This is a genomic window from Muriventricola aceti (assembly GCF_025567565.1).
In the GTDB taxonomy this organism is placed as follows: Bacteria; Bacillota; Clostridia; order Oscillospirales; family Oscillospiraceae; genus Lawsonibacter; species Lawsonibacter aceti.
Genome location: NZ_JAOQKF010000013.1, coordinates 20302 through 75905, shown reverse-complemented (window position 1 = coordinate 75905; position 55604 = coordinate 20302). Strand labels below are relative to the sequence as shown.

General features: G+C 53.1%; 61 protein-coding genes and 1 riboswitch (1 of these 62 running past the window's edge). Of the genes, 11 read left to right on the top strand and 50 right to left on the bottom strand.

Annotated features, from left to right (window positions below; translation table 11 throughout):
* A protein-coding gene (locus OCV64_RS13600; protein WP_262670329.1) for a DMT family transporter crosses the window boundary here: on the top strand, positions 1–20 show its 3' end. Its footprint begins 928 nt before the window's first position; only the last 20 of its 948 coding nucleotides appear in the window; the start codon falls outside the window, past its left edge; the stop codon is at positions 18–20.
* A gap of 40 nt (positions 21–60) precedes the next feature.
* On the opposite strand, the gene OCV64_RS13595 is transcribed toward OCV64_RS13600, so the two are convergent.
* From OCV64_RS13595 to OCV64_RS13535, 13 genes are all read right to left on the bottom strand, one after another.
* Entirely contained in the window at positions 61–423 is a 363-nt protein-coding gene (locus OCV64_RS13595) for an SdpI family protein (protein ID WP_262670328.1), read from the bottom strand.
* A gap of 3 nt (positions 424–426) precedes the next feature.
* On the bottom strand, positions 427–1419 hold the full coding sequence (locus OCV64_RS13590; RefSeq protein ID WP_186852573.1) for a tyrosine recombinase XerC: 993 nt from the start codon (positions 1417–1419) through the stop codon (positions 427–429).
* A 436-nt stretch (positions 1420–1855) separates the two neighbouring features.
* Positions 1856–2290: a type II 3-dehydroquinate dehydratase gene (gene aroQ, locus OCV64_RS13585; protein WP_262670327.1), complete on the bottom strand. Its 435-nt coding sequence runs from the start codon at positions 2288–2290 to the stop codon at positions 1856–1858.
* Positions 2287–3525, bottom strand: coding sequence for a shikimate kinase (locus tag OCV64_RS13580; RefSeq protein ID WP_262670326.1), 1239 nt, complete (start codon positions 3523–3525; stop codon positions 2287–2289). The genes aroQ and OCV64_RS13580 overlap by 4 nt, the downstream gene beginning before the upstream one ends.
* Complete coding sequence (gene pheA, locus OCV64_RS13575) at positions 3525–4676, bottom strand: prephenate dehydratase (RefSeq protein ID WP_262670325.1); 1152 nt, start codon at positions 4674–4676, stop codon at positions 3525–3527. The genes OCV64_RS13580 and pheA overlap by 1 nt, the downstream gene beginning before the upstream one ends.
* 26 nt (positions 4677–4702) lie before the next feature.
* Positions 4703–5797, bottom strand: a complete 1095-nt coding sequence (gene aroC / locus OCV64_RS13570; protein WP_240287688.1) for a chorismate synthase — start codon at positions 5795–5797, stop codon at positions 4703–4705.
* Positions 5778–7022, bottom strand: coding sequence for a 3-phosphoshikimate 1-carboxyvinyltransferase (aroA, locus tag OCV64_RS13565; protein WP_147571772.1), 1245 nt, complete (start codon positions 7020–7022; stop codon positions 5778–5780). The genes aroC and aroA overlap by 20 nt, the downstream gene beginning before the upstream one ends.
* A gap of 4 nt (positions 7023–7026) precedes the next feature.
* Entirely contained in the window at positions 7027–8103 is a 1077-nt protein-coding gene (aroB, locus tag OCV64_RS13560) for a 3-dehydroquinate synthase (RefSeq protein WP_262670324.1), read from the bottom strand.
* Positions 8104–8105: 2 nt separating this feature from the next.
* On the bottom strand, positions 8106–9119 hold the full coding sequence (aroF, locus tag OCV64_RS13555) for a 3-deoxy-7-phosphoheptulonate synthase (RefSeq protein WP_262670323.1): 1014 nt from the start codon (positions 9117–9119) through the stop codon (positions 8106–8108).
* Positions 9120–9578: 459 nt separating this feature from the next.
* The gene (gene abc-f / locus OCV64_RS13550) at positions 9579–11072 is read right to left on the bottom strand and encodes a ribosomal protection-like ABC-F family protein (protein ID WP_262670322.1); all 1494 of its coding nucleotides are present in this window, start codon (positions 11070–11072) and stop codon (positions 9579–9581) included.
* Positions 11073–11999: 927 nt separating this feature from the next.
* The gene (locus tag OCV64_RS13545) at positions 12000–12275 is read right to left on the bottom strand and encodes an HPr family phosphocarrier protein (RefSeq protein WP_186852567.1); all 276 of its coding nucleotides are present in this window, start codon (positions 12273–12275) and stop codon (positions 12000–12002) included.
* A gap of 14 nt (positions 12276–12289) precedes the next feature.
* Positions 12290–14002 carry a phosphoenolpyruvate--protein phosphotransferase gene (ptsP, locus tag OCV64_RS13540; RefSeq protein ID WP_262670321.1) on the bottom strand — a complete coding sequence of 571 codons (1713 nt, stop codon included), beginning with the start codon at positions 14000–14002 and terminating at the stop codon, positions 12290–12292.
* 32 nt (positions 14003–14034) lie between these two features.
* A complete protein-coding gene (locus OCV64_RS13535; RefSeq protein ID WP_262670320.1) occupies positions 14035–14916 on the bottom strand; it encodes an aldose 1-epimerase family protein in 882 nt (293 codons plus the stop codon).
* An 85-nt stretch (positions 14917–15001) separates the two neighbouring features.
* Here OCV64_RS13535 and OCV64_RS13530 point away from each other — a divergent pair, with 85 nt between their 5' ends.
* Positions 15002–15715: a GntR family transcriptional regulator gene (locus OCV64_RS13530; RefSeq protein ID WP_186852564.1), complete on the top strand. Its 714-nt coding sequence runs from the start codon at positions 15002–15004 to the stop codon at positions 15713–15715.
* A gap of 48 nt (positions 15716–15763) precedes the next feature.
* Here OCV64_RS13530 and OCV64_RS13525 read toward each other — a convergent pair whose 3' ends face one another.
* The 7 genes from OCV64_RS13525 to OCV64_RS13495 are packed head-to-tail and all read right to left on the bottom strand — an operon-like array spanning position 15764 to position 20591.
* On the bottom strand, positions 15764–16150 hold the full coding sequence (locus OCV64_RS13525; RefSeq protein ID WP_262670319.1) for a transcriptional regulator GutM: 387 nt from the start codon (positions 16148–16150) through the stop codon (positions 15764–15766).
* Positions 16151–16166: 16 nt separating this feature from the next.
* Positions 16167–16529, bottom strand: a complete 363-nt coding sequence (locus OCV64_RS13520; RefSeq protein WP_186852562.1) for a PTS glucitol/sorbitol transporter subunit IIA — start codon at positions 16527–16529, stop codon at positions 16167–16169.
* A gap of 16 nt (positions 16530–16545) precedes the next feature.
* The gene (locus tag OCV64_RS13515) at positions 16546–17082 is read right to left on the bottom strand and encodes a PTS glucitol/sorbitol transporter subunit IIB (RefSeq protein WP_186852561.1); all 537 of its coding nucleotides are present in this window, start codon (positions 17080–17082) and stop codon (positions 16546–16548) included.
* Between the two features lie 5 nt (positions 17083–17087).
* Entirely contained in the window at positions 17088–17456 is a 369-nt protein-coding gene (locus tag OCV64_RS13510) for a PTS sorbitol transporter (RefSeq protein WP_262670318.1), read from the bottom strand.
* 37 nt (positions 17457–17493) lie between these two features.
* Positions 17494–18081: a PTS glucitol/sorbitol transporter subunit IIC gene (gene srlA / locus OCV64_RS13505; protein ID WP_186852559.1), complete on the bottom strand. Its 588-nt coding sequence runs from the start codon at positions 18079–18081 to the stop codon at positions 17494–17496.
* 35 nt (positions 18082–18116) lie between these two features.
* Positions 18117–19814, bottom strand: coding sequence for an iron-containing alcohol dehydrogenase (locus tag OCV64_RS13500; protein WP_262670317.1), 1698 nt, complete (start codon positions 19812–19814; stop codon positions 18117–18119).
* 39 nt (positions 19815–19853) lie between these two features.
* A complete protein-coding gene (locus OCV64_RS13495) occupies positions 19854–20591 on the bottom strand; it encodes a glucosamine-6-phosphate deaminase (RefSeq protein ID WP_186852557.1) in 738 nt (245 codons plus the stop codon).
* A gap of 387 nt (positions 20592–20978) precedes the next feature.
* On the opposite strand from OCV64_RS13495, the gene OCV64_RS13490 reads away from it, so the two are divergent.
* Positions 20979–21635 (top strand): HAD family hydrolase, encoded by a 657-nt coding sequence (locus tag OCV64_RS13490; protein WP_186852556.1) that lies wholly within the window; start codon positions 20979–20981, stop codon positions 21633–21635.
* A gap of 403 nt (positions 21636–22038) precedes the next feature.
* Here the strand turns inward: OCV64_RS13490 and xerD are convergent, their stop codons facing one another.
* The 9 genes from xerD to OCV64_RS13445 form a co-directional block, all read right to left on the bottom strand.
* Complete coding sequence (gene xerD / locus OCV64_RS13485; protein WP_147571768.1) at positions 22039–22920, bottom strand: site-specific tyrosine recombinase XerD; 882 nt, start codon at positions 22918–22920, stop codon at positions 22039–22041.
* 25 nt (positions 22921–22945) lie between these two features.
* The gene (locus OCV64_RS13480) at positions 22946–23566 is read right to left on the bottom strand and encodes a stage II sporulation protein M (RefSeq protein ID WP_262670316.1); all 621 of its coding nucleotides are present in this window, start codon (positions 23564–23566) and stop codon (positions 22946–22948) included.
* Positions 23567–23846: 280 nt separating this feature from the next.
* Positions 23847–25271 carry a thioether cross-link-forming SCIFF peptide maturase gene (gene scfB / locus OCV64_RS13475; RefSeq protein WP_262670315.1) on the bottom strand — a complete coding sequence of 475 codons (1425 nt, stop codon included), beginning with the start codon at positions 25269–25271 and terminating at the stop codon, positions 23847–23849.
* A gap of 103 nt (positions 25272–25374) precedes the next feature.
* Positions 25375–25515, bottom strand: a complete 141-nt coding sequence (scfA, locus tag OCV64_RS13470; RefSeq protein ID WP_087393998.1) for a six-cysteine ranthipeptide SCIFF — start codon at positions 25513–25515, stop codon at positions 25375–25377.
* 149 nt (positions 25516–25664) lie between these two features.
* Positions 25665–26087 (bottom strand): TIGR04086 family membrane protein, encoded by a 423-nt coding sequence (locus OCV64_RS13465; RefSeq protein WP_262670314.1) that lies wholly within the window; start codon positions 26085–26087, stop codon positions 25665–25667.
* Positions 26088–26167: 80 nt separating this feature from the next.
* Entirely contained in the window at positions 26168–26443 is a 276-nt protein-coding gene (gene yajC, locus OCV64_RS13460) for a preprotein translocase subunit YajC (protein WP_147571764.1), read from the bottom strand.
* Positions 26444–26549: 106 nt separating this feature from the next.
* On the bottom strand, positions 26550–27695 hold the full coding sequence (gene tgt / locus OCV64_RS13455; RefSeq protein ID WP_147571763.1) for a tRNA guanosine(34) transglycosylase Tgt: 1146 nt from the start codon (positions 27693–27695) through the stop codon (positions 26550–26552).
* Between the two features lie 272 nt (positions 27696–27967).
* Positions 27968–28990, bottom strand: a complete 1023-nt coding sequence (gene queA, locus OCV64_RS13450; RefSeq protein ID WP_262670313.1) for a tRNA preQ1(34) S-adenosylmethionine ribosyltransferase-isomerase QueA — start codon at positions 28988–28990, stop codon at positions 27968–27970.
* A 24-nt stretch (positions 28991–29014) separates the two neighbouring features.
* Positions 29015–30826, bottom strand: a complete 1812-nt coding sequence (locus tag OCV64_RS13445) for a SpoIID/LytB domain-containing protein (protein WP_262670312.1) — start codon at positions 30824–30826, stop codon at positions 29015–29017.
* Positions 30827–30892: 66 nt separating this feature from the next.
* A riboswitch (Lysine riboswitch) is annotated at positions 30893–31072 on the top strand.
* A gap of 164 nt (positions 31073–31236) precedes the next feature.
* Here OCV64_RS13445 and asd point away from each other — a divergent pair.
* Genes asd through dapB form a run of 3 tightly spaced genes read left to right on the top strand, consistent with a single transcriptional unit; the run spans position 31237 to position 34038 of the window.
* Positions 31237–32325 carry an aspartate-semialdehyde dehydrogenase gene (asd, locus tag OCV64_RS13440; protein ID WP_147571760.1) on the top strand — a complete coding sequence of 363 codons (1089 nt, stop codon included), beginning with the start codon at positions 31237–31239 and terminating at the stop codon, positions 32323–32325.
* Between the two features lie 53 nt (positions 32326–32378).
* Complete coding sequence (gene dapA / locus OCV64_RS13435; RefSeq protein WP_147571759.1) at positions 32379–33269, top strand: 4-hydroxy-tetrahydrodipicolinate synthase; 891 nt, start codon at positions 32379–32381, stop codon at positions 33267–33269.
* A gap of 13 nt (positions 33270–33282) precedes the next feature.
* A complete protein-coding gene (gene dapB / locus OCV64_RS13430; RefSeq protein ID WP_147571758.1) occupies positions 33283–34038 on the top strand; it encodes a 4-hydroxy-tetrahydrodipicolinate reductase in 756 nt (251 codons plus the stop codon).
* A gap of 100 nt (positions 34039–34138) precedes the next feature.
* Here dapB and OCV64_RS13425 read toward each other — a convergent pair whose 3' ends face one another.
* The 8 genes from OCV64_RS13425 to ruvC all read right to left on the bottom strand — a co-directional run bounded on the left by OCV64_RS13425 (position 34139) and on the right by ruvC (position 39734).
* Positions 34139–34420, bottom strand: a complete 282-nt coding sequence (locus OCV64_RS13425) for a zinc-ribbon domain containing protein (RefSeq protein ID WP_147571757.1) — start codon at positions 34418–34420, stop codon at positions 34139–34141.
* A 93-nt stretch (positions 34421–34513) separates the two neighbouring features.
* Positions 34514–35098: a sigma-70 family RNA polymerase sigma factor gene (locus OCV64_RS13420; protein ID WP_262670311.1), complete on the bottom strand. Its 585-nt coding sequence runs from the start codon at positions 35096–35098 to the stop codon at positions 34514–34516.
* Positions 35099–35207: 109 nt separating this feature from the next.
* The gene (glmM, locus tag OCV64_RS13415) at positions 35208–36566 is read right to left on the bottom strand and encodes a phosphoglucosamine mutase (RefSeq protein WP_147571756.1); all 1359 of its coding nucleotides are present in this window, start codon (positions 36564–36566) and stop codon (positions 35208–35210) included.
* A gap of 34 nt (positions 36567–36600) precedes the next feature.
* Positions 36601–37674 (bottom strand): Holliday junction branch migration DNA helicase RuvB, encoded by a 1074-nt coding sequence (ruvB, locus tag OCV64_RS13410; protein WP_240287698.1) that lies wholly within the window; start codon positions 37672–37674, stop codon positions 36601–36603.
* A gap of 21 nt (positions 37675–37695) precedes the next feature.
* A complete protein-coding gene (locus OCV64_RS13405; protein WP_186852549.1) occupies positions 37696–38028 on the bottom strand; it encodes a DUF6054 family protein in 333 nt (110 codons plus the stop codon).
* A 106-nt stretch (positions 38029–38134) separates the two neighbouring features.
* Positions 38135–38743 carry a Holliday junction branch migration protein RuvA gene (gene ruvA / locus OCV64_RS13400; protein WP_240287700.1) on the bottom strand — a complete coding sequence of 203 codons (609 nt, stop codon included), beginning with the start codon at positions 38741–38743 and terminating at the stop codon, positions 38135–38137.
* Positions 38744–38776: 33 nt separating this feature from the next.
* Positions 38777–39208 (bottom strand): hypothetical protein, encoded by a 432-nt coding sequence (locus OCV64_RS13395; RefSeq protein WP_147571752.1) that lies wholly within the window; start codon positions 39206–39208, stop codon positions 38777–38779.
* Positions 39209–39212: 4 nt separating this feature from the next.
* Positions 39213–39734, bottom strand: a complete 522-nt coding sequence (gene ruvC, locus OCV64_RS13390; protein ID WP_147572012.1) for a crossover junction endodeoxyribonuclease RuvC — start codon at positions 39732–39734, stop codon at positions 39213–39215.
* A gap of 199 nt (positions 39735–39933) precedes the next feature.
* Between ruvC and OCV64_RS13385 the strand changes: the two genes are divergently transcribed.
* Genes OCV64_RS13385 through OCV64_RS13375 form a run of 3 tightly spaced genes read left to right on the top strand, consistent with a single transcriptional unit; the run spans position 39934 to position 42575 of the window.
* A complete protein-coding gene (locus tag OCV64_RS13385) occupies positions 39934–40437 on the top strand; it encodes an RNA polymerase sigma factor (RefSeq protein WP_262670310.1) in 504 nt (167 codons plus the stop codon).
* Complete coding sequence (locus OCV64_RS13380) at positions 40430–41971, top strand: hypothetical protein (protein WP_262670309.1); 1542 nt, start codon at positions 40430–40432, stop codon at positions 41969–41971. The genes OCV64_RS13385 and OCV64_RS13380 overlap by 8 nt, the downstream gene beginning before the upstream one ends.
* Positions 41972–42029: 58 nt before the next feature.
* Positions 42030–42575 (top strand): nitroreductase family protein, encoded by a 546-nt coding sequence (locus OCV64_RS13375; RefSeq protein ID WP_262670308.1) that lies wholly within the window; start codon positions 42030–42032, stop codon positions 42573–42575.
* Between the two features lie 49 nt (positions 42576–42624).
* On the opposite strand, the gene OCV64_RS13370 is transcribed toward OCV64_RS13375, so the two are convergent.
* The 13 genes from OCV64_RS13370 to OCV64_RS13310 all read right to left on the bottom strand — a co-directional run bounded on the left by OCV64_RS13370 (position 42625) and on the right by OCV64_RS13310 (position 54181).
* On the bottom strand, positions 42625–43341 hold the full coding sequence (locus tag OCV64_RS13370) for a Bax inhibitor-1/YccA family protein (protein ID WP_147571746.1): 717 nt from the start codon (positions 43339–43341) through the stop codon (positions 42625–42627).
* Positions 43342–43355: 14 nt separating this feature from the next.
* On the bottom strand, positions 43356–43682 hold the full coding sequence (hisE, locus tag OCV64_RS13365; RefSeq protein ID WP_262670307.1) for a phosphoribosyl-ATP diphosphatase: 327 nt from the start codon (positions 43680–43682) through the stop codon (positions 43356–43358).
* Between the two features lie 61 nt (positions 43683–43743).
* Positions 43744–44064, bottom strand: coding sequence for a phosphoribosyl-AMP cyclohydrolase (hisI, locus tag OCV64_RS13360; protein WP_147571744.1), 321 nt, complete (start codon positions 44062–44064; stop codon positions 43744–43746).
* A 5-nt stretch (positions 44065–44069) separates the two neighbouring features.
* The gene (gene hisF / locus OCV64_RS13355; RefSeq protein WP_262670306.1) at positions 44070–44825 is read right to left on the bottom strand and encodes an imidazole glycerol phosphate synthase subunit HisF; all 756 of its coding nucleotides are present in this window, start codon (positions 44823–44825) and stop codon (positions 44070–44072) included.
* Positions 44819–45319 carry a P-loop NTPase family protein gene (locus OCV64_RS13350; protein WP_262670305.1) on the bottom strand — a complete coding sequence of 167 codons (501 nt, stop codon included), beginning with the start codon at positions 45317–45319 and terminating at the stop codon, positions 44819–44821. The genes hisF and OCV64_RS13350 overlap by 7 nt, the downstream gene beginning before the upstream one ends.
* Positions 45316–46035, bottom strand: a complete 720-nt coding sequence (gene hisA / locus OCV64_RS13345; RefSeq protein ID WP_262670304.1) for a 1-(5-phosphoribosyl)-5-[(5-phosphoribosylamino)methylideneamino]imidazole-4-carboxamide isomerase — start codon at positions 46033–46035, stop codon at positions 45316–45318. Before hisA ends, OCV64_RS13350 begins: the two co-directional genes overlap by 4 nt.
* Before the next feature lie 64 nt (positions 46036–46099).
* A complete protein-coding gene (locus OCV64_RS13340) occupies positions 46100–48010 on the bottom strand; it encodes an LTA synthase family protein (RefSeq protein WP_240287707.1) in 1911 nt (636 codons plus the stop codon).
* A 234-nt stretch (positions 48011–48244) separates the two neighbouring features.
* The gene (hisH, locus tag OCV64_RS13335; RefSeq protein ID WP_147571739.1) at positions 48245–48853 is read right to left on the bottom strand and encodes an imidazole glycerol phosphate synthase subunit HisH; all 609 of its coding nucleotides are present in this window, start codon (positions 48851–48853) and stop codon (positions 48245–48247) included.
* Positions 48854–48872: 19 nt separating this feature from the next.
* On the bottom strand, positions 48873–49448 hold the full coding sequence (hisB, locus tag OCV64_RS13330) for an imidazoleglycerol-phosphate dehydratase HisB (protein ID WP_240287711.1): 576 nt from the start codon (positions 49446–49448) through the stop codon (positions 48873–48875).
* 112 nt (positions 49449–49560) lie between these two features.
* Positions 49561–50862 carry a histidinol dehydrogenase gene (gene hisD, locus OCV64_RS13325; protein ID WP_262670303.1) on the bottom strand — a complete coding sequence of 434 codons (1302 nt, stop codon included), beginning with the start codon at positions 50860–50862 and terminating at the stop codon, positions 49561–49563.
* Positions 50859–51500 (bottom strand): ATP phosphoribosyltransferase, encoded by a 642-nt coding sequence (hisG, locus tag OCV64_RS13320; protein WP_147571736.1) that lies wholly within the window; start codon positions 51498–51500, stop codon positions 50859–50861. Before hisG ends, hisD begins: the two co-directional genes overlap by 4 nt.
* Positions 51497–52666, bottom strand: coding sequence for an ATP phosphoribosyltransferase regulatory subunit (gene hisZ / locus OCV64_RS13315; RefSeq protein ID WP_147571735.1), 1170 nt, complete (start codon positions 52664–52666; stop codon positions 51497–51499). Before hisZ ends, hisG begins: the two co-directional genes overlap by 4 nt.
* A 132-nt stretch (positions 52667–52798) precedes the next feature.
* Complete coding sequence (locus OCV64_RS13310; RefSeq protein ID WP_262670302.1) at positions 52799–54181, bottom strand: sodium-dependent transporter; 1383 nt, start codon at positions 54179–54181, stop codon at positions 52799–52801.
* A gap of 203 nt (positions 54182–54384) precedes the next feature.
* On the opposite strand from OCV64_RS13310, the gene OCV64_RS13305 reads away from it, so the two are divergent.
* Positions 54385–54996: a TetR/AcrR family transcriptional regulator gene (locus OCV64_RS13305; RefSeq protein ID WP_262670301.1), complete on the top strand. Its 612-nt coding sequence runs from the start codon at positions 54385–54387 to the stop codon at positions 54994–54996.
* Between the two features lie 130 nt (positions 54997–55126).
* A partial coding sequence (locus OCV64_RS13300; protein WP_262670300.1) for a hypothetical protein occupies positions 55127–55604 on the top strand: 478 nt, incomplete at its 3' end.

Below are 55604 nucleotides of genomic sequence, written 5' to 3'. Positions count from 1 at the left end.
GCCCGACTGTATCACATTAAATAATAAAAAGGCCTCCAAGAAAAAACTTGGAGGTCTTTTTTATATTAGTTTGTTTCCATGTTCATCAAATCCATTTTTTAACAGCAAATCTACTAGAAAGGCGGACAAACAAAAAAATACCATCTGACCGGCCAGAAGCCACAAAATAAAATTGAGATACTGGTCCCGAAAAAACCACATCATCAGAGCGGTCACCAACCCAAGTACGATGCCAAGACGAATCCAGAGCTTTGAGCAATGGCGATGTGCAAAGCTCCAAGTTTCTTCACTGCGTGTAGACAACGCTGTACGGTAGGCCAACCCCTTGCTGTCCATTTTGGGCGGGGATACTTTCCATATGATTCCCACACACAGAATAAGGATAGGGGGGAGCATGGTCAGAATAAAGCAGGCAGCGTACATGTATCAAACCTCTTTCTTTTGATTTTTCGTCTTTGTTCGAGATACTCGGCCAAGGGGATTGGCCCTGGCTGCGGTACGAAGATCATCACTATCTACATGGGTATAAATCTGGGTAGTATTGAGATTATCGTGCCCCAAAACTTCCTGGAGGGTACGTACATCTACACCGTTTTGAAGCATAAGGGTAGCCGCTGTATGGCGCAGTTTATGCGCTGAATACTGGCTACTGTCCAGCCCTGCAGCTAATAGATGCTTTTTGACCAGTTTATGGACTGCCGCTCTGGATATCCGACGCCTATTTTGCAACGTGACAAATAACGCCTTTTGATCGACTAACGTCAACATGCTTCGCTCAGTTATCCAATCCTGAAGCGCCTGTTGACAAGCTTCATTCAAATAGAGCATCCGCTCTTTATTTCCTTTTCCCAAAACACGCAGTTGATCGCCTCGAACATCTGTTACATTTAAGCCTACCAACTCAGAAATACGCAATCCACAGTTTAGGAACAAAGTAAGAATACAATAATCACGACTAGAGTTTTTTCCAGCCACTGAATCCAGAAGTTCTATGCTTTCATCAAGATTCAGATATCTTGGGAGTGATTTGCGTAGCCTAGGTGAGTCCAAATCTTGCACAGGATTTTCTCTTAACAGCTTGGCCTTATTAGTCAAGTATTTATAAAAGGAGCGGATTGTAGCGACTTTTCGAGCCCTTGACGTAGCTGTAAGTGAGCGATCTTGGGAGAGAAAACTCATAAAATCATAGACATCGCTTAATGTGATGCTGTGGACCAGAGATAGGTCGACATCATCAATCATGATACTGTCAAACGGAACATCCTTAGATATAAGATCTTTTTTCTGTTTAATATAGCGAAAGAAACTACGCAGATCCAGAAAATATTCATCTATTGTGCGACTGGAATGTCCTTGGATAGTTTCATGATAGACAAGAAAATCTCTGATTAGTGCGGGAGCTTCAGTTCGATAATCCATATTCCCCTCCTTTTAGGTCAACAAAATTTTTATTTTGTTGACCTCTTATCTTAAAAAAATAAAGGACCGAGGAGGTCAACAAAATAGACGGTCATTGTTGGACCAAGAGGCGACTGCTTAAGATGGTCCGAACCCTTATTCCTTCCCTTTTGGATAATCTAGCTTAAATATAATCACAAAAAAGGAAGAAAGTCAAGCATTATTTTTTGTTTTATTTATAAGTATTATACTTAGTATGTTAGCTGGATTTAGTCATTCGATGAATTGACCGTTAATGTGTATTTATTCCTTGAAGGATTTATAGAAAAATAATGATTGCTAAATAAGTAAACCAGGAGGGAACAGCATTTCAGATGTCCCCTCCTTTATCATACGTGTTTGTATTATTTAGACTGTTGCCGTGCTTTCCACTCTGTAAACTCTTGTTTCCAGGTTATCAGTGGCCGTATTTTTGGCAGAGATACTGGATGGCGCACCGGTAGCCCTCGAAGCCCAGTCCGATAAAGGACTCCTCGCAAGCCATGCCCGCATAGGAGATTTGCCGAAATGGTTCCCGGCTGTTCACATCGGAGAGATGGACCTCTACCGCCGGCAGCGCCACCGCCTTTAGGGCGTCCAAAATAGCTACGCTGGTATGGGTATAGGCGGCTGGGTTGATTACGATACCGTCCATTCTGCCATAGGCAGATTGAATTTTATCCACAATCGCTCCCTCATGATTGGATTGGAACAACTCCACAGATGCCCCACTCTCCTGGGCTGCCGCCTGGATAAATCGTTCCAAGGCGGAAAAACTCTGGTCGCCGTAAATGTTCGGCTCCCGGATACCTAACAGATTCAAGTTTGGACCATTGATTACAAGTAGATTCATAGCTCCAGCCTCCTGATGATCTCGTCCACTGTTTCCTCTACTGTACCTTGGTTGTCAACCGTAAGGTCAGCCAACTGACTATATAGAGGTGCGCGCTGCCGGTAGAGCTCCTCCAGAGAATGGAACTGGGATACCGGACGTCCATCCGTGGGGAGCAGTTCCAAGTCCCGGCGGAGATAAATAACTGTGGAATTTTGGCGGATAGGGTCCCAGTTCTCACGTTTGGTGACGATTCCGCCGCCGCAGGCAATGACTTTACCTGACTGCTTGGCCAGCTGACAGAGGGCCTGATGCTCCCTGCTTCGGAAGCTCTCCTCCCCTTCCCAGGAAAATATCTCCGGAATAGAACAACCACTGTTGGCAACGATATGCTGGTCAATATCTTCCAGGGGCCGCCCCAGACGGCGGGCCAGCACCTGCCCTATCGTAGTCTTTCCGCAGCCCGGCATCCCAATCAGAAGAAGATTGAGAGCCTGACGTTCAATACAGGCGGTGATTTCCACCACCCTGCTGTCCTGAATCGTTTGGCCTAAAAACCGCTCCGCTGCCGTTTTGGCCTGGGCTACCAGCATTCCTAAGCCATTGGCCCAGAGCATTCCTCGTCTAGCACCATCCAACAGGAACCGGGTCCGGCTTGGGTTGTAAATGAGGTCAAAGACCTGGCCGCAATGTGGAAATTGCGCCAAGTCCACAGGAGAAGCCCCTACATTGGGATACATCCCCACTGGCGTAGCGTTCACAATCAGTTCCGCATCCTGGTGCCGCTCCAGATTTTCGTAATTGTCCGGTCCTTTGCGGGATATCCCTACGGCCTGCCCAACGCCTAAATCCGAAAGGACCGCATGGACAGTGAGCGAGGCTCCTCCACTTCCAAGTATAAGCGCTTTTTTTCCTCTTATCTGGGCCCCGGCTGAACGAAGCAGATACAAGAAACCGTCATAATCGGTATTATCCCCATACAGGGTCCCATCAGGTCTCTTGATAATGGTATTGACACTGCCGATCCGCTGGGCCGCAGGGGAAAGCTGGTCACAGAATCTCATCGCTGTTTTTTTGTAGGGAATCGTCACATTGAGTCCGCGAAACTGCCCTTGACGCAGGAAGGGCCCCACCTGTTCTGGAGACAGCTCCACTAGTTGGTAATCATAGCCCCCCAACTGCCGATGGATTGCTGGGGAGAAGCTGTGAGCAAGATGCTCCCCCAGTAGTCCAAATTCCAGATGACGCGGGACCATCAGCAGATGACCTCGTTATAGGTCCCAAGGTAGCGGAAGTACTCGCTCTCCTCATCCAGATCTTGGAACAGACGTTCCATCTCCGGGGCGTATACAGAGCACTCCAGATCGAAGTAGAACATGAACTCAAATTCCCGGTCCGGAAGCGGGCGGCTCTCCAGCTTGCGAAGGTTGATCCCCAGAGCATAAAATTTGGACAGTACATGGTAGAGCGAGCCTGGTCTATGGGGCAGGGTCATCATCAGCGAGGTACGGTCCGCTCCGGGATATATTTCAGGGATTTTTGAGATACAAATGAACCGGGTATAGTTGTTATCCTGGTCCTGAACATTGGTCTGAACCAGATTGAGACCATACTCCTCGCCACAGAAGCGAGAGGAGATAGCGGCAACATCGGTACGGTCAGATTGTGCCACCATACGGGCGGCCACCGCAGTATTTTCTACCATGGTCACTTTGATGTTCTTCATTCCAGCCAGATAGTCCGCGCACTGGCTGATCGCCTGCTCATGGGAGAACACCTCTCGAATGTCACCCAGCTTCGTCCCGTGCTTGGCCAGCAGATTGTGGCTGACCTTCAGGCGGACAGAGCGGACAATGGAAAAGTTGTGCTGGATCATCAGATCATATATCGCGTTGACGGAACCGGCGGTACTGTTTTCGATGGGCAGTATTCCATATTGGCACATGCCGCTCTCCACCGCTTTGAATACATGATCGAAGGTATCAAAATAGAGAATCGTAGGAGATTTAAAGATGCTGTCGCAGGCCATCTGGGAGTAGGCGCCCTCTATCCCCTGGCAGGCCACGGTGGCCCGCTGGGGAAAGAGCGCCGGGGTCTCAGCCAAGGCCGTCCGGATGGTTTCATAGATCTGGGACTTCACCCCGCCACACTGGTTCTGATAGGAGCGGCCCACGGCCAGGATGGCACGAAATACAGACTCTGTGTAATCGGCCAGCTCCTCACCAGCCTCCGCCCCTACCTTGGCCAGCAGCACCCGTTCTCTGCCGGCATCTAAGGTGGGCAGTCCGTTTTTCCTTTTGTATAGAGCTACATCTCTGGAGACAGCCATCCGCTGTTTCAGCAGGTCTACCAGTTGGCTGTCAATGTGGTCAATTCGCTCCCTTAAGTCATTCAGATTGTGCTCCATGGGAAATCTCCTCCTAAATTTTTATCCTAGATATGGTCGGTATTTTGATCCAGCAGGGCGTCCAGTACGACGGCGGCAGCGACAGCCTCTACCACTGGCACCGCCCGGGGTACGATACAAGGGTCATGGCGGCCGGTGATGTGAAGCTCCTCCTCTGTGTGGGTAGAAAGGCGGACCGTACGCTGAGACTGGGCGATAGAGGGGGTAGGTTTAAAGGCAACTCGGAACAGGATAGGCATCCCATTTGATATCCCACCCAGTATTCCACCGGCATGATTTGTTTCAGTCCGGATAGCCCCATCCTCCAAAATAAATGGGTCGTTGTTCTCTGATCCCCGCAGGTTGGCGGACTGAAAGCCGGTGCCAAACTCCACGCCCTTTACAGCCGGGATGGCGAACAGGGCCGCGGCCAGTTGGCTCTCCAGGCCCTGAAACATGGGAGAGCCTACCCCGGCCGGCAGCCCGGTGACCATGCACTCTACAACACCCCCTACCGAGTCCCCTTCCCTCTGCGCCTGGAGGATGACCGCACGCATCGGCTCCTCCACATTGGGATCTAGGACTGGGAATGAGGCCGCCTGAACCCGCCGCAGCACTTCTGTCTGTTCTCCCAGTGGGTCAAATGGCTTATCTTCTATCTGTGCGATAAAACGAATATGGGCCCCAATGGCAATCCCGCGTCGGGACAGGAGCTGGGCGCAGATGCCGCCGGCGATACAAAGGGGGGCTGTGAGCCGCCCAGAAAAGTGTCCGCCGCCCCGCACATCCTGATGGCCACCATATTTGATCTGGGCAGTAAAGTCTGCATGTGCGGGGCGCGGCTTATCGCATAGGTCATTGTAATCCTGGGACCGAATATTGGTGTTCTCGATGATAGCGGTCAGAGGCGCTCCACAGGTCTCTCCCTCCAGCAAACCACACAGAATACGAGGGATATCTCCCTCCTTTCGAGCGGTAGCGGTAGTGTCCCATCCAGGGGCGCGACGATGGAGAAAGCGTTGGAGTCCCTCCAGATCCACGCTCTCGCCGGCTGGCAGTCCATCCACTGTCACGCCGATCACCTGGGAATGGGACTGCCCAAAGATAGAGATATGGATATGCTTACCGAAGTACGAGGCCATGTATATTCCCTCCTAACACTTGAAAATGCTCCCAGAAATTGGGATAGGACTTGTTTACGCACTCCGCACCTAAGATAGTTACTGGCTTCTGGCAAGTCTGGGCGGACACAGCGGCCATCATTGCAATGCGGTGATCGTTTTGGCTGTCAACCATTTCGCCTCCCATCAGGCTGTCCCGGCCCCGGATGGTAAGGCTGTCCTCCCCTTCCCTAATATCCGCTCCTAAAGCAATCAGAGCTGCCGTTACTGAATTGAGGCGGTCACTCTCCTTCATTCTAAGCCGCCCAGCGTTATTAAAGCGGCAGGTCCCTTTCCGTACCGCGGCCATTGCGGCCAGAGGGGGCACAAGATCAGGGTACTGGGACACGTCCAGATCCACATCACCTGGCCGCGCCAGTTTCCAGTAGAAGGAGGCCACAGCCTTGTCTCCCTGGGCGGAGGTGGGGTTCAACCCCTGAATCGTAATCTGTCCACCCAGAAAATTGGCGGCGTACCAAAAGGCTGCCTGGGACCAATCGGATTCCACAGTATAATCCATCGCCTTGTAAGCAGTCTTTCCTGTGATGTGAAAATACTTTATAGTATTGTGAAGCTCGGTCACTGTTACCCCTGCGCCTGCCAGGGTATCCAAAGTCATGGCGAGGTAATCCCGGCCCTCTATGTGGGTAGTAGGTACAATGCGTGATATCCCTGACACCAGAGGTAGAGCATAGAGAAGACCTGTAAAAAATTGGCTGGACACATTTCCGGGTAGCTCGTAGTCCCCTGCCTTCAGTTGTCCAAGGACTGTCAATGTATCCCCCTCCCTGTTCCAGGAGATCCCCTTTTCACGGAACAGGTGGATGTAAGGCTCCTGGGGCCGCTCCATCAGCCGGCCCCGGCCGGTAAATATCCCGCCTCCTGCTACCGCCAAGGCAATCGGGATGAGAAAGCGCAAGGTAGAGCCCGACTCTCCACAGTCAAAGTGTGGCAACTCCTTTCCCGGCTGGAAGATCCCCCCCATACCGGTCACCTCTAAGGTCCGCTCCCCCTTCCGCTCCCAATGTGCCCCCAGGGCACCGATACAACTCAGGGTAGCGAGGATATCCTGGGAAATGGCCACATTCTCCAGCCTGCTCCTGCCCCTGGCCAGGGCAGCGGCCAGAATGACCCGGTGTGTCTGACTCTTACTGGGTGGCGGCGTTACCCTGCCCTGTAGTTTGTTTGGAACAATGGTCACATCCATAAGCTCATCTCCCGTACATACACTTCAGCAGTCCCAGCAGCTCATCCCGAGCCATCTTTCGGTGTACCGCCTGCCCCAGCTTTTCCAGGACGATGAGGGATATGTGGTCCCCGGCGTTCTTCTTATCTAGTCCTACCGCCTCTGTCATAGTCTCCCAGGGGCAGGGAATGTCCAAGGGTAAGTCAAATTTTTTCAGAAGCTCCTGAATGCACTCCACCGTTTCCGGTGGCGTGACGCCCAGCTCTACGCCAAGTTGGGCGGCCCAGTTCATGCCAGCGGCCACTCCCTGCCCGTGAGTCCAGGTTTCATAATGTCCGGCCAGCTCAAAGGCATGGCCGACAGTGTGTCCAAAGTTCAGTAGCTGGCGCAAGCCGGTGTCCCGCTCGTCCTCTACAACCACCCGGCGCTTCAAGTCGCAGCAGGTATAGACTACATCTACAATGCGCTCCATCACTCTCACCCGGCTCCCGCACCGATTCAGGAGTTCAAACAACTTCCGGTCCAAGATACAGCCGTATTTGATGACCTCGGCCATGCCGTCGGAGAAGGTCCTGTCAGGCAGGGTATCCAGGCAACCGGGATCGATGATTACCAGGCTGGGCTGCCAGAAGGCTCCTGCTAGATTCTTGCCAGCCCGCAGATCAATGGCCACTTTTCCGCCTACGGAGGAATCGACCTGGGACAGCAGGGTGGTAGGGATCTGGACATAATCTACCCCGCGTAACAGGGTGGCTGCCGCAAAGCCCGCCAAGTCCCCCACTACGCCGCCCCCAAGAGCTACCACAGCATCCGTGCGGGTCATACCAAAGGCCATCATCTTTTCCCAAAGGATAACAAGCTGCTCCGCGCTTTTTGACGCCTCCCCAGCAGGGACGGTAAGGCATTGAATCTGAAAGCCAATCTGCTCCAGGCTGTCTGCCGTCCGCGCCAAATACAGGGGCAGAACTCTGCTGTCGGTGACGATTGTCAGCTTCCGGGCGTTGGGGATCGCCTGACGGCACAGTACACCAGCCTGGTCCAGAGATCCCCGCCCAATCTTGATCTCATAGGGCCGGGAGGTATTGACGGCCAATGTTTTCATAGTCAGACCTCCTGGGCCGCCGTCCGAATGGCATAGACGGCCTTGACCACATCCTCAAACTGCTCTGGACGAAGGGACTGGGCCCCGTCGCATAGAGCGCGTGGAGGGTCATTGTGGACCTCGATGATCAGGCCATCCGCCCCGCAGGCCGCCGCCGCCATAGCCATGGGTTTGACATAGCGGGCCACACCAGTTGCGTGGCTGGGATCCACGATGACAGGCAGGTGGGTCAGCTCATGGAGCACGGTCACGGCGGACAGATCCAGTGTGTTCCGGGTCGCTGTTTCGAAGGTCCGAATCCCCCGCTCACAAAGAATGATGTTTTCGTTGCCGCTAGCCATAATATATTCTGCGCTCATCAGTAGCTCCTTGATGGTATTGGCCAGACCGCGTTTGATGAGGATCGGCTTCTGGGTCTTTCCCAGTTCCTTGAGTAGCTCGAAATTCTGCATATTCCGAGCACCAACCTGAATCACGTCCACGTCCTCGAACAAAGGCAGGTGGTTGGCGTTCATGATCTCGGTGACAATAGGCAATCCAGTCTCCCTCTTCGCTTCCAACAGCAATTCGATGCCATCCGCCTTCAATCCCTGGAAATCATAGGGAGAGGTCCGGGGTTTGAAGGCTCCACCCCGGAGCATGGTGGCCCCAGCGGCCTTGACGCTTTTAGCCACGGAAATGATTTGCTCCTTGCTCTCCACCGAGCAGGGGCCGGCGATCATAACAAAGTTGCCGTGCCCCACCTTGACGTGCTCCTGGCCTACTTGGATAATGGAGTCCAGGGGATGGAATTTCCGGTTGGCGCTTTTGAAGGGTTCCGACACACGCTTGACTCCCTCTACAATATCCAGCCCACTGACCAAGCCCTCGTCTAGCTTGCTGGTATCTCCAATCACACCGATAATTGTCGAGTAGTCCCCGGTAGAAACATGGGTTCGGAGGTCCTGGGCCTCGATCCACTGAATCAGATCCCGGATTCGCTCTTCCTTTGCGTTCTGCTTAATGATGATAACCATGATGCGCTTCCTTCCTTTCCTCTGCGCTCTCCACCGGGTCATAAAAAATGACCTGCGGTGAAGCGTTTGTTCACCGCAGGTCATTCAATGTTCCAACACTCCGCCTAAATTGCGGAGGGGAGCCGTCTGTTTGCAGCAAAAAACACTTTTACCTTTTTTGCACGAAAGCCAAAAAAGTAAAAGTAGCTAAAGAAGTAAGCTGCAAACTGCTTCATAAAAGCGTGGCTCCTTTCCTCAAAATGTATATTGGTTATTTTTATGGTAGCACTGGTCATTCCGTCTGTCAATTCAAAAAATATATTATTTTTTACAAACAATTTTATTATACTGTCAAAAATATATTCAAATAATACAATTCGGAGTATCAAGACGATTGTATTGACCGATAGAATACTCAGGTCGCAGGATATCCGTTAGCAGTCGCCCGTCCTCCTGCTTTACTCTATTTTTACTGTCTATTCAACAATCACTCCTGAGCCTGACTGTGTTGGTGGCGATCTTCTGCCGGAACATCTGGTCGTGCTCTACAAAAAGCAAGGTAGGCTGAAAGTCCAGAAGCAGGTCCTCGATTTGAATGCGGGAAAACAGGTCGATATAGTTCAGCGGCTCGTCCCAGATATAGAGGTGGGCGCTTTGACACAGGCTGACCGCCAATAGCACCTTTTTCTTTTGACCCTCGCTGTATCCGGACATATCCCGTTCAAACAGAGCACGGGAGAAATCCAGTTTTCGTAAGACAGTGAAAAACCTCGTCAGATCTATCCCCTGTCTTTCCGCCCATTCTAAGGGGCTGCCCTTCAGATGGTCCGTTTTTTGGGAGACATAGGATATCTTCAATCCAGACGCCCGCCAGAGTGTTCCAATATGGGACAGATTCTCCCCCAGGACAGCCCTGAGCAGACTCGTCTTTCCGCTTCCGTTTCCCCCATCCAAACATATCCGATCCCCACGTTTTAGTGTAAAGCTAACTCCCTTGCAAGCAGGACTTTCCTCATAACAAACCGCAAAATTGCGCAGCTCCAGGATTCGCTCACTGTGATAGTCCAGCGGTGTTAGCTTCAAGCTGTCCGCACACTCTACATCCCGGAGCAGGGCAGACTTTTCCTGGATGGCGCTCCGCTGCCTGGCCTCAAGGGTTTTGGCCCGCTTCATCATTTTAGCTGATTTATGGCCGATAAATCCACGGTCTACCCGCAGTCCTGAATTCTTACTGTTAAATTTGCTCTGTTCCGTCCGCTCCGACCAATCGGATGCCCGGCGGGCTGCCTGTTCCAGTCGCCGGATATCCCCTTTCAGCTTCTCATTTCGCTCCTGCTCTCCCCTGTCCCGGGCCTCTTTTTCCTGAAACCAGGTAGAAAAATCTCCACGCATCAGTTCCGGGCCTGTCTGGTTCAGCGCCAGCACATGGTCGATACAGTGATCCAGGAAAGCTCGGTCGTGGGAAACCAGCAAAAAACCCCGGCGCGTATTTTTCAGATAAGCGGCTACCAGTTCCCTTCCCTGGACATCTAAATGGTTGGTGGGCTCGTCCAGCATGGGATAGCTGTCCTCGTCAAGGAAAATGGCGGCCAGAGCGGCTCGTGTCTGTTCTCCCCCGCTTAGACTGTGAAACGGCCGGTCCAGTAGATCTTCCCCCAGTCCAAGGCGTGAAAACTCCCTGATTAACCGCCACTCGTCCACATCCTCCATCCCATCTAACAAGACCTGCCGGGTAGGAAGGTCCATGTGGAGCACCGGTTTTGGATAGCGGCGGCATCGTCCAGGGAGAATGATCTGGCCCACGCCCTCCAATTCTCCCTCTAACAGGCGAAGCAGCGTGGTCTTGCCCCTGCCGTTGCGGCCTACCAGCCCCAGTCTCCAGTTGGTGTCTAGCTGCAGGTCCAACCCTTCAAATACCGGCGTGTAGTCGCCCTCGTAGGTAAATCCAAGGTCTTGTATCATGATCTGTGACATAAGACATTCCTCCTGTCGTATCAAAAGTAAAAGCCGCAAGAGGGTATTCCTCTCGCGGCAGACAACGACAGAAAGACAGCCGGAAATTCCGATGTCATTCCTCCTGTTTGACCGAAAGCAGGTACGAATCCCTCTTACGCCGGGTACGACAGACCAGGGCCACAGAGGTGGCCCAAAGTTGTCATACCATATTCAGCAAGAGAGATCGCGCATTTTCCCGCCTCCGTTTCTTTCATATCGCGCCTATCATAGCACAGGAAAAAATTGATGTCAATAGAGTGGAAAAAGCTCCTTTTTATTGTATTGGACATCCCAAGCAGGGGGTATTTATGGCTTCGGAAGCCGCTGATGCTATCTGTAAACCGCCCAAACATCTGCATCCTCTCTGCAATCAGCTTCGTCAACTTTTCTTAACATTCTTTTTCAATCTTGCTGAAGACAGTACGGATTTGTGTGGTGCTATCCGACCACCTCATCGTACACTGTCCGCACCAGCGGTATTCGTAGATTTACTACTTGATATATCCAGTCCCAGGTCTGCGTCTGGCCCTTTTCGCAGATTGAAAGTCGGTCATAATTTTTGCTGGAGGCTCCAAAGATGTGTCTAGCAGTTTCGCTTTCCCTGCTATGATTTTTTCTGTTATACTGTGTCAGTTTACAAATATCTATGTGTGGTACGCATTACAATTTCAGCTAGTAATCAGGTATTACCACCATAAAAAAGAGACCTCACGCAGCAGGGTGCGCACTGCACAGGACGCCATGCGGTCTGTCAACTACCCTATCGTACTCTCAGATTTATACACAGCAGAATCCTCCCTCCAAACTATAATATAAACCAGTTAGACTAGGACCCCCCGGCTATACTTGGGAGTTCCTATTGTTCAGACAGTGGGATTCAAGTTTTTTATCTTTGGACGAGAGGAGTTATTCACCAAATCCGCTATCAATGAGGGCTACCAGGGTATCCACAGCCTCCTGTTCATCCGGACCATCACCGCAAATCTGTACACGCTCGCCACAGGCAAGTCCCTGTGTCAGAAGTGTGACCATGGACTTGGCGTTGTTCATCTTGGGCGGCTCGCCTACTGTCCGCTGGATGGTCAGGCGGGAAGCATATTGTAAGGCACACTTAACAAATTCCGAAGCAGGGCGGGCGTGTAACCCGGTTTCATTCCGGATGGTAGTTTCCTTTTCATACATGATACTTTCTCCTTTCAAGGCTTGCTTTTCAATCTCTCTAGTCGTTCTTTTACTTCTGCCTCTGTGGTCAAGACACAGATATCCCGTGCACACTGCTCCGCCTGCCACAGGTCTAGGTTGCACACCAGCTCCTTCACCATCGCCACGGAGGACGCACCCACAGACAGGGTCCTGAGCCCCATGCCCAGCAAGGCAGTCACTGCCAGTGGGTCACTGCCCATTTCACCGCATACGGAAATCTGCTTCCCGGCATCGTTGAAGGCCTGGATTGCAAATCTCAGCAGCCGCATCAGCGCTGGATGGAAAGGGCGGTAATACTGACTGACCACGGGGTTCACGCGGTCCACCGCCAGCGTATACTGGGTCAGATCATTGGTTCCGATGCTGGCAAAGTCTACCTCTTTTGCGACTTGGTCAGCCAGAAGAGCCAGCGAGGGTATCTCAATCATCACACCTACCGACATCTTCTGGTCCCACTGCTCTCCCCTGGACTGGAGCTGCTCCTTGGCCCGTTCAAGCAGAGCCTTCGCCTGGCGGATGTCCTCAATGCCTCCTACCATGGGGAACATCAACTTCAACCTTCCGTGGGCCGAGGCCCGCAGGATGGCCCGAAGTTGGGTCAGGAACATATCCGGGTGGTCAAAGCACAGCCGCACAGCCCGGTTGCCTAAGAACGGATTCAATTCCTTTGGCAGATCCAGGCAGGGAGCCTCTTTGTCGCCACCGATGTCCAGAGTACGTACAGTCACTGGTGCGGGGGCGAACACCTCAAAGACTCGGCGATAATAACGATATTGTTCCTCCTCGTCTGGAATCTCCTGTCGGTCCATGTAGAGAAACTCCGTTCGGAACAAGCCAACACCATCTACAAAGGCAGCACACTGCAATTCCCTGTCATCAACCGCACCCACATTGACCATCACCTGAACCCGCTCACCATTGAGTAGGGTCGGCTGTACCTTCCGGTAGGTTTCCTCCCGTTCCCGTGCGGCATGGAACTCAACCTGTTTGGCCCGGAAGTTGGACAGCTCATTCTTAGAGGGTTGGACAATCAGTGCTCCCTCCAGCGTGTCGACCAGCACCAGCTGACCGTCTTTCACAATCTGGCAGATATCAGTCACACCAGCTAGGGCAGGGATGCCATAACTGCGAGCAATGATAGAACTATGGGAGGTGATACCGCCTACTTCTGTAACGATGGCCAGGACCTGGGAGGGGTCTAGTGCGGCAGTGTCGGATGGAAGCAGATCATGGGCAAACAGTACCACGGGTTCTAACAGTCCAGCCAGACCTTTATCCGTCCGGCCCTCCAGACAGCGCAACAACCGCAGGCGCACGTCCGCCATGTCCGCAGCCCGTTCGGAAATGATGGAGTTGGGTGACATGCGCAGGACCTCAGCATACTGGGAATACACTTGGTCCACCGCCCAGGAGGCTCCACAGTCCTCAGAGCGGATCAGCATTTCAATCTCCTCCGTCATCACGATGTCATCCAGAATGCCCATGTGAGCTTCGAATATCTTTGCCCGCTCCGGATCTCGGGCAGTCATGCTCGTACAGAGCTGTTCCAGCTCTGTACGAGCCGCACGGTGGGCCGCCTGATATCGCTCCATCTCATCTTGCGGCTCTCCCTTTGGAACCTGGACCACATTTGGCACATAGGGCGCATAAAGGAAGGCCGTTCCCTCCACCAATCCTCTCGATGTTGCTATACCGGGATATCTCATCTTGATCACTCCAATGGTCTATGAATTCTGCGTTACTCGGATACGCCGATTCGATAACTGCGCTGGAACAGCCCGCCGGTGTCTAAGGCAGTCACCCGCGCCTTTTGGTCGATCTCTCCCGGTTTCTCCCCACACAACGCGTTGATGCCGCACCAGGGCTCCAGGCAGAGGAATTCAGCCTGTTCCACGGTATGGGGGTCGGTCCAGACGGCCACTACCGGGAAATCCGGGAAATCGACCCACAGGGCATAGTTCTTCTTCTCACACTGTAGTGCGACACGAGTAAGGCCCGTGTCTTCCAGGATGAGTGCATCCCGCTCCATCAATTTGGGCGAGAGGGGAAGCACTGTACCTTTCGGGGCTACAAGTTCCTTCTCCTCCGTAAGGTAACGTCCCTTTACCCGGCGTGTTTCCACCAAAATAGGTTTGTCAAATACTAACTGGTAGTCGCTCAAGCTGGTACCGGGTAGCAACCGGAAACCCGGATGGGCACCGATGGAAAAATACATGGTTTTATTATCCAGATTTTTTATGTTCCAAGTGACATGAATTCCATTTTTTTCCAGTTGATAGCTGATCTCTAAGACAAAGTGGAAGGGGAAATATCTCCAGCTCTCCTCACTGTCTCGCAGGGCAAAGGCGGCGGACTCATCTTTCCTGTCCAGCAACTCAAAGTCCATGTCCCGGGCAAAGCCGTGGGCGGGGGCTGGGTACTTTACCCCTCCATGTACATAGACCTCACCGGCCAAACCGCCAATGTTTGGGAAAAGAACCGGTGAGCTACGCTTCCAGCTCCTATTCCCGTTCCACAAATACTCCCGACTGGTCTTTTTGCTGTACAGCCGCTTTAGTTCGGCCCCATGTTGGGCAATCTGAGCAATCAAGGCCCCGTTCTCAATGGTAATCAAATTCATGGATCCGCACCTCTTTTGCTTTTTGATGATTTGTATGTTAAACTAATTATATATTTCTTCTATATTTAAATACACGGAGGCCATTATGGACAAAACAACAAAGAAAAATTTTCAGGCGAGAGAGTACATCATGAATATTATCCTCTCTTCACCAATCGGAACAAAATTGCCGTCTGAGCGGGAGCTGATGTCCCACCTCAACTTTTCACGGCCCACCATCCAGCACGCCATCGACGACCTGTTACTGGACGGCTACCTCTATCGAGTAAAGCGGCAGGGGACCTTTATCGCAAACAATTTCCGCAGTACCAACCTCAACCGTATTTCCAGCTTCAACGAGGCGGCCAGAGAACTAGGCGTTCAGCCCGACACGGAGCTGTTAGACCAGGCGATTGTCCCCGCCAACGAGTATATGGCGACAAAGCTGGACTGCCCTATGGGAACGATCATCCACTTCTTCCTTCGGCTGCGGAAGCACGCCGGGATACCCGTGATACTGGAATACTCTTACTTCACTGATTTTGCTGTCTCCAACATCACGAAGACCGACGTGACCCGGTCGATCTACCGGTATATCGAGCAGATTAAGGGCCTGTCTATTGGTTCAAGCAGTGTTACCATTGAGGCGGTCCTGCCTGAGGCGGAAATCGCCGAACTCCTCGAGGTTCCTAATAATGAACCGTTGTTGCAGTTAGAGCGCTCCTCCCGGCTCCAGGATGGGCACACCTTTGAATATACTAATAGCTTTGTAGTCTCACGATACAATAAATTTTCTGTTACTTCAGTACGCCGTGGATAGAATTAAGTTGGCCTATCACAGGGAGATGGTTCTCTATGATAGGCCTTTTTAATCGTTATCCAGGCCTTTAACCAGATAATCTGCAGCGGAGAGATACGCACGCTCCTGTGTGGTCAGCTTTCCCTTACTTTCCAGTACCCGCTTTGCCTCATAGCAGTCCCGATATTGAAACCCGGCGTCCAGTGCGTAGCCGGAGGCAATAGACCACCCTTTTACCCGGTAGGCCTCTAGGATGGTGCCATCCTTTTTAGCGATGAGCACGGCCACCCGCACCCCCGCCAGAGACTTGGCGATGGCGACACTGCTCGCCGGCCCCCGCACTTTCAACTGGACTAGCTCCTTGTTTAGACGGATCTGCTGAGGCACGGCCAGCATCCGCGCTAAAAATATCATCAGAATTAGGGCAATGGCAAGAAAAGCCAGCTCTTTTCTCATACGTATCTCTCCCTATTCAGCAGTAGAACCGGATGGTGTCTCCTACCCGGACCTCGGGCAGGGGTTTCTCCTCCACATGAATCACGCCAGGAAGAACCGGGGCCTTCTTTCCATCAAAGTGCAGGGTGCAGTGTCCCAGAAGCCTAAAGGTTTCCATAGCCTTATGTCCGATGGCGGTTACCTGGTAGGTATGTCCGCCGAAGTCCAGGATATCTCCGGGGGCAACGTCCCGGTTCACCTGGGGCATGGTAATCTGGACACTGTACTCCTCCAGACCGTTGCCGGCCTGATTGCCGAAGAGGATTAGGATATGGTCCTCCACAAAATCAAGCGCACCCTGGCCCATGCCGGTAATCCTAGTCTCACAAATATTTTCCATGGAAGCTCCTCCGCAATCAGAACAGGAACATACCGATGACGATTGCCAGACCGACCTCCACAGGGGCGATAATGAATTTGCTGTAAAGGCAAGCAGGTACGGCAATCTCAACGGTTTCTGGTTCGGCTTCAGTAAGGGACATTCCCACAGGGATAAAGTCGGAACCACAAGGCTGGTGAATGGCGAACACAGCAGGCAGTGCCATGGCCAGTGGGATATCGCCGGTGGCAATCAGGCCGCCGATGAGGGTGCCAATGATGGAGGCGATGACGGCACCTGGACCGATTATGGGGGAAATCAGGGGGAACGTGATAATCAGCGACATAATGAGCAGACCGATGCTGGAACTGGCAAGACCGCTCAGGCCGTTGGCGATGATATTGCCCAGACCGGTGGTCAAGATGAGGGTAGACACGGTGGCAATGAGGATCATAAAGGGAATGATGGTGGACAAAACGATTTTGAATGAGCGCTTGGCAGACTCAAAGATGATCATGACGAATTTGCCGATGGCAGAAGAAATCGTAATCGCCAGATTTCCAATCGCGTTCATAAATATTACCCCTCTTTCGATTCAATATTTCTCGGCATCACGCCAGAGACATAGATACCGGCCTTGACAAAGGCGGCAAAAGGACCACTGGGACCAGCAGGGTTGACGTTGATTGTCTTCAGCCCTTTCTTGGGAAACATACCAAGGCGGAGAGTACCTCCGCAGTTGACGATGACGCAGGCGATTTCCTTATCGGGGATGACCTTGCGGAAACCGTCCACCGCCTCACCGCCGGTGATCTCGGCGATCTTCTTAGCCACGGGATGGATGCCCGTCCCGGTCATAGAGACAATCTTGTTGCGCTCCCCTTCGACGGAGATTTCCAGCGGGGTGCCAAAACCGCCGCTGCCCTTGGATACAATAGCGATGCTCATAAGAGTCTTTCTCCTTTCACTTACAGTCAGCGTCAAATCAGGTCATATCTTCTGTATAAACCTTTTCGGCTTTGTTCTTTTCAATTTGATTGAAATCCACGCCCTGGCGCTTGGCAAGGAACATAGTCATTTTCTCTACCACAAGTCCGATGAAACTGGAGGTGCAGAAGGCTAGGGCGAAGGTAGCTACAGCAAGGGTGGCGCCAGCCCGCTCGCCAGCGATGGTGACCACGCCGTTAAAGATGCCCAGCCAGACGAACAGCTCACCGGGATTAACGTGGGGGAACAGGCACATCATGGGTGCCATGTTGGTGCGGGTACAGACCTCCTGATAGCCGGGCTTGTATTTCTCGGGCAGATATTTGCCGAAGGTAAAGGATGCAGGGCTACCCACCATAAAGTTTGCTAAGTAGGGTAAGAGGGTATAGCGGGCGAAGAAATTTTTGGTCAGCTTACGGGAGGCGGAGTCGAACCGGTCCTCACCAATGAGGGCCACGATGGCATTCAGCACTGTCAGGGCGATCAGGGCTAAAGGGACGATACTGGCAGCAGTCCCCATAAAAGATTCACCAGCGGCTGAAAAAAAGCCTGTTATACCCTGGGCGATACTTACGATGAAATCCATGTTGTTTCCTCCTTTTACATCCTATATTTTTGTTTTCACTGGCAGGAATCATATTGGGCGGCCAACTCCACCTGGTGTCTGTTACGCAGATAGTCGGCGTAGGCGTCCGCCTTGGCCTGGCAAATCTCCTGGCACAGAGCCATATACCGCTGGGTAGTCAACTCCGGCAAATCCAACTCTGCTTTCCGGACAGTCCGGGCGGCCTGCTCCGCCTTAGCGGCCTGCTCCATAGCAGCTTGGTGATCGGCCCTGCCAGCTCGCACCCGCTGGATAATTTTATCCAGCCGGGCCTTCTCACCAGCGCAGACCTGTGCATCGGCCCCTGAGGCCGGGATCTGACACTGCTCCTCCAATGTACCATAGATGTCCGTATAGTACTTGTCCAGTGCGGTCAGGACCCAATCCTTAGTAATAGGCTTGGCGCTGATGATGGTGTACCGATAGGCAATCTCGTCGATATATGCCTTTAGGTCGGCCAAACAGTCATACAAGGTGATGGGCGCGATTTTGTAGTTGGTCCGGGGGTTGATAGCCAGGTCGGCCAGGGAGATGTCCAGCCCCAGCCGTTGAATCATGGACAGCGCCCGCTCATGCTCGTTCTCCTGGAGCAGAGACATAAAGTACACAGAAAGGGCAACCACCTGTCCATGAGTGAGTTCAGTACCTGCCACATTCTCGAAATGGTCGAACATACCATGCTCACTGGCACTTTCCCACATGGTGTGCTGCATGATCCAGCTCTGCTCGGCAATCCAGTGATAGGCCCGGGCCAGGAACATGGCGCCTGCTTTCCGTCCATTACGGATATCGTCAGCGTGCTCAGCCAACAGGGAGAGCAACTCCTTGGCACCCTCACACACGTCCTGGGAGAAGGGTTTCTCCAGTATGGTGGTTTCCCGGTGATCAATGGGGTCGGGAACAGACATTCCCCGGGCTACCAGGCTGTTGATCCGCCAGTCAAAGGTGGCAGTCAGGATAGATAGCAAATCTCCGGCACCGGCAATATTCAGCTCCCGAAGCATGTTCCACTGTCGGCCTGCGGTTGCGGAATCCTCACCACCCGCCTGAGCCCGCTGGAGCAGCTTAGATCCGGTAATAACATCCAGGTCAATACAAATAGCCTGGGGCAGACCGTAGAACTTATATACCACGTTGTACGCCCCTGACTTGTAGGGGTCCTTCATCCGGATGGCCGCCTTGTAGCAAAAGGAGGCGTTAACGGAAAGAGCTGTAGGCACGCTGTACAGGGGGGCGTGAATAATGTTCTCGGCAAAATACTTTCCCGCATCACTGGCTACGCCGCCGCCCAGGGCGACCACTGCTTCAAAGGTCCTGTCAGCTAGGCTCGCCGTCTGCTGTACCAAATGTTTAGGCAGAGAAGCGTCCTTCTGCTGATGGGCTACCGTGCCGTCATATAGCGTCTGGATAGCGCACAGAGTGTCCTCCTTGGTGTCGGTTACGTAGATGCAGGTATAGTTGGTGCCTTCCAGCTGGTCTAGCGTAGCCAGATAGGCACCGGGGGCGGTAACCAGCAAATAGTTGTTAATCTTCTGCTCTTTCAAAAAGTCTGAAATGGGCTGATACTTGATGTGGAACACCTGATCCTTGGCCTTGACCAACGGGCGGATGGGCAGGAGGGGCAGCTCACAGGCAGATGCCACGGTTTGACGCCGCTCCAATTCCGCAAGGCGCGCTTGAGATAGGCCCCCACAGCCCGCATAATATTTTTCCATAATACACCTGACTCCTTCTGACTCAAATAAGCGGGTAGATCAACCCTTGATGCCACACTTGTCGGCCAGCGCCCGGTCGATGACAATGGTAGCGTCCCTGTGTAGCTTCAAAACGGAGACGGGCAGGTCAGAGGAGACACTGTCATCGGCAAAGAGCTTAGAGATGACGGGTTGCTTACTATCTCCAGTGGCAATCAGGATAATCTTACTGGCCTTCATAATATCGCCCACGCCCATAGTGATGGACTTAGTTGGCACATCGGCGGGGGAGTCGAAGTAGCGGGAATTGGCCTGAATGGTGCTCTCGTCCAGTTCCTCAATGTGGACGCCGGCAGTGAGGACAGCGCTGGGCTCATTGAAGCCTATATGTCCGCTGACGCCAACGCCCAGTAACTGGAAGTCCAGCAGTTTGTCGCCATACAGCTTTTGGTTGAAGGTCTTAATCTCGGCCTGGGGGTCATTCAAGCCACTAGCCACATAGGTGTTCTCCTTCTTAATGTTCACATGGTCAAAGAACCAGTTGTCCATGCACTTGCGGTAGCTGACTGGATTGTCAGGGCTCATCCCCAGATACTCGTCCAGGTTTACAGTGGTCACATTGGAGAAGTCTACCTTGCCGTCCTGATAGGCTTTGACCAAGTGGGGATATACCTGCTCAGCGGTGCCGCCAGTGGCCAGTCCCAACTTGGCAACGGGGTTAGCATTGACCAGAGAGACCATTTCCTGTGCTACATATTTGCAGGACTCCTCATAGCTGTTGGTAATAATCAGTTTCATATTAAGTTCGCTCCTTTACTTGTAAGATTTTTTATTCTTCAGATATGACTGCTACTTATATTGTGCTGATGGTTTTATTGTAGGATGCTGGACATATCCAGGGCAAGTATCCACGAACTTTTGTTTTTTCTTTGTTGGAATCGCCAGTTAATAGAGTTTTATTTTGGAAATTTTCAACATAAAAAAACTATTCTTTTGATGTATTAAATAAAATAGGCCACTATATTTTGTCGTTTTTGTCATTCCGTTATCCGAAGTACGTTGCCCTCTTTCCACCATGGATATATCCAGAGCAGTTTAGAGAAGGCAATCCAAACAGTAAAAAGGAGTTGTTACTATTTTTGAAATGTGTTACAATATGGGCGATATATTGGGGGGATGATATTTATGACACAAAACAAGTATGTCATTTTTGATATGGATGGCGTCCTGTTCGATACGGAGGCCCTTACCATCCGCATATGGGAGCAGATCGCAGAGGAATATTCTATCCCTCATGTAACGGAGGTCTGCCATCTTTGCGTCGGTATTAACGCCGTAGAGACGGAGCGAATTTTCGAGGAGCATTACGGAGATCGTTTACCAATTCACGATATCCGCAAGGAGGTTGCCCATCGTTTCCGACATATTCTGCAAACGGAAGGCCCACCTCCTAAACCTTATGCCGACCAGATCCTTCCTTTTCTAAAGGGCAAGGGGTATTTGCTGGCCGTTGCATCCAGCACAGTCTCCCATATCGTTCACCAGAACCTGACCACGGTAGGCTTTATCCAGTATTTTGACCAAATCATTGATGGCGATATGGTCCAGCGAAGCAAACCTTACCCAGATATCTTTCTCAAAGCCTGCGAAGCACTGAGATGCACTCCGGCGGACGCCTATGTCATTGAAGATTCTTTTCATGGTATCCGAGCCGCCCATGCCGCCGGAACTACTCCTCTAATGGTCCCGGATCTGTTTCAGCCTAATGAGGAGATCCGCAAACTGTGCCACGCAGTTTTTTCCGACTTGGGAGAAGTCCAGACATTCTTTAAAAATATGTGAATCTTCCCACTTCGGAGCAAACTCCATATTGTTTGCTCCGAATTTCGATAAAAGTCGGAGCACGCTCATTTCATTTATTATCCTTGTTATATATAGTCCATCTCCAAGGGCCAGCTTGACGTGCGATTACCCGGCCACAAGACGGTTCTAGAAAGGCTCCAACCACACTCCCTTACAGTTTTTACCAATCAGTTAGATTCCGCCAGACGCTTGATATAAAACAAGGTTACAAGGCGTTTTGTAGATACAGCATCAAGTCTCACATCTGGAGGTTTTGCTCATGGTTTGTGTCGGTATTGGCCATGTAGGACTTGAGACCCAAATTGGACAAGAGCATAGCCAAGATTAACTAGCCCAAAGGGGAAAGGAAGAAAAAAGCCAGGAACTAAACAGTTCCTGGCTTTCACGCTCTAGGGTGGGCTTTGAGATAGACATCTTTGAGCTTTTGGTTCAGCAGTTTGGAATATATCTGAGTGGATGAGATGTCGGCGTGGCCCAGCATCTCCTGGATGGAGCGCAAATCAGCGCCGTTCTCTAGCAGGTGTGCCGCAAAAGAGTGCCGCAGGGTATGTGGAGTGATGTCCTTTTGGATTCCAGCCTTCTCCTGGTAATATTTGATGAGTTTCCAGAAACCCTGACGGCTCATCCGTTCCCCGTTCATATTGACAAAAAGGGCGGTCTCTTCCACATCCTCCACCAACTGGGGACGGACATTATGTACATATTCGCTCAGTGCACGAATGGCGGTCTGGTACAGAGGAATGATTCGCTCCTTCCCCTTACTGTAGCATTTAAGTACCCCGCCCGGAAGATTGAGATCATCCAAATCCAGGTCGATCAGCTCACTGACCCGGATGCCGGTGGCATACAACAGCTCCAGCATAGCTCGGTCCCGGTAACCCTTCAAATCTGTACAATCGGGCTGCTCTAAAAACAGCTCGACTTCCTTTCCAGTCAGAACCTGGGGCAGTTTACGCTCCACCTTGGCCGGGGCCACCCCCTTGGCCGGATTACGGTCCACTTTCCCAAGGGCGATTAGACAGTTATAAAAAGATTTGATAGACGCCACAGAGCGGGTTACCGTGGCGGGAGACTTCCCCTTTCGTACCAAGGATTTGGTGAACCCCTCTACATCTTTGGGTAACACCTCAGTCAAGGACACACCGCTATCCTCCATAGACTGAGCGAATTGATGAACGTCACGGACATAGGAACTGACCGTGTTTGCCGAGGCGTGTTTTTCAGTTTTCAAATAGTCCTCATACACTGTCAAAAGCTCAGACACGTTCCTATGCTCCCCTACAATGATTTTACAACACAACACGGGCAGCTGCCCGAAGAAGAACTGGGATCACATGGTATTCTACTAGGCCACACAAAAGGATCAGGATGAAGCTGACTGTCAGCTTTCCCCAATAGACTGGCGCGAAGGGTAGTGCGTTGCGCCCATCACCAAGGCCACGCAAAAGCAGCTTGCGCGAACCATTCAGCCCTTGGACGCCAGAGAGAAAAAGAGCCGGTCCCCACAACAGCGCTGGCAAGCCAAACAAAAACAGGGCGGGCAGCAAGCCAGAAGATCCGAATACACGGCAGAAGCAGGCCACAGAAAAAGCGAAGAAAAAACCCCGCACCCCAAAAAGTAACGGCAGACCCACCACACCGATCCCAGTAAGGCCGAGCAAAAAAACAGCAAGCAGGTACCGAAGCTCCTCCCACAAGCCGGACCAAAAGTTATGAAAGAGGGCACCATCTCTGACCAGCCCCAGGTAATCCCGCAGATAGTCACACAGCTCCTGTCCACCCTGCCCGTCTGCCAGACTGGCAAAGATGGAACCGCAAAGTCCCCCCAATAAAAAGAAACCTGATAAAATAGCCAAGGGGACCCATTGTTCCGACGGCAAGTCCCATTTTTTTCGTTCCCTCTTTCCCATCGCTGTCACCTCAAGATAACCTTATGAGAAAGGGGAAAAAAATAGACATGGAAAGCTCAAAATAAGGCCCACCATTTTCTATATTCTTAATATAGCCTCTTCTTCCGCTTCGCGCAAGTGTTTTCGGTCATATTTTCAAGAAATATTTTTTCTGCTCCAATTTTATGTAAATTGCGTTATGTAAATTTAGGAACCAAAAAATGAAGCGAGGCGCTAAAGTGGCGCCTCACTTCACAAAATGCAGTACATAAAACACGCCGCCGACACTATATGTTGAAATTCATTTAGATTCCACTAGACTGCACTCAATACAATCTGTATTATTACAATTCGTATTTCTTTTGCTTCCCATACCGGCTTCAATGGCGTTCAGAGCGATGGCACATTCCAGCCGCTTGCGTTCCATCTGGCAGGCTACATCATTCGATTTTGTTATGTCGCCATTGACAAGCAGGTTAGATGCGGAACAGCCGCCGCTGCAATAGAAACGGGCCCAGCACTCCCGGCAGGCCGGGCGGGTATAGATGTTCTGCTGTGCAAAGGTTCCGGAGATATCCATATCAAAGGAGCCATCGAACACGTTGCCCATACGGTACTCCTCCTTCCCTACGAACTGGTGGCAGGGATAGATATCTCCATCAGGCGTAATGGCCACATACTCACAGCCAGCACCACAGCCGCGCAGACGCTTAATCACGCAGGGCCCCTGGGCCAGATCTACATTGAAGTGGAAAAAGTTGATGTCTGGCCGCTCCATCAGCTGGCCGGCCAATTTCTCATATTCCGCTTCTACCTTTTCCAAGTCCTCCTCTTTAATGGCGAAAGGATCATCCAGCGGTCCGCTGGCGGGCTCTACCGATACATGGCGGAAACCCAGATCCCCCATGTGGAGAACATCCTGAGAAAAGTCCAAGTTATCCCGTGTAAAGGTCCCACGAACATAGTAATCCTTGGTTCCACGGCCGGCCACCAATTTTTGGAATTTTGGAACGATGACCTCATAGCTCCCCTTCCCGTTCACAGTAGGCCGCATCCGGTCGTTAACAGGCTGACGACCGTCCAGAGACAGGACAACATTGGACATCTCCCGGTTGATATATTCTATCGTCTCATCATTGAGCAGGACACCGTTGGTCGTAATCGTAAAGCGAAATACCTTGTTGTGCTCTTTTTCCAGGGAACGGGCGTATTCCACAGTGCGCTTCACCGTATCCATCGCCATGAGAGGCTCCCCGCCAAAGAAATCAATCTCGATATTTCTACGCTTTCCGGATTTTGCCACGACCCAGTCGATGGCCCTTTTGGCCGTTTCAAAGTCCATGGTCATCCGATGGCCAGTGCCGAAGTCGCCTGTCGAGGCAAAACAATATTTGCACCGCAGGTTACAGTCATGAGATACATGGAGACAAAGCGCCTTGACCACTGCCGACTTGGGCAGGGCCATAGCGGCCTCCGGATCGATGTATTCGTCATCAGAAAAGAGAAGGCCCTGGTCCTGAAGACCTCTCAGTTCCTCCCAAGCCTCGGATAGCTCCCGTGGATCATATTGGTCCAACTGCTCCGCCAGTTTTTGAGGCAGCCTCTCTCCCATTGGCCCTTCAATCAAAGAGAGCAGGTCAAAGCTCAACTTATCCAACACATGGACCGCGCCACTGTTCACATCAGCGGCCAGATACTGGCCGAGCGCCGTAAAGGTATGTACCATATCGAACTTCCTTCCTCGATTTCCCTATCGATATCATTTGGATGGAGAAATAGACATGAAAAAGGGCAGGCTGACGCCCACCCTTTTCAGGTATGTTGAGAACTTACTTATTCTCGCACTTCTGATTGGCAACAGTGCAGGAAGTCTTGCAGGCAGACTGGCAAGAAGTCTGGCACTCGCCGCAGCCGCCCTTGGCGGCACTGGCCTTCAAAGTGGCCCCGTTGAGGGTCTGGATATGCTTCATTGGTATCTCCTCCTGAATCGCTTAGTGCAACAATTATACCACAGTTTTTCTCTGGACGCAAGTCCGGCAGTTCCTTTGGCGGAAAACTGAAGCTGGGCAATATCGCTGCTATCAAGTGGTATTGTAGCATAGCGAACCGGATATTTCAATCATCTTTTCCGCTTTTTCTTGGGCTTTCTTCCCAGTATACCGGCTATCGCTCCCCCACACAGGCAGGCGCAGAGTATGCCAGCTCCCCCCTGCTCTAACGATGCGGTATCATAGGCCAGAAGGCCTGCCGTCAGCAGAAGCAGGAACAGGATTGCTCCTACTCCTGTCCCCACTAGCAAAGATTTGGAGCGGATCCTTTTGATGCTGTATATCCCGCCAACAGCCCCGCCTAAGACACAGACCGCTAGTACCGCTCCCTGAGCCCACTGTTCCCGCAGGATTCCTGTTGAAATGAGCAAGGCGCACAGCAGAAGTGCTAGCACGGCCGAAAAACCGGCGAGCACCCCACCCTTGAGCAGTTCACACATACTGTTGACCCACTGTTCGCCCGATTCCTCTTGCCGTCTTTCCCTCTTTTTCATAACACAATGCCCTCCCCGCGGTCTTCTGTTTTCACGAAAACCTATGCGAGAAGGGCATATAGTATGTCTATTTTCTGTGATTACTTCTGCTCCGCAGCAGCGGCAGAGGAGTTCTTAGTGGAAACAGCCCACTTGGTGAACTCGATGCGGACGCGATCAGCCCCGGTCTCAATCACGATGGTATTCTCCTTCACAGAACAGATGGTGCCGATGATACCGCCGATGGTAGTAATCTCATCGCCGACAGTCAGCGAATTGCGGAGGTTCTGAGCCTCCTTCTTCCGCTTGTTCTCGGGGCGGATCATAAAGAAGTAGAGCATTGCGAACATTAAGGCCATCAGTATTAAGGTTTCCAAAATTCGTTCCCTCCAAAGTTGTTGTCAGCTGTTTCCAGTCAGACGCATTAGTGCTATTATAGCGGGTTTTTTTCCTGTTGGCAAGTCCTTTTGTCAAATTCGAGGACTATATTCCTGGGTCTGCTGCGGGTCTGTCCAGCTTTCCAGAAAATTTCTGTCGGAATGCCTCAAATCGTCCCTGATCCAGTGCCTCGCGGATGCGGAGCATCAATTCGTTATAGAAATGGAGATTGTGGAGCACTGCCAGACGCATAGCCAGCATCTCCCCGGCCGTCAGCAGGTGCCGGAGATAGGCTCGGGAAAAGGAGCGGCAGACCGGGCAGTTACAGGTGGGATCAATGGGACGGGAATCCAGCTTGTACTTCTCATTTTTGATATTTATGGTGCCCTCCCAGGTATACAGCTTTCCATGGCGGGCGTTTCGTGCCGGCATAACACAGTCAAAAAAATCCACGCCGCGGGCTACTCCCTCAATGATATTGGAGGGGGTTCCCACTCCCATCAGATACCTAGGTTTCTCTTTCGGCATATGGGGCTCCACCGCTTCGATAATATCATACATGGTCTGTGTGGGCTCCCCTACAGCCAGACCGCCGATGGCGTAACCGTCACAGTCCAGTTTGGCGATCTCATCCATGTGCCATTTCCGCAGGTCTGCATAGGTCCCACCCTGGTTGATGCCAAATAGCATTTGGCCGGGATTGACGCAGCCAGGTGCCTCATTGAGCTTTCTGTGCTCCACTGCACAGCGATCCAGCCATCGGGCTGTCCGCTCGCAGGAGGCCTTGACATAGTCGTAAGGCGCCGGGTTTTCCACACACTCATCAAAGGCCATGGCGATATCACTGCCCAGATTGGATTGGATCCGCATGGACTCCTCCGGTCCCATAAAGATCCGCTTTCCATCAATGTGGGAGGCGAAGGTAACGCCTTCCTCTGTGATCTTCCGCAGTCCGGACAGAGAGAACACCTGGAATCCTCCGCTGTCAGTGAGCATGGGGCCATCCCAATCCATAAATTTGTGGAGTCCACCCATCTGTCGGACTACATCGTCACCCGGACGCAGGTGGAGATGATAGGTATTAGACAACTCGATCTGACAGCCGATTTCTTTCAGGTCGTGGGCGGACACCGCCCCTTTGATCGCTCCGCAGGTGCCGACATTCATAAAAACAGGAGTCTGCACAGTTCCATGGGGGCAGGTAAATACTCCCCGGCGGGCCTTCACCTCGGTTTTTAGTAATTGAAACATAGATTTCTCCTTAAAGTGTGTGATACCAGCGACTTCATTCCGCCTTACGCGCTGGCTGCAGCTGGCTGTCTTGGGTCCCGGTCCTTCGCGCCGGTTAGCGCCTCCAACTGCTGGAGTCACGCTTCGGGATCCAAAACATTTCTGATTTTTTTGGAACACTCCTTCCGATCCCATCGCTCGAAGCTGCTCTGTAGCGGATATTACCGCCCCCTCTAGGCCGACCACGAGAGCCTGACCGATATTGGACAAGTCTATCAGCCATGACGCGCTTTCTAAGAAATGAACATGGCGTCTCCGAAGCTAAAAAAGCGGTATTTCTCTTTCACCGCCTCTTGATAGGCGTTCAGTACATGTTCGCGGCCCGCCAGAGCGGATACCAACATGATAAGGGTGGACTGAGGTAGGTGAAAATTTGTGACCAGCGCGTCCAACACCTTGAAGCGATACCCAGGATAGATAAAGATATTTGTCCATCCAGACCGCTGTGTCATGGTGCCGTCCTCCGCCGCAAAGCTCTCAATGGTGCGGCAGGAAGTGGTACCCACACAAATCACCCTGCCTCCATTTCTTTTGGTTTGATTGATGATGTCCGCGGTTTCCTGAGATATCATGCAAAACTCAGAATGCATCTCATGGTCGCGGATGTTCTCCGCTTTGACAGGCCGAAAGGTACCAAGGCCGACATGGAGCGTAACGTAGCATACCTTCACACCCATTTCCTGGATATTATCCAGCAGTTCCGGAGTAAAATGCAGTCCGGCGGTGGGCGCTGCGGCGGATCCTACGACTTTAGAATAGACCGTTTGATAACGCTCCTGGTTCTCCAGCTCGGCCTTGATATAGGGCGGCAGGGGCATTTTCCCCAATTCCTCTAATATTTCAAGAAAAATTCCCTGGTAGTGGAACTGGACCAGCCGCTTGCCGTCCTCCAGCTCCCGTTCAATCGTTGCAGTCAGCTGCCCTTGTCCAAATATTATCTGGGCGCCTGTCCTAAGTTTTTTTCCTGGACGGACTAAGCATTCCCAGCACCCCTCGCCCCGGTCCACCAGCAGCAATACCTCACAGGTCCCTCCCGTAGGTCGGTGCCCGATCAGACGAGCGGGCAGCACTCTGGAGTCATTGAGGACTAGGCAATCCCCGGGGCGCAGGAAGTCCGGCAGATCATAAAAGTGGTGATGTCCGACTGCTCCTGTGTTCTTGTCCAGTGTCAGCAGCCGGGAGGAATCACGCCGCTCTAGAGGAGTCTGGGCGATCAGCTCTTCTGGCAGTTCAAAATTGAAATCAGAGGTCTTCAAAACAGTTTACGCCTTTCTCTTCTTTTAATAGGCGTCCACTTGGACGCCAGGAAAATAAAATTTCAGTATCTCGTCATAGTCAAACCCTTCGCGGGCCATGGCGTTGGCACCAAATTGGCTCATTCCCAATTGGTGCCCCCAGCCCGCTCCGTCAAATACATAAGTATCTCCAGAGACGGTCACTGTGCCGCCTCCCACATTGGTCCCGGAGGCACCGGTATTCCCCTCCGACAGCGAGCTGATCTTTCCAGAACCGGAGATCACATACAGATCGCTTCCAGCTCCAGATACCGAACCGGTACCAGAAATCACATATACATCGTCCGTACCACTCAGTGTACCGGAACCATTGACTGCATAGCTTCCAGATCCGTTTCCGGCTGGCTGGCTGACCATCTTTCCATTTACTGTAAACCGGATCGACTTAACACCAAAATTTCCTCGGATACCCATATCTATACCGCCAGAGGATGCACTTGGCTTGAACGTGTTGCTGTTCCCATTTTTCCAGTGTACCTGAAGTCGAATGACGTTTCCCATCTCAGAGTAGGTCAGTTCTAGGTAATCGATGGAAGTACCAACCCCAAAGCCGTTGCTCTGAAGTTTACTGGTCAGCTCCTCTGAGGTATAGGTAACCGTCCAGGGAGAATAGGGATTTAAGTCGTCTACTAGGGATTCGTAAGGATCTATCACACCCTTCAGGTAGGGATGGGTGTTGACTGTATCCGTCCCCCAGACATTCTTTGCGTCCTCTGTGGCTCCGCCCGCGCTGGAGGAATATACGGTCTCTGCCAATTTTCCGTTATAGAGAACCACCTGGCCCGCTGTTTCCTCTACCGCCTGGTCGCTTACCTCACTGGGTCCGGAGTTGGAACGTCCATCTCCGCAACCATGGTATGCCTGACATTCCGTACTGCCACATACGTCAAATCCGTAGCTCTGGTGCCGGCCCATGTTCCTCAGAACATAAGTCCTGGCACAGGTGGCTTGGGCCTTCAGGGCCTCCAAGGGCCAGGTGCGGCCCATCTCATAACAGACCACACCCTTTACATAGTCCTCCAGCTCCACCACATTGACTACCGAGATATTTCCTCCATTGAGGCGCTGATAAAGAAAGCCACCTCGGTATTTATAATTGGAGAACCAAGTCCTGACATCCTCTGCTCCGGTCACGTCTGGCAGGATCGCCAGGATACCACCTGTTCCCTGGTCAAATTGAAACAGGATATGATCCGTCCCTGTTTCCACAATACTCATTCCGTAGGAAGTAGTCCCTACAACGGTCCCTTCCCCTAAGGTATCGATTGCGTCCAGCGCCTCGCCCTTTGAGAGATAGGCTCCCACCCGAACCTGGTATTCTTCATCTATCCAGGCCACGAAGCCATCCTCATAGTCTTCCGCGTCCCGCCGTGCGTCCTCGTAGTCTCCATACCCGCTATCGATCAAAATATGATAGCAGCCCACCGCGATATTGCTGGTAATGGAGGAGGAGTAGGTAGTCTTGCCCAACGAGGCGTCCCGTCCATAGTAGAGGTTTTGTGTCTTAAGCACCGCCACCTGGTCAATGTCCTTCTCCGTCCGTCCCAGCTCAACGAAATCCATATTCCCGTCGTAGTAGCCGAAGCGGAAACCGGCGCCATACCCTGTATTATTTTGGAGGTGAGCGGCCTCCAGCTCTCCCGTTTCTACGTACTGGTACGAGGATGCCAGCCCTACACGGATCATAACCTCACCGTCACTGTTGGTTCTTACGGCCCATCCGGTGGGGACTGCCAGGGTTATTGCAAGTACAGCGGCGGCAAGCCGCATCCAATTTCTCCTCATGGTCTGCTCCATTTCTCCACTTCTGCGGTTTTGTACTATTGACACCGACCTTCAAACGTGATAGGATAGGGTCAAATTCTGCAAGATAGAGGTGCGGCTACATCAGTAGACATGGCCAGGGAGCCGGTTCCCGCTGATCCATGTTCAAAGGGGACGCCGCCGAAGAGCTGCTCTTCCGGTCGAGAGTTTGCTCTGGTCGTCTGGTTAACAGCCAGCCGACTGTCATCAGGGTCAGGCTGATGGAGAGCTGTCTGCTTTTGTGAATATTTTGCCGGTCGAGCAATTTGCTCTTAGTCGACATTATAGTACAAAATCAGCCGCTTGAAAAGCCGCTGATTTATTTTTTTCTTTTCCCTGGTCGACTCATCTATGTTCAGACTTTGTCATACCCTTATATAAGAGAGATTTGGAGGTTGCTTTACATGGAAAAGTATAAAGTAGGTATCATTGGCGGAACCGGTATGGTTGGTCAGCGTTTCATCACACTGATGGAGGGTCATCCCTGGTTCCAGCTTACAGTCATCGCAGCCAGCCCCCGTTCTGCTGGAAAGACCTATGAGCAGGCTGTCTCCGGACGTTGGGCCATGGAGAAACCCATTCCTGAAGAGGCCAAGGGCTTGGTTGTCATGGATGCTCAGGCCGACGTGGAGAAAATCGCCGGTCTGGTGGACTTCGTATTCTGTGCTGTTGATATGAAGAAGGATGAAATCCGCGCTTTGGAGGAGCGGTACGCCAAAGCCGAGTGTCCCGTGGTCTCCAACAACTCCGCCCACCGTTGGACCGATGACGTGCCAATGGTGGTCCCCGAGATGAATCCTCAGCATATTGAGATCATCCCCGCACAACGCCGCCGCCTAGGTACCAAACGCGGCTTTATCGCCGTCAAGTCCAACTGCTCTATCCAGTCTTATGCTCCCGCCATCACCCCCCTGCTGAAGTACGGTGTGGAAAAGGTCCTGGTCTGTACCTATCAGGCCATCTCTGGCGCCGGCAAGACCTTTGAACGTTGGCCCGAAATGGTCGATAACCTGATCCCTTATATCGGTGGCGAGGAGGAAAAGAGCGAGCAGGAGCCGTTGAAGATCTGGGGACGCATCGAGAACGATAAATTTGTCAAGGCGGATGGCCCCTCCATCACCGCCCAGTGTCTGCGCGTCCCAGTATCCGACGGACACACCGCCGCCGTATTTATCAAGTTTTCCGGTGAAAAGCCCTCCATCGAGCAGATCAAGTTAGACTGGGCCAATTTCAAGGGCAGAGCCCAGGAGCTGGAGCTTCCCTCCGCGCCCAAGCAGTTTATCCATTACTTCGAGGAGCCAGACCGTCCCCAGGCCAAGCTGGACCGTGAGCTGGAAGGCGGAATGGCGGTTTCCATGGGGCGGCTCCGTGAGGACACACAGTATGACTATAAGTTCGTGGGCCTGTCCCACAATACCCTGCGGGGTGCTGCAGGCGGCGCTGTCCTGTTGGCCGAGCTGCTGTGCGCCGAGGGCTATATCGATCATAGGTGAGCCAGGAGGTCACCCTCCTTACTTCCCGCATTTGAAGAAAGGGTGTATTGTTTATGAGAAGTCCTGTTTTTACCGGTTCCTGTCCTGCGCTGGTCACTCCCTTTGACCAAAACGGCAGCATCAACTACGACGCCTTCGGAAAGCTGATCGACGACCAGATCGCCGCCGGCGTGGATGCGGTGTGTGTCTGCGGCACCACTGGTGAGTCCGCTACCATGTCTATTCGTGAGCACATTGCTGCCGTGGAATTTTGTGTCAAGCGGGTAGATCACCGTGTCAAGGTCATCGCTGGTTCCGGCAGCAACGACACCTCTGCCGCCGTCTACCTGTCCCAGCACGCACAGGATTCCGGTGCAGATGCCCTGCTCCACGTCACCCCCTATTATAACAAGGCAAGCCAGACCGGTCTGATCAAGCACTATGAGTATATTTCCGACCGGACTGACCTTCCCATCATCCTGTATAATGTTCCCAGCCGCACCGGCGTATCCTTTACTGCCGACACCTATAAGGTGCTGTCCGAAAATCCCAAGATCAACGGCGTCAAGGAGGCCAGTGGCAATTTCTCCCTCCTGGCCCATACCCGGTATCTGTGCCCTGACGACTTCTATATCTGGTCCGGCAATGATGACCAAGTGGTCCCTATGATGGCGCTGGGAGCCAAAGGCGTCATCTCTGTGGCCTCTAACATCATCCCTGAGGTCATGGTACAGATGAGCCACTGGTGCCTGGACAATGACTTCGAATCCGCGGCTAAACTCCAGATCGAATATATGGATCTAATCGACGCCCTGTTCTGTGAGGTCAATCCCATCCCCGTCAAGGCGGCTATGAATCTAATGGGGATGGAGGCTGGTTCACTTCGGCTGCCTCTGTGCGATATCTCTGACAAGAATCTGGCCGTACTCCGCACCTCGATGGAGCGGATGGGCCTGCTGAAGTAAGGAGCGTCCACACGTGCTAAAGATAATCATTTCCGGCTGTAATGGTCATATGGGCCGGGTGGTGACCTCTCTCTGTGAGGCAGATCCCCAGGTGCAGGTCGTCGCTGGCTTTGATGTACTAGGCGCCAGTGACCGAGAATTTCCGGTGTACTCCTCCCCTGCCCAATTTCATGGAGAAGCGGATGCTGTCATTGATTTTTCCTCTCCGGCCGCGCTGGATGGTCTGTTGTCCTTTGCCAGGGATACCCGAATTCCCATGATTTTGGCCACCACCGGATATACTCCTGAGCAAGTCGCTCAAATTGGTGCGGCCGCTCTAGAAGTTCCAATCTTCCGCTCGGCTAATATGTCCCTTGGCATCAATGTACTGCTTGAGTTGGTCAAGAAGGCTTCCACAGTATTGGGAGACAGCTATGATATCGAGATCATCGAGCGGCACCACCGCCGCAAGGTAGATGCCCCTTCGGGAACTGCCCTTATGATTGCGGACGCTGCCGCCTCCGCCTGTGGGCATGAAACCGAATACGTCTTTGACCGACACTCCGTCCGTCAACCACGGGATAAAAAGGAGATTGGCATCTCTGCTGTACGTGGAGGCACCATTGTAGGAGAGCATGAGATCATTTTTGCCGGCCACGATGAAGTAATGGAGATCCGTCATATCGCCCATTCCCGTGAGATTTTTGCCAAAGGGGCTCTTGAAGCCGCAAAATTCATGGCCACAGTGGATGCTCCGGGCCTGTACGATATGAGTATGCTAGTCAAATAAGTCCATCAAAAACGCTCGGACGCCGATGTGGCGATCCGAGCGTTTTTGATGGGGCAAGAAAAAGGACGCCCGATTGGGCGCCCTTTTTTCTTGGCAGATATCAGCCCTGCTGCTCACGCATCTTGGCGAAGCAGTCGCTGCAGTAAACGGGACGGTCAGACTTGGGCTCGAAAGGAACCTTAGCCTCACCACCACAGGCAGCGCACACCGCGGTAAAATACTCACGGGGGCCGCGAGCAGCGTTCTTGCGGGCATCACGGCAGGCCTTGCAGCGCTGGGGCTCGTTCTGGAAGCCGCGCTCGGCGTAGAACTCCTGCTCACCAGCGGTGAAGGTGAACTCGTTGCCACACTCTTTACATACCAGGATCTTGTCTTCGTACATGGACTTTCCCTCTCTTTGACTCGTTGCCCAAATCAATTCGCTTGGGCGATTGTAATATGCGATCAGCTCACGCTGGATACGCCGGGGATAAAATCACCGCGCCATTTTGCGGCGAATGCGTTGGATGGCGTTGTCTACCGACTTTTGGGAGCGGTCTACCTGCTTTGCAATCTCTCCACAGGAGAGGCCGTTTAAATAGAGCGGCAAAATATTGGCTTCAAGCTCAGACAACTGGCCCTTCAGAGCATCTAGCCGCTCTTTCAGTTCCTCCCTGCCGATGATGACGTCCTCCGGGCTTTCCACGATGGAAAACAGTTGCGCGTTGGTCCCGTCAAAAAGAGGGGGTTCAAAAGAGATGCTGTGATTCAATGGGGAATGCTTGCCGCCTTGGGCGGCGCGGACAGCAGTAATCAGACGGCTTCGGATACAGATTTCAGCATAAGTGCGAAAAGCTGTGTCCCGCCGGAGATCAAAGCCACGGATGGCAGTCAGTAGGCCCAACATACCTTCCTGGATCAGGTCCTCGCTATCACCGCCTGCTAAGAACAGAGGGCGGGCACAAGCACGTACCAGCTGACCATATCGAAGGACCAATTCATCCTCCGCCTCACGGCAGCCATTGGAAATCTGCTGACATAATTCCTCATCGGACAAACTCTGGAATCGCGTTACTTCCATATCAATAGGATGGCTCTTAATCATAATAAACAAAATCAACGGATTTGTCAAGCCCTTGGCAGAAATATTTTGTCAAAACCTCCAAGCTCGACCATATCCGATTCATCTTTTATAGTTGGGGGATCAGATCTGCCAGCCGTTTGGCAGCCGCCTGGGCAATCTCCTCTGTCTTGGCCTCCACCATCACCCGCATCAGGGCCTCGGTTCCTGACGGGCGGACCAGCACCCGGCCCTCGCCGTTTAGGGCGCTCTCCTCCTGCTGGACAGCCTGGGCCAGTAACGGGCTGGCCATCGCCGACTTTTTTACATCGTTATCCGTGACCGGAACATTGATAAGCACCTGTGGGAAACGGGGACAGCATCCAAACAGCTCCGAAGCCCTTTTTCCACTCTCCTTCAGCAGGGCCAACATCTGTAACGCAGTCAACTGGCCGTCGCCAGTAGTTGCGTACTCCAGGAAAATCATGTGGCCAGACTGCTCGCCGCCTAGACGGTACCCCTTTTCCAGCATCCGCTCTAGAACATTCCGATCGCCTACCGCAGTACATTCCAGGTCCATACCTTTTTCCTTGCTGTAAAGATGTAGGCCCAGATTGGACATGACAGTGGCCACGATGGCATTCCCAGGCAGCTTTCCCTTGGCTTTCATATCCAGTCCACAGGCGGCCATGATCTGATCCCCGTCGATGAGATTTCCCAGTTCATCGACCGCCAGACAGCGGTCCGCGTCCCCATCAAAGGCGATGCCAATGTCGTAGCCGCCTGCCTTGACCATAGCGGCCAATCCATCAATATGGGTAGAGCCGCACTTTTCGTTGATATTGATTCCATCCGGGTCGGCGTTGATGACGTCGGTACGCAGCTTAGAGAAGCGGTCAAACAGCCGCGCGGCAGTGGTAGAGGCCGCTCCGTTGGCACAGTCTACAAGGATACGCAGGCCACCCAGGGTGGAGTCTATAGTGCTCTCCAGGTGGTCGATGTAGTCCTCGCTGGCCTTGGGGGCCACATAGCTCACCTTGCCAATATCGCCACCTGTTTTCATAGGGACATTGTTGTGGCCAAAGAGGACAATATCCTCGATTTTTTCCTCCAGTTCATCGGACAGCTTGAAGCCCTGGCCGTTGAAGATCTTGATGCCGTTGTGCTCAAATGGATTGTGACTGGCGGAGATAACGATGCCAGCGTCCGCCCCCTCGTCCACAGTCACCCAGGCCACGCCTGGGGTGGGAAGAGTGCCCAAGTCCAGCACATCGGCCCCAGCAGTGCACAGCCCAGCGATGAGGGAGCCTTTCAGCAGATCCCCGGAGATCCGGGTATCCTTCCCGATGGTAACCAGAGGCTTCTCCCCCGGTTTTTTGTCCTTGGACAGCACAATAGCGGCAGCCAGTCCTACTTTATACGCCAAATCGGCATCAAGCCCGGCGTTGACTACGCCGCGGATTCCGTCAGTCCCAAATAATTTACCCATAAATTCGCACCTCTATCATACAAAATGTGTCAAGTCAGAATGTCAGTTGATCCAGCTGGTCCACGGCTGCCGCTCCCGCGACAGGCAGTCCTAAATGTCGATAGGCTTTTTCCGTGACGCACCGCCCTCTTGGGGTACGGGTGAGGAAGCCAAGCTGCATCAGATAGGGCTCATAAACGTCCTCTAGGGTAACAGCCTCCTCGTTGATGGTAGCGGCCAGAGTATCTAACCCCACTGGTCCCCCCCGATAGTTTTCAATAATAGAGCGAAGCATCCGGTGATCGATGGAATCCAGCCCCAGGTAGTCGATCTCCAGGGCGGTGAGGGCTTCATCAGCCACCTTCTTGGTGATGACACCGCCAGCCCTCACCTGGGCGAAGTCCCGTACCCGGCGTAGCATTCGGTTGGCGATGCGGGGGGTTCCACGGCTACGGCGCGCAATCTCCATGGCCCCGTCGGCTTCAATGGGCACCTCCAAGATGCCGGCGGATCGGGTAACGATCAACGCCAGTTCCGCCGGGGTATAGAGTTCAAGCCTTAAGGTCACACCGAACCGGTCCCGCAATGGGGCAGACAGTTGGCCAGCCCTGGTAGTAGCCCCAATCAGGGTAAACTTGGGCAGGTCCAAGCGGATAGAGTTGGCCGATGGGCCCTTGCCGATGATGATGTCGATGGCGTAGTCCTCCATGGCCGGGTACAGAACCTCCTCCACCGAGCGGTTGAGGCGGTGGATCTCATCCACAAAGAGTATGTCGTTCTCATTCAGGTTGGTGAGCAGGGCAGCCAGGTCCCCAGCCTTTTCAATGGCGGGGCCAGAGGTAATGCGCACATTGACCCCCATCTCGTTGGCGATAATGCCGCTAAGGGTAGTCTTACCTAATCCGGGTGGTCCGTGGAGGAGCACATGGTCCAGGGGCTCATGGCGCATCTTGGCCGCCTGGATGAACACCTCCAGGTTTCCCTTTGCCTTCTCCTGGCCGATATACTCCCGGAGGGTTCTGGGCCGAAGAGAATACTCCCCCTCGTCCTCCCTGGTGAGAGAGGTGGTCACCAGCGGTTCACCCGGCTCCTCACGGTCAAATTCTATGTTGGAAAAATCGATTGCCATGGGTTCACTTCCTGTTTTATTTTAGAGCTTTTCCGCCAGATCCCGGAGGGTATCTAAAAAGGCCTCCTCCCCCCAGGTGTTGAGCTTAAAAAACATGGCCTGGCTGCCGCCAGAGGTGATGGCGGACAGGAACAGCTCATCCCCATCCCCTGCCAAAGTCATGGCCAGGGACACTCGGTTACCACCGCCGAAGCTGTACCGCTCGTACACCCGTACACAGCAGCGCACTCCGGCGGACTGGAAATAACTCTCATCCTCAAAGCTTGCCGACATGCTGGCGTTCAAAATGCCCTCATGGATATACCGCAAGGTGTCGTCAAAGTCCCCATGAAGCCTTACTTCATACTTGGCCATAGCGTTTCACCTCAATCTCTTTTTTGAAATCAGTCCGCCCATAAAATGGCACAAGGTGCCTTGCGTCATATCGGGCCTTCACTACCTCGGAACTCAAGTCCGGCGCTCATCCCTTCATCATCTTTTTCAGGGCCTGCTTGATAATCTCCTCCAGCGCCAGGCTGTCCAAATCGATTCCCTTCAAAGCCAGATTGATCTCTCCCTGGGAATAGCCCAGTACCGCCAAAGCGGCGGACGCCTCTGACAGCTTATTCTCCGGGATGACGGTGATGCCAGTTCCGCCATAGGCCTCTCCCTTGGCAGAGATGGTCTGTCCTTTGGCCAGTTTATCTTTTAATTCCAAAATCACCCTCTGGGCAATTTTTTTGCCGATTCCTTGGGCGCAGGTAAGAGCCTTTTCGTCCCCAGTAATGATGGACAGCGCCAAATTGGCCGGTGTACTGGCAGACAGAATAGACAGCGCCGCCTTGGGTCCCACGCCGGACACAGAGATAAGATGCTGAAACAAGTTCAGCTCCTCCTGGGTGGCGAAGCCGTAGAGCTCCATGGCGTCCTCACGGACATTCAGGTATGTAAAAAGTTTTCCCTTGTCTCCTTTTTTCAGCGCTGACAAGGTGTAGCTGGTGGTACGGCAGGCAAACCCTACCCCGCCGCAATCAATCACGGCCAGGTAGGGCTCAATATGGGCCACCGTGCCGCTGAGATAGTAAAACATAAGTTCCTCCGCATACCGCCTTTTGGGCGGTGTTTATTCTTTTAGCAAATACCGTATTTCCCCGGTATAGTAGATCTCCAGTTTAAATTCTAATATGTGGTCCTGCAGATTCAGAAAACCGCTCAACATGGTCAGCCGAAAGCCATAGCTCTCGTCCATAATGTCCAGAGTACCGTCGGAATGCTCCAGCAGGAAGGTCTCCAGGGTCATTTTTTTGCCAGTAAAAGCTCCACAGTTGCCGCACAGGACGTCCTGGTACTCTATTATGTAGATGTAAGAGGAGTCCCAGTCCACCCCGGTGAGCTCCACATCCCCATCCACCTGTCCATAGGGGGCGGCGGTGCACACATAGCCGTACTGGGTCACCAGACGCAGGGTATCCTTCTCCGCCTGCAGTTCCATAATATGGGCGTCATGGAGGCTGTACTCCGGTTCTGAAGCGGGCTTTTTGACGATCATCCTCATCCCATTACCTCGTATCGTACTTTTTGGGGTCAAAGACCCGCTCAGTGTTCAGCAGAGATGTGGCCGCCCGGCTGTGGCAGATGGCGATGGCCAGGGCGTCGGCGGCATCGTCAGGCCGGGGGATCTCCTTCATGTTGAGAAGCCGCTGGGTCATGAGCATGACCTGCCGCTTGTCCGCCCCTCCGTAGCCAGCGACAGCTTGTTTCACCTGCATAGGGGTGTACTCAAAGACGGGCACGCCCAGCTTCTCCGCGGCCAGCAAAATAACTCCCCGTCCATGGGCTACGGCAATGCCAGTGGTAATATTTTTGGTAAAAAACAGTTCCTCCACGGCCATCTCGTCCGGATGAAAGGTGTGGATCAGCTCCTCCATATCGTCAGATATCTGACAAAGGCGGCGGGACAGAGGGAGCCCCGGCGGTGTGGTGATGACACCATATTGGAGCAGAGCGTTCCTGCCCCGATCAGCCCGAATGAGGCCAAAGCCAATGGTAGCGACCCCAGGGTCGATGCCTAAGACGACCATAATTCCCTCCGTGTCCATATCAATACATTGTAATGATAACATACTTTTGTTAGAATTGGAAGTTGGAAATAAACTTTGTTTTTATAGGTGGTCGTCACAGGACTTCAGGGGCTTGCGATCTATCCGTCTAAAAATATTTCTTAAGGCGGTGACATTTGGCCTTCCAGAGTTGAGTTATGGTAGAAAGGAGGTTTTGCCGATGGACGCTAAACCACTGCGCACGGGCGGCCAAGTGGAGGATATCCTGGTCCGCTATCAAAATACGGTATACGGTCTGGCTCTGGCTAGGACCGGCAGCCGAGCAGACGCAGAGGATGTATTTCAGGAGGTCTTTCTCGCTTACTTCCAATCAAACAAAGCTTTTCGAGATGAGGAACATCAAAAGGCATGGCTGCTTCGGACCACGATAAATTTCTGCCGGCGGGTCACCTCCTCCAGTTGGAGGAAAAGGACGGTCCCTCTTTCCCAGTGGGAAGACAGGCCTCTTCCCTTCCAGTCCGCGGAAGAAAACTCCGTGTGGCAGGCTGTGATGGAGCTGGAGGAGTCCCTCCGTGTCCCCATCTACCTCTTTTATTTTCAGGGGCTGACCACACAGGAAATCGCCCGCGCTCTGTCTATCCGTCCTGGTGCGGTCCGAATGCGGTTGTCCCGTGGTCGGGAGAGGCTGCGCCAGACTCTGAAAGGAGATTATTTCGATGAGTAAGGATCTGTTTTGCTCCATGCAGAGAAAACTGATACCCAGCCAACAGGCAGTGGACCAACTGAAAGAGCGGCTTGTCCAATCCGCTCCCGCCGGACGGCAGCCCATCCCCTGGAAGTATGGGGCGCTGGCTGCCTGCGCCGCTTTATTGATCGCCGCGTATCCCATTTATCACACACTCTCCCCCACACTTCATCCTGTGTTGGATGGTGGTCAGGGCGGATATGGCACCTATGAGATAGCCAACGAGGATGCCTATGGCGAAATCGGGACGGAGCTGCCCCGGCTTAACATCTGGGATACCCAGGCACCATCCCAAGCCAGCGCGCACAGCTACGCCGCTGGAGAGGGGGTAAACCGAGAGGTTACTCAGTCCGACTTGGAGACCCTGCTGGGCGGCTTTATTCCCCAGGTATTGGGGTGGGAGGGGTTTGACCAGCTCTCCGGTATGTTAGCCTTCGGACCGGGGCACGGCGACCCCTTGGACACGCTGTTTTATGGTCACTTCTATGCCGACTGCGACTGGGGTAAGCTGACCCTAATGGTAGGAGGTCTAGGCACCAAGGTCTCTCCTGATGCCATTGGCCGCCCGGAGGGCTATCCGGGGGATGCCCTCACAGTCATCGAGGGTATCGAGGTCTTGGCAGCCCGATTCACCGATCTGGACGGCACAAACTATGGAGAGGTGTCCTTTACCACTAGGGACGGTTACAGCGTTTTTTACGCGGTAAACACTCCATCCCCGGAGCAGACGGAGGAACTTCTCGCCCGGCTGGTTCAGCTTGCGGTGTTGGAGGACGGCCTATCCCCTGAGGCTCTGGCCCCCGACCCTGACGCCTATGCCCAGGGCAGAGGAGAAACCGACCCCATGGAATCCAAAGACGCGGCCGCGCCGCCTCCTCTAGCCGGGGTATCTGCCTGGCAGAGTCAGCCTTGGTTCGGTGGATACTATTATGACAATGACACTGGCCGGTACGTCATCGTGCAGGTAGAGGGTCTGCCGCTCCCTGACCTGGACTTCGGAAACGCCGTCTTTGTCCCTGGAAAATATTCTTACACCTGCCTCAGCGGGCTGATAGACCAGCTCAACGAGCTTGTCCGTACCGACCCAGTGTGCAAGGCTGTCATGTCTGGCTGGTGGATCAATGAGATTGACAACCGCATCGACCTGACCATCACAGAGGAAGATCCCCATCTGCTGGCCATTCTGGCCCGGCTGGACCCGGAGGGGGACGCTATCCAGGTCTCTCTGGGCGGTTTTGCTGCTACAGACGAGGATGTGTCCGTGTCCTATCAGGTCCTTCCCAGCGACCTTCCAGGCAGCCTACGAGACGGAGATCCGGCAGGCTGCCCCACTTCGGAGGAACCAATGGCCATCGAACCTACCGAGCCACAGGACGGTGGGGAAGTCAGTCAGCCGGCCCGTGAGGATTTAGCGCAGGAGCCCTTCTGTAATCAGACTGCCTCCTCCTACTCCGGCAGCATACCTTCAGGCGCACGGGCGGCGAATACCGGGTCCTATGAGCCCCAGGCTTGACAATCCCTTTCGGGCGAGATACCATGAATACAGCTTATGAGAAAAGGAGCGTGTCGATATGGACGCCCAACAGTGTATTTTGACCCGGCGCAGCGTGCGCCAGTTTGCTGACCGGCCGGTCAGCCGCGAGCTGCTGGAGAAAGTCGTTTCTCTGGCCTCCTATGCCCCAAGCTGGAAAAACACTCAGATCAGCCGCTATATCGCCATCGAGGATCCGGCCACACGGGAAACCATCGCTTCGGAGTACTGTCTGCCAGGGGCTAACAACCCCACCATCATCCGTGCTTGTCCCCTGCTTGTGGCCCAAACCTTCGTGAAGGCACGCAGCGGCTATGAGCGGGACGGCAGCTTTACCACAGACCGAGAGGCCGGTTGGCAGTATTACGACTGCGGTATCGCAGCCCAGACCTTCTGCTTGGCCGCTCATGAATTAGGGCTAGGTACCGTCATCATGGGAATCTTTGACCGGAAGAGGCTTCAAGCCTATCTAGAGGTGCCAGAGGAGCAAGAGCTGATGGCCCTCATCGCGGTCGGCTGGCCAGGAGGGGCCGAGCTGACTGCTCCAAAGCGGAAGGACGTAGACATTCTGCTCTCCTATCGATAAATTGAGACAAAAAGCTCCCCAGTGCTAATTTAGCACCGGGGAGCTTTTTTTACCGTCTGCGATTTCCCAGGAAACGAAGGAGATATAAAAACAGGTTCAGGAAATCCAGATAAAGCTGCAAAGCGGAGAAGATAGACGCCTTGGCCAGCATGTCGGGATAGCTGGCATAATATTGATAGAAAGCCTTGATCTTCTGCGTGTCATAGGCGGTATAGGCCAGGAACACCGCGATGCCGAACAGGCAGGCCACCCGGTCGAACATTACCAGTCCGGGGATAAACATGGATAAAAGGCCAAAGGCGATGAGGAAAAGCAGCCCAAAAAACAGAAACGGCCGCAAATTGGACATGTCCCTGCGTGTCAAAAAGCCGTAGGCAGACAGGGCGCCAAAATAAAGCCCCGTGAGCAGGAAACTCCAAATGACTGACTCTATCTCATAGACAAACAGGTAGATGGACAGTGTAAAACCAAACAGGACGGAGAACAGAACGAATATCAGAACAGCCGTGCTGACCCGCATCCGCTCGATCCTTCGAGCCATGGTAAAAGATAAAATCATTGTAGCCACCAGAGCCAGCAGATGGAGATAGGGGACAGAAACCAAAGCATAGATGGTGAAATAGGACATCCGGCAGGCCAGCGCCGTACCAAAGGTGATTAATAGGCCCAGCATCACCCACAGGAAGGTCTTGGCTGTATACTGACCAAGGGGCTCAACATAACCGCTTGCGTAGCTGCGGTCAAATTCATTGGGATCAAAACTCAATGGAAACACTCCTTTCAGGTCTCATGATCGCTGACATGGAATTGTTTTAAGTTGCCGATCTTGGTGCTGCGGCAATCCAGCTCCTCCATGACCGCCTCCAACGGGATATCCTGTTGGACCATCATAACAGTCAGATGATAGAGAAGATCGGATATCTCCCCCACCGTTTCCTCCTGCCTGCCGTTCTTGGCGGCAATAATGGTTTCCGAACACTCCTCCCCTACTTTTTTCAATATCTTATCCAGGCCCTTTTCTAACAAATAGCAGGTGTAAGAACCCTCTTGCGGTTGCGCTCTCCGGCTCTCTATCACCCGGTATAGCTGGGCCAAAGTATCATTCATCCTTATCGCTCCCATCCTAGGACAGTTTTCCCTCATTGAAAAAGGATACACTGTGTTTTTATTATATCTCGATTTCCCGGAAAAAGCAACTGTGTGCTCCGGTGTGGCAGGTAGGTCCATCTGGAATGCAGAGGTAGAGCAGGGTATCGGTGTCACAGTCTGTCATAATGCGCTTCACATGGAGAAAGTTGCCGGAAGTGCTCCCCTTGTTCCAGAGCTCCTGCCGACTTCGGCTCCAGAACCAAGCCGTCCCCGTTTCCAATGTCAGCTCCACCGCTTTTCTATTCGTGAAACCCAGCATCAGGACATCCTTGGTGTCCACATGCTGAATAATCACCGGAATCAGCTCTGACTTTTGAAAAAGGAGGTCTAAATCAAACATATCCATCACCTCACCGGGATATTCTTGCCCCGGAGAAAATCCTTGACCTGGGGCACCGTCAGCTCGCCAAAATGAAACAGGGAAGCCGCCAGGGCTGCATCGCAGCCTGTTTCCTGGAAAACCTGAGCAAAATGCTCCAGAGTGCCGCAGCCGCCGGAGGCGATCACCGGGATCGATACCGCCTGAGTGACCGCACGGGTCATTTCCAGGTCAAAGCCGGCCTTGGTGCCGTCCGCATCCATGGATGTAAGGAGGATCTCCCCCGCGCCCAGAGCTTCCCCCTGTTGAGCCCACTCCACAGCGTCCAGGCCAGTCGGAGTCCGGCCTCCGGCGGTGACCACCTCAAAGGTGCCGTCGGTCCGCTTGCGGGCATCGATGGCCAAAACGACACATTGGGAGCCAAAGCGTTCCGCGGCTCTGGAAATCAGAGTCGGGTCCTGAACCGCAGCCGAATTCACAGATATCTTATCCGCTCCCGCCCGGAGCAGACGCTGGAAATCCTCCAGCGTGCGGATCCCGCCGCCAACGGTCAGCGGAACAAAGACCTGGCTGGCTGTGCGCTCCACCACATCAGCCACCGTATCCCTTTTGTCGCTGGTGGCAGTGATGTCCAAAAAGACGATCTCGTCCGCCCCCTGATTCGAGTAAAATTTGGCCAGCGCCACCGGATCGCCCGCATCCCGGATGTTGACAAAGTTGACTCCCTTCACCACCCGTCCGGCACGGACATCGAGGCAGGGAATGATTCGTTTGGCTAACATGACAGTCCCTCCAAAAATCGATTGATGGCCCTCTGGTCGTTCAGAACCACCGTCTTGTGGGGATACCGCAAGGCAACCGCTCTATAAAAAGCTCGGTTCCGCCCCTTCCACAGCAGCCAGGCAAGGAATTCCGGGTCCAACTTTTCCAGGCAACCTTCCGCCATATCCTCCCGAGTGCGGCCGTGGTAGATAACATATCTTTTGACCGCCCTTACCAGACAGGAAAAGCGGTTCAAAAGTAGGATTATAACACAGTCCGCCTCTTCCAGTCTTCGTTCTTGGAGAAAGGCACTATAATTTCCATCTATAACCCAGCTCTCTTGGGACATAAACTGTTCCACCTGGGACAGGGCTTCTCCCCTGTCCCGTTCTATCCATCCAGCCTCAAACTGCACCTGGTCCAGATGAAGGACAGGACAGCCGTACCGCTTCCCCAACTCCCGGGATAACGTGGACTTTCCGGCCCCGCTGTATCCCAGGACCGCGATCTTCATTCCTGTGTGCCTCCGTCCGCCACCGCCCGCGCCAGATCAATCGTTCCGGCGTAGTACGCCTTGCCAATGATAGCGCCGTACAGTCCCATGGCGGCTAGTACACGGATATCTCCGTTATTCGATACGCCGCCGGAGGCCAAGATATGGCAACCGACGGTCCTCTGCAGCTCCTCCAGTCTTCCAAAGTTGGGGCCGGACAGAGTCCCATCTGTCTCAATATCTGTAAAGATGATCGTCCTTACACCGAGCTTCTCCATGGACCGCGCAAATTCCAGGTAATCCAGGCCAGAGTCCTCTACCCAGCCGGCGGTCTTGACCCGTCCGTCTTTGGTATCGACGCCCACCGCGATCTTATCTCCCCATCGTTTCACAGCGTCGGATACCAGTTGGGGATGGGTGACAGCGGCGGAACCGATGACGGCCCGAGATACGCCCAGGTCAAAGACCTCCTCCAGATCCGACATAGAGCGGATTCCCCCGCCCAGTTCGACATGAAGCCCCACATCTGACACCGCTTGGACGATCTCTCCATTTTTTCTGGTTCCATCTCTGGCTCCATCCAAATCCACAATATGGACCCAGCGAGTTCCAGCGCGCAAAAAGGCCCGTGCCGTCTCCACCGGATCTCTTGCCACCTGGTGGACTGTATCAAAATCCCCCTTGTAGAGTCGGACAACCTTTCTGTCTTTCAAATCGATGGCGGGAAGTATCTGCATAGGACCGCTCCTCCTTTGATTCAGATAAAAGCGGGACGGGGCCACTCGTCCCGCCCCAGCTTATTTAGCCATTCCCAAACACATAGCCGTAAAAATCATTCTCTATGACCAACGCTGTGCTGTCCAGCTTATATTGTACTAGCTTCTTCATGGCGGACACATAGTCCTCCTGTTCCTCTGCGGTCATGGAGACTCCCGCAGCCGGGGTAAAGGTACTGGTATAGCGGTCATAGAACCCCCGATCTGACCTCCAGCACTTGGAGGAAAAGACCACCAATCCCTCGTTGTCTGACAGAATATCGCTTCCGTCCAGCATCCGTGAGTCGTACTCCAGCCCCAGAAGATTGGACACCGTAGGCAGGATATCCACCTGGCAGCACACCTTATCTACCTCTACAGGCTCCTCCATGCTGGCCGACCACAGGATCAGGGAATTTCTGTATACGTCAAAATTGATGTTGCCCTCCTTCAGATACTCCAGGTCCTCTGAGCTTCCAAAGGATTCACCCGCCAGCTCCTCCAGTGTCGCTACATCGAAGTAAGGGATATGGTCGGGGGCAGCAACAATCAAGGTAGAGTCCAGCTTGCCCGCCTCCTCCAGCCGCTGGATGAGATACTCCAAAGCCCGATCCACTTCAATCACGGTGGCCACATAGTTCTTGGTGGTATCGCTGTAAGGCAACGGGTCCACAAGATCTCTGTACTGATTGGCCACACGGTTGTTGGAGTATGGCATGTGGCCGCTGATGGTCAGATAGTACACATGGAAGGGCGCCTCGCTATTGAGATAGTTGTCGATGCTGGCTTGGATCATATACTTGTCCCGCTGGGGCCACAGCAGCTTGCCGCTTTCGGACAGCTCCAAATTGTCAAAGCCCATGCCGAACTGTCGCCAATCGTAGCCCAGGTTAGGATGAGACTTCTCCCGGTTATACATATTGGAGTTGGGGTGATAGCCCTGGACCAGGTATCCCTCCCGTCCCAACTGCTGGGCCAGGGAGAAGTACAGGTTGGTCCCCAGGTCCCCGGTCCGGGGCAGGGTGGCCGGATTCCCGTTTTTCGGGTATAGTCCTAGCAAGTTCTGACACTCGCCGCCGGAGGTGCTGGTAAAATGGAGGGCGGTATAGAAGTTGTTGAATACAAAGCCCTCGTGGGTCAGCTTATAGAGTGTAGGGGTCAGCTCCGGGTCAATAGCGTAGCCAGAGAAACCTTCCAGTGTCAGGAAAATCACGTTATAGCCCTCGAACATCCCGGTATATTCATTCTTTCTGGTGGGAGTCACGCTGTTGAAATAGTTGGCTAACCACTGGATGTCCTGATTCGTAGCCGTTTCCGCAATTTGGGACAGGTCCACATCCATCACGTTGGGTGATGTGTCGATGACCGGCTCCGGGTCCTCTAGATTCTGGGAGGAGCCGCCCTCTTCCGAGGAGGAACTGCCTCCCAAGTCGCCCAGACCACTAAAGTCCGCATCTAATGTGTTGTCCGCCGGGAAAAAGAGGTGCTTCACATCCAGTCTCAGCGATGTCCACATACCGAGCTGCTCTACCTGGTCATCCATATTGGTGTCCATGCGGTACAGCTGCTTCGGAGTCAAATCCCCCTTCCAGGGCAGATGGACCATACCCAGGCCAAGCAGATGAAAAATTACCGCCCCGGCCAACACTACCCCGGAAAAACGGATATCAAATCGTCCAAAGCCCAGTAGGCGCCCCCCAAAGGCGATGATCAAAATCGCCGGAAGGAAAAGCAGCAAAATGATGGGAATGGAGCGCACTAGGGTAGATACGATCACGTCGGCGTAGTCAATGAGCCGATTTCCCGCCGCCATTTTCACAGCGCTGAACCCATAATAAGTGGTCAAAATCTTTTTTGCGATAATCTCCACCACATAAATCAGAGAAAACAGGAACGCCAGCACTTTGGTGATAATACAGTTGGCCAGCCGAGAGAACGGCAGGGTAAATGCGGCCACAAAAAGGCCTCCCGCCAGGCTGAACACCAGATAAATAGGCAAGTACCCTAAATAATTGCCCATATAAATATGAAGCACCAGCTCCAAATAGAGGATCTGGAGGGGAAAGAACATCACTCGCCCCAAAGTCTGCCCAGAGCCGGACCCTGTTCGGCTAGACCGGCGCTCCTGATAAATGCGTTTACCACTGTAAGGACGGGACATGGGAAATTACCCCCTGGAAATTCAATAGGTTCAGCGGGTTAAACCCGCAAAATTTTGTAAGATAGCCAGCCCGGTCTCTCCGCTCTTTTCCGGGTGGAACTGACAGCCAAAAAAGTTCCCGTTTTGGACGGCGGCAATCACAGGGACCCCATATTGGGACACAGCACTAACCTGGTCTGGATCTGTGTGCTGTGCGGAGAAGGAATGGACAAAATATACATAGCTGCCCTCATCTACCCCTTCAAACAACGGGGATCGATTAGGAAATGTCAGGCTGTTCCAGCCGATATGGGGCAGTTTTTCTTCCGTGGGGATCCTGGCACAGACTCCTTTTATGACACCCAGACCTGGGCAGGGTCTGACCTCCTCTCCCCTGTCCAACAGCAGCTGCATTCCAAGGCAGATCCCCAGCACAGGCTTTTTACGGCCCTGTTTCACCACAGACTGATCCAAGCCTGTGGCCCTTAGTTTGTCTGCCGCATCCGGAAAGGCACCCACTCCAGGCAGGACGATGGCCTGAGCCAGCTCCAACTCGTCCGGGTCTCCGGTAATTTTCGTTTCTATTCCCAGATAGGCAAAGGCGTTGGATACGCTTTTCAGGTTGCCTACACCATAATCTACAACAGCGATATAGCTCATAACTAGTCTCTCTCCCGGCTTACAGCAGCCCCTTAGTGGACACCACCTGATCCCCTTCCACTCTGATGGCCTCTTTGACGGCCAGTCCCAAGGACTTGAACAGCCCTTCTGTGATATGGTGGGCATTGGACCCGTAATGGCACTTCTGGTGCAGTGTCAGCCCACCGTTCATCGCTAAGGCACGCATAAACTCGACCGTCAAACAGGAGTCGTAGCCACCGATCATCCCCTGGGGCATCTCCGCGTCAAAAACCAGGAAGGGCCGGTTAGAAAAATCCAGGGCGGTAAAGCACAGGGCTTCATCCATGGGAACAAAGGCAGCGCCAAAACGCCGGATGCCCGTTTTTTCCCCAAGCGCCTGCTTCAGTGCCTGGCCCAAGACGATCCCCGTGTCCTCTACCGTGTGGTGTCCATCCACATGAAGGTCGCCCTCTACCTCCAGTTCCAAACCCCAGCCGGCATAGAAGGCCAGGGCGGTGAGCATATGATCAAAAAAGCCGATTCTTGTTTTTATTTCAATTTTTCCGCCTTCTAAGGTCAACTTGACCTGTATATTTGTCTCCTTTGTCACACGGGAAATTTCAGCCGTCCGCACAGCACGACCCCTCCCTCTATGTTCTATTCTGATTGGCTTCTCGGGACTTTGTCCCGGCAGTTTTTTAGTCAAGAAGATTAAGTGTAGTAGCGGATGTCTATCCACTGCGGTTTTACCCCCGCCTGATCTCAGGCTCCCCTTCCTCAAACCTCACACGGATCGAGTTGGCATGGGCGGTAAGCTTTTCTGTCTGGGCCAACGTCATGATCTCAGAAGAAATAGGTGCCAGACTGGACCGGTCAAACTGAATAACACTCATTGTTTTCAAAAAGCTGTCAACGCTCAGTGGGGAGAAGAACCTGGCCGTCCCACTGGTAGGAAGCACATGGTCAGGTCCCGCCAGATAATCACCCAGGGGCTCCGGACTGTAGGCCCCCAGGAATACGGCTCCAGCGTTTTTGACGTGGGGCAGCAGCTCCCGTGGCTGGCAGGTCATGATCTCCAGGTGCTCCGGCGCGATTTCATTGGCCAGCTCCACACACCAGTCCAGATTCGGGCAGACGATGGCGCAGCCGAAATCCCGCAGAGACGCCTCCATGATCTCAGACCGCTCCAGATAGCCGGTCTGGCGGATGATCTCTCGGTCCACGCTTCGAGCTAACTCCATGCTGTCCGTCAACAGTACCGCGGATGCTAGTTTATCATGTTCCGCCTGACTTAGCAAGTCCGCCGCCACATATTTCCCATCGGCTGAACCGTCAGCAATAATCAACACCTCAGAGGGGCCGGCCACCATATCGATATCCAGCGTACCATAGGCCATCCGCTTTGCCGCGGCGACAAAGGCATTGCCAGGGCCCACCAGTTTATCCACCTTGGGAATAAAGCCGGCTCCATAGGTCAAAGCGGCCACAGCCTGGGCCCCACCCACAGCGATAACCCGGTCCACTCCGGCGATCTTGGCAGCAGCCAGAACGCCGTCATTCAGATTATCTGTAGGAGGAGTCACCATAATGATCTCCTCCACACCAGCCACCTTGGCGGGAATGGCGTTCATCAGTACGGAGCTGGGGTAGGCGGCTGTTCCACCGGGAACATAGATTCCAACCCTGGTCAGTCCCCGGACGATCCTCCCAACAGTCCCACCGTCCGGAGAGGTCCACTCCACTGTTTTGGTCAATAATCGCTGATTATAGTCACGGATATTGTCCGCCGCATGTTCCAGGGCAGATATCAACTCCGGCGGGCAGCTCTGATAGGCCTGTTCCAGCCTCTCATTAGGTACCTCATAGGGCATCCGGTGGTCAAACTCCCTGGTATATCGCTCTACTGCCGGCAGGCCTTCTTCCTTTACATTCTCCATAATGGAGGAGACAGCCAGTTCTATCGCTTTGTTCTTTTGGGCAGCCCGGGCCCGCATGGCCTCCAACTGCTCACGCTCTCGCCGTCCATCCGCTTCGATAATAGTAATCATAGCTCTTTCTCCAATCCAGTCTCACATTTGGCAATCAAATCGTTGATCTGACCCTTATAGAGCTTCATACTGGCCGTGTTGATGATAAGGCGGGCGGATACATCAGCCACTGTCTCAATGGGCTCCAGGCCGTTTGCCTTTAAGGTAGCCCCGGTCTCCACGATGTCCACGATGGCGTCAGTTAGGTCCAGGAGCGGGGCCAGCTCCACACTGCCCTCAATCTTGATGATATCTACATCCATCCCTTTCTTCTCAAAAAAGGCCCGTGTCACCTCAGGATATTTGGAGGCCACCCGGCGGGTCTTATACGTCCCATAAAAATCGCTGCCTGACTTCACTGCCAAAGCAAAGCGGCACCGTCCAAAGCCCAGGTCCAGGACCTCATAAAAGCTGCCGCCCTTCTCCAGAATGGTATCCTTTCCCACGATGCCCAGATCGCATACCCCATGCTCCACATAGGTAATAACGTCTGGAGCCTTGGCCAGCACGGCATCCAGTGGATAGTTAGGCAGCGAGTGGATAAGCCGGCGGCCCGGGTCCCGGATGGGTCCGCAATCCAGCCCGACCCGTTCAAACAACTCCACAGACTGGTCCAGAAGCCGCCCCTTTGTAATTGCGATTCGCAGCCGTTCGCTCATACCAGCACTCTCCTCTCTCCGTCCTTATCAAAGACTAGCACCATCTCTGCCCCCTTCTCCCGTGCCATATTTCTGCTGGACTCCAAGGTACGGCAGGGGGACAGCTCACAGGTGCCGGCGGGGCGCCCGTCCACAGCCTCCAATGCCTGGGATAGGTAGCCGGGCTCATAATGGACCACCGCCCGAAGCTGGGGCAGCGCGGTCTCCGGCAGGGTACGGGCTACGGCATCCACATCCACCGCAAAGCCAGTGGCCTGGGCCTCACGGCCAAATATCTCTACCAGCGCATCATACCGGCCGCCTGACAGGACCGCGTCACCAGCCCCCTCTACATAGCCCCGAAAAACGACACCAGTATAGTAGTCGATCTGGTGGACCATCCCAAGGTCAAAACGGACATACTGTCCGTATCCAGCGGCGGACAGCTCGTCATAGAGGGCATGGAGATAGTCCACCGCCTCTGTTTTCCCCGCCAGCCTCTCCGCTTCGGCCAGGACCTCTGTCCCGCCGAAGAGTCGGGACAGCCGCTCCAGCGCGGCACAAGCCGGGTTACCTCTATAAGGAGATAAAAAGGCGTTCAGTGCCGCAAAATTTTTTCCCTCTACCAGGGTGCGTATCTCCTCCTCCTGGCCATCGTCCAGGTCCAGACGGGCGGCCAGGTCCCGGAAAAAGCCGGCGTGTCCCAACTCCACATGGAAGCGGGGCGCTCCACAAGACCGCAGGGAGTCAATGGCGGTAACGATGATTTCCAGATCAGCTTTCAACCCTTTGGCTCCAATAAGCTCAACACCACACTGGGGAATCTCCCGGCTGCTGCCGTTGTGGGCAGGGTTGGCCCGGTAAACCTTCTGGTCGTAGTACAGCCTCTGGGGCAGCGCCATAGAGCGGAGCTTTGTGGCAGCCACACGGGCGATTGGAGTGGTTGAGTCTGGCCGCATCACACAAATTTTTCCACTTGGATCCCCGACTTTTAACATCCGCTCCTGGGGAATCGCACTGCCAGACAGCGCAAATAGATCATAGTACTCTGTTTCCGGTGTAGAAACCTCTAAGTAGCCTCGCTGCCGAAACAAGCGGATCAGACGGCTCTGGACTTGGCGGCGCTCCTGGCACTCCGAGAAAAGACGGTCCCTCGTTCCCTCTGGCGTATTGACTGTCAGCTTCATGGTATCGCTCCCTCTGTCTGGTGAGAAGCTTCCTTCTCAAATTCTTTACCACGCTAATATACTACTATACTAAAAATATGTCAAGAAAAATAAAAAGCAGGGCGCTTAACGCGCCCTGCTGACACAGCCGGTTCAGCCCTTCCAAAAGGTATTCCAATATCCCATCACGAAAATGAACAGCACAATCAGCGGCAGGACATAGGTGACATAGAAGCGAGTAGCGGCCGGAAAACGCAGTCCGCTGCCGGCGTTGGCCTCGGCAAGGAAGGCGTCCCAGCCCCATCCCCGTTTGGAGACGCAGAACAATAGGTAGAGCAGCGAACCTAGGGGCAGAATGTTCTGGGACACTAAAAAGTCCTCTATACCAGAGATATCCATTCCAAGGGGCCGGAAAGCTGCCCACAGGTTAGAGCCCAGCACACAGGGCATGGACAGGATCAAGACCCAGATAAAATTGACCAGCACAGCTTTTTTCCGGCTCCATCCCTTGTCCATACAAAAGGAGATGATATTCTCAAAGACAGCAATGATGGTGGACAAAGCCGCAAAGGACAGGAATAGGAAAAAGAGAGCTCCCCACAGCCGCCCCATTGGCATATGGTCAAAAATATTGGGCAGGGTAACAAAAACCAGAGAGGGCCCCTCTCCGGTGGGGACTCCAAAGGCGGAGCAGGCCGGGAAGATGATTAGCCCGGCTACAAAAGCTACGCAGGTATCCAGTACGCCGATCCGCAGAGCCTCCCCGGTCAAGCGGTGCTCTTTGCCGATGTAACTCCCAAAAATGGCGATGGCGCCAATTCCAAGCGACAGGGTGAAGAATGCCTGCCCCATAGCGGCAAAAATCGCCTCACCCAAAATCCAATTTCCTTGGGCGTCATACATCAAATTCCGAAAATTGGGCTGAAGATAAAACTTCAGCCCCTCCCCCGCTCCCTCCAGAGTGATGGAGTTGACCGCCAGCACCAGCATAAGCGCCAGCAGGCACAGCATCATGACCTTGTTTACCCGCTCCACTCCATTCCGCAGGCCCTGGGCACACACCAGCATTCCGATACATACCACGATCACCATATATATGGCCATAACGCCGGGGCGGGCCTGCATCTGGCTGAATTGCTCTGCCACGCCGGCGGAATCCAGGCCCATAAAATCACCCCGTAGCATTTTGACAAAGTAGTAGAGCAGCCAACCAGCTATGACCGTGTAGAACATCATCAGTAGATAGTTTCCCGCAAAACCGAGATAGCTGTACCAATGCCATTTGGAGCCGGCCGGCTCCAGAACGTGGAAGGACAAGGCCATGCTCCTCTGGCTGGCCCGGCCGACCGCCAGCTCCGTCACCATGACGGGCAGTCCAAGAATGATCAAAAACAGCAAATAGATCAGGACGAAGGCCGCACCTCCATACTTTCCTGTAATGTAGGGGAATCTCCATACATTCCCTAGTCCAATCGCGCACCCGGCTGAAATCAAAATAAATCCCAAGCGGGACGAAAAGCTTTCTCTCTCGTCCATGGCTCCTGCCTCCTAAAATTTGTCTGATTATCCATAACACAGTGACTACATTGTACCGAAACTCTCCAGCCAGGTCAACCCAATGACTTCTGTTTGCCCGATTTTTCTTTTCAGAAAAAGACCTTCTGTGAAAAATATCCATTCCCTCCCGCCGGATATTCTGATATACTTGATTCTATCCAGGGGGAAAAAGGAGGGATACCATGGCGAAAAAAACTTATACCGTCCAGGATCGGGAGGACATTCGGGAGCGGTTGCTGGATTTGGGGCAGCGTTCTTTTTCCCAAAAGGGATATCGTGAGGCCTCTCTAAAAGAGATCTATGAGGCAGTCGGGATATCCAAAGCGTTTTTCTATACCTTCTTTCCCTCTAAAGAGGCTCTAGCAATTCAAGTGCTTCTTCGTCAGCGGACCAAGATGCTGGAGCGGGCCCGGAAGGTGGCACAGGAGAGCGCCTCTTGGAGAGGCAGTCTGGAGACTGTGTTTGACCTGTTCTTCCACGGCGACCGGCATGGCGTATTTGTATTGGAGTTAGATGATCTCCCCCATCTGTGCCGCCATATGTCCCAGCATGAATTGCAGGATTTCGAAATGGGACTTACTCAATTTTATCAGGCGCTTTTGGAACTTTGGAACATCCCAGTCACCGCTGGTCAGTGTCATCTGATCCAGAACATGGTCAATACGCTCTTACTCAGCTATCATTCCCATCTATACTCCTCCTTTCCCTTCCATCCTGGTGTCGATGAGGAAACGGTGTCCCTCCAGATTCGGCTGATCATTGACTACTTAGAGGGAATTTATCGAAACGCATAACTCGACTCCGGGCCCGGCAGAGTCGCTGGGCTTTGTCTTGACAAATAGACCTTCTGTTATTATACTGCATTTATAAATACCTTTTTATAGAAAAGTATTTATAAATTGAAGAATAGAAAGAGGTTTTCTCATGGGACTGTTTGGCAAGCTATTCAAAGGGCCTGAAGTTGATCAGGAGAAAAGTGAGAACAACAAGAAAAAGATGCGTGCTCTTTTTGACCAGGTAGTGGAAAACGGGGCACAGTATAAGCTGCTGGCCTGCTACACGGAGGATGTACGCCGGTTCAATTATGGTCTGGTCCACGGCAGCAAAAGCACCATCGCCAGTCTGATCGTGGGATGGAAGGAGGAGGACCCAACTGTGGTCATCCTTCCAACTGTGCCGGACTTGTCCGGTTGCGGTGACCCTCTAGTCTATAAAAAGTCCGAAATTGAAAAGGCGTATCGGGAAAAAATGCTGGATAGCCTTGTGATCTATCCCGATAAAAAGGGGTATACGGCACTGAAAACATTCAGCTGGCTGGATGACGAAAATTTGTATATCTATGTAGACCAGGAACAGGAGGAAAAAGACTTCCGCGACTTCTTCCTCAACGTTTACGCTACCA

What these genes read in the sequence shown, in the direction of transcription:
- aroC (WP_240287688.1), bottom strand. Translation starts at nt 5,797, where the DNA reads ATGGCCTCGTACTTCGGTAAGCATATCCATATCTCTATCTTTGGGCAG.
- OCV64_RS13500 (WP_262670317.1), bottom strand. Translation starts at nt 19,814, where the DNA reads ATGGAAAAATATTATGCGGGCTGTGGGGGCCTATCTCAAGCGCGCCTT.
- hisE (WP_262670307.1), bottom strand. Translation starts at nt 43,682, where the DNA reads ATGAATGATACTTTGGCCCAGCTATACCGGGTGATAGAGAGCCGGAGA.
- hisZ (WP_147571735.1), bottom strand. Translation starts at nt 52,666, where the DNA reads ATGAAGCTGACAGTCAATACGCCAGAGGGAACGAGGGACCGTCTTTTC.
- tgt (WP_147571763.1), bottom strand. Translation starts at nt 27,695, where the DNA reads ATGTTTCAATTACTAAAAACCGAGGTGAAGGCCCGCCGGGGAGTATTT.
- OCV64_RS13530 (WP_186852564.1), top strand. Translation starts at nt 15,002, where the DNA reads ATGGACAAAACAACAAAGAAAAATTTTCAGGCGAGAGAGTACATCATG.
- OCV64_RS13310 (WP_262670302.1), bottom strand. Translation starts at nt 54,181, where the DNA reads ATGGACGAGAGAGAAAGCTTTTCGTCCCGCTTGGGATTTATTTTGATT.
- aroQ (WP_262670327.1), bottom strand. Translation starts at nt 2,290, where the DNA reads ATGAATCTACTTGTAATCAATGGTCCAAACTTGAATCTGTTAGGTATC.
- OCV64_RS13595 (WP_262670328.1), bottom strand. Translation starts at nt 423, where the DNA reads ATGTACGCTGCCTGCTTTATTCTGACCATGCTCCCCCCTATCCTTATT.
- OCV64_RS13395 (WP_147571752.1), bottom strand. Translation starts at nt 39,208, where the DNA reads ATGAGGATGATCGTCAAAAAGCCCGCTTCAGAACCGGAGTACAGCCTC.
- hisG (WP_147571736.1), bottom strand. Translation starts at nt 51,500, where the DNA reads ATGAGCGAACGGCTGCGAATCGCAATTACAAAGGGGCGGCTTCTGGAC.
- OCV64_RS13405 (WP_186852549.1), bottom strand. Translation starts at nt 38,028, where the DNA reads ATGGCCAAGTATGAAGTAAGGCTTCATGGGGACTTTGACGACACCTTG.
- OCV64_RS13535 (WP_262670320.1), bottom strand. Translation starts at nt 14,916, where the DNA reads ATGAATTTGATTACCATTGAGAACGGGGCCTTGATTGCTCAGATTGCC.
- aroA (WP_147571772.1), bottom strand. Translation starts at nt 7,022, where the DNA reads ATGGATGTGACCATTGTTCCAAACAAACTACAGGGCAGGGTAACGCCG.
- scfB (WP_262670315.1), bottom strand. Translation starts at nt 25,271, where the DNA reads ATGGTACATACCTTTACGGCGCTCGGCCAGTATCTGGCCGCTGATGTG.
- OCV64_RS13385 (WP_262670310.1), top strand. Translation starts at nt 39,934, where the DNA reads ATGGACGCTAAACCACTGCGCACGGGCGGCCAAGTGGAGGATATCCTG.
- ptsP (WP_262670321.1), bottom strand. Translation starts at nt 14,002, where the DNA reads ATGAGATATCCCGGTATAGCAACATCGAGAGGATTGGTGGAGGGAACG.
- ruvC (WP_147572012.1), bottom strand. Translation starts at nt 39,734, where the DNA reads ATGGTCGTCTTAGGCATCGACCCTGGGGTCGCTACCATTGGCTTTGGC.
- OCV64_RS13545 (WP_186852567.1), bottom strand. Translation starts at nt 12,275, where the DNA reads ATGTATGAAAAGGAAACTACCATCCGGAATGAAACCGGGTTACACGCC.
- hisA (WP_262670304.1), bottom strand. Translation starts at nt 46,035, where the DNA reads ATGCAGATACTTCCCGCCATCGATTTGAAAGACAGAAAGGTTGTCCGA.
- srlA (WP_186852559.1), bottom strand. Translation starts at nt 18,081, where the DNA reads ATGGATTTCATCGTAAGTATCGCCCAGGGTATAACAGGCTTTTTTTCA.
- ruvB (WP_240287698.1), bottom strand. Translation starts at nt 37,674, where the DNA reads ATGGCAATCGATTTTTCCAACATAGAATTTGACCGTGAGGAGCCGGGT.
- OCV64_RS13375 (WP_262670308.1), top strand. Translation starts at nt 42,030, where the DNA reads ATGGACGCCCAACAGTGTATTTTGACCCGGCGCAGCGTGCGCCAGTTT.
- OCV64_RS13580 (WP_262670326.1), bottom strand. Translation starts at nt 3,525, where the DNA reads ATGGTCCCGCGTCATCTGGAATTTGGACTACTGGGGGAGCATCTTGCT.
- hisH (WP_147571739.1), bottom strand. Translation starts at nt 48,853, where the DNA reads ATGAGCTATATCGCTGTTGTAGATTATGGTGTAGGCAACCTGAAAAGC.
- pheA (WP_262670325.1), bottom strand. Translation starts at nt 4,676, where the DNA reads ATGGAGCACAATCTGAATGACTTAAGGGAGCGAATTGACCACATTGAC.
- OCV64_RS13425 (WP_147571757.1), bottom strand. Translation starts at nt 34,420, where the DNA reads ATGTACGAAGACAAGATCCTGGTATGTAAAGAGTGTGGCAACGAGTTC.
- OCV64_RS13465 (WP_262670314.1), bottom strand. Translation starts at nt 26,087, where the DNA reads ATGAAAAAGAGGGAAAGACGGCAAGAGGAATCGGGCGAACAGTGGGTC.
- scfA (WP_087393998.1), bottom strand. Translation starts at nt 25,515, where the DNA reads ATGAAGCATATCCAGACCCTCAACGGGGCCACTTTGAAGGCCAGTGCC.
- aroB (WP_262670324.1), bottom strand. Translation starts at nt 8,103, where the DNA reads ATGAAAACATTGGCCGTCAATACCTCCCGGCCCTATGAGATCAAGATT.
- aroF (WP_262670323.1), bottom strand. Translation starts at nt 9,119, where the DNA reads ATGGTTATCATCATTAAGCAGAACGCAAAGGAAGAGCGAATCCGGGAT.
- OCV64_RS13515 (WP_186852561.1), bottom strand. Translation starts at nt 17,082, where the DNA reads ATGAACGCGATTGGAAATCTGGCGATTACGATTTCTTCTGCCATCGGC.
- dapA (WP_147571759.1), top strand. Translation starts at nt 32,379, where the DNA reads ATGAGAAGTCCTGTTTTTACCGGTTCCTGTCCTGCGCTGGTCACTCCC.
- OCV64_RS13380 (WP_262670309.1), top strand. Translation starts at nt 40,430, where the DNA reads ATGAGTAAGGATCTGTTTTGCTCCATGCAGAGAAAACTGATACCCAGC.
- OCV64_RS13590 (WP_186852573.1), bottom strand. Translation starts at nt 1,419, where the DNA reads ATGGATTATCGAACTGAAGCTCCCGCACTAATCAGAGATTTTCTTGTC.
- OCV64_RS13495 (WP_186852557.1), bottom strand. Translation starts at nt 20,591, where the DNA reads ATGAAACTGATTATTACCAACAGCTATGAGGAGTCCTGCAAATATGTA.
- OCV64_RS13480 (WP_262670316.1), bottom strand. Translation starts at nt 23,566, where the DNA reads ATGGGAAAGAGGGAACGAAAAAAATGGGACTTGCCGTCGGAACAATGG.
- hisF (WP_262670306.1), bottom strand. Translation starts at nt 44,825, where the DNA reads ATGTTAGCCAAACGAATCATTCCCTGCCTCGATGTCCGTGCCGGACGG.
- OCV64_RS13520 (WP_186852562.1), bottom strand. Translation starts at nt 16,529, where the DNA reads ATGGAAAATATTTGTGAGACTAGGATTACCGGCATGGGCCAGGGTGCG.
- OCV64_RS13510 (WP_262670318.1), bottom strand. Translation starts at nt 17,456, where the DNA reads ATGAGCATCGCTATTGTATCCAAGGGCAGCGGCGGTTTTGGCACCCCG.
- asd (WP_147571760.1), top strand. Translation starts at nt 31,237, where the DNA reads ATGGAAAAGTATAAAGTAGGTATCATTGGCGGAACCGGTATGGTTGGT.
- OCV64_RS13420 (WP_262670311.1), bottom strand. Translation starts at nt 35,098, where the DNA reads ATGGAAGTAACGCGATTCCAGAGTTTGTCCGATGAGGAATTATGTCAG.
- abc-f (WP_262670322.1), bottom strand. Translation starts at nt 11,072, where the DNA reads ATGTCACAGATCATGATACAAGACCTTGGATTTACCTACGAGGGCGAC.
- glmM (WP_147571756.1), bottom strand. Translation starts at nt 36,566, where the DNA reads ATGGGTAAATTATTTGGGACTGACGGAATCCGCGGCGTAGTCAACGCC.
- OCV64_RS13445 (WP_262670312.1), bottom strand. Translation starts at nt 30,826, where the DNA reads ATGGAGCAGACCATGAGGAGAAATTGGATGCGGCTTGCCGCCGCTGTA.
- hisI (WP_147571744.1), bottom strand. Translation starts at nt 44,064, where the DNA reads ATGTTTGATTTAGACCTCCTTTTTCAAAAGTCAGAGCTGATTCCGGTG.
- OCV64_RS13305 (WP_262670301.1), top strand. Translation starts at nt 54,385, where the DNA reads ATGGCGAAAAAAACTTATACCGTCCAGGATCGGGAGGACATTCGGGAG.
- ruvA (WP_240287700.1), bottom strand. Translation starts at nt 38,743, where the DNA reads ATGTTTTACTATCTCAGCGGCACGGTGGCCCATATTGAGCCCTACCTG.
- OCV64_RS13525 (WP_262670319.1), bottom strand. Translation starts at nt 16,150, where the DNA reads ATGAGAAAAGAGCTGGCTTTTCTTGCCATTGCCCTAATTCTGATGATA.
- OCV64_RS13490 (WP_186852556.1), top strand. Translation starts at nt 20,979, where the DNA reads ATGACACAAAACAAGTATGTCATTTTTGATATGGATGGCGTCCTGTTC.
- OCV64_RS13350 (WP_262670305.1), bottom strand. Translation starts at nt 45,319, where the DNA reads ATGAAGATCGCGGTCCTGGGATACAGCGGGGCCGGAAAGTCCACGTTA.
- hisD (WP_262670303.1), bottom strand. Translation starts at nt 50,862, where the DNA reads ATGATTACTATTATCGAAGCGGATGGACGGCGAGAGCGTGAGCAGTTG.